Genomic DNA, 46,626 nt, shown 5'->3' with positions numbered 1-46,626 from the left:
GCAGATCCCCAGGCACTGCCCATCCCCTGTGGGAGCTGTCGAGCTTTAGCGAGGCTGCGAAGGCGGCGGCACTGTTGGCGGATATGCTGCCTCTCAACCATAGAATCTCCCACAGGGGGTTGGCAGTGGAGCAACTGTGCAGGCTGGCTTGCGAAGGCGGCAGCACATTCACTCCAAATCCCACTAATGTCGCTTGCCCCAGAACTCCCGCGCCAACTGCCGCAAGTCTTCCGCCAACGCCGCCACATCCCCGGAACTGCGCTGGCTGCGCTGCCCCGCGCAGACGGTGGCCTCCCCTGCATTGCGAATGCCGACAATATTGCGATTGATGTCTTCGCTCACCGAACTTTGCTCCTCCACCGCCGCCGCGATCTGCTGGCTCATGCCGGTGATCTGGCTCACGCGCTGGCTGATGCCATCCAACGCGGCCGCCGCCCGTTGTGCCTGCACGACGCTGGCGTCGACATGTTCGCTGCTCTGCGCCATGGCCTGCACCGCGTCCCGCGCGCCGCCTTGCAGGGTGCTGATCATGCGCTGGATTTCGTTGGTCGATTGCTGGGTGCGTTGCGCCAGACCGCGTACTTCATCGGCAACCACGGCAAAACCACGGCCCTGCTCGCCGGCCCGCGCCGCTTCGATGGCGGCATTCAGTGCCAGCAGGTTGGTTTGTTCGGCAATGGTGCGGATCACCTCCAGCACGCTGCTGATTTCACCGCTGTGACTTTCCAGTTGGTGGATCACCTCAGTGGCGCGGGTCAGTTCCTGGGACAGGCGCAACACCGCATCGCGGCTTTCATCCACCCGCAGATGGCCTTCACGGGTTTCGTTGCCGGCCTGGTCGGCCGCCTTGGACGCCACGACAGCATGGTTGGCCACCGCAGCCACACTGGCGGTCATCTGGTGGATCGCCGCCGCCACCTGATCGGTCTGGGTCTGCTGGCCTAGGCTGCTGGCATGACTGCTGTCCAACTGCTCGACCAACTGCGCGGCATGCCCAGACAAGCGCCACGATGCATCGCCGATGCGCCCGACCACTGCGCCCACCTGGGCTTCGAGCATGTGCAGGGCAAATTCGATCGTCCCGCACTCATCCGTGCGTCCGGTGTAGATCGCCTGGCTCAAGGGGTTGTCGGCGATTGCACGCGCGCGTTGATTCAACTGCGCCAGGGGCCGCAGGATCGCGTTGACCCCCGCCGCGCCCACAGCGCCACCGAGCACCAGCGCCAGCAGTTGCCAAACCAGCGCGTAGTCCGCCAGGCCCAGTCCCAACGCCCAGGTCAGGCCGCCGGTGCCGACCACCCACAACGATAACTTCAGGCCCATGCCGAACGTGGGCAGCAGCGGCCGCTTGCCCCCGCGCAATTGGGCGTAGGCACGCTCCGCTGCTGCGATGCGGCGCGCATCCGGCTTGGTGCGCACCGACTGATACTCCACCGTCACACCATCACGCGTGACCGGCGAGGCATAGGCGCTGACCCAATAGTGATCGCCGTTCTTGCAGCGGTTTTTCACCATGCCCATCCATGAGCGTCCCGCCTTCAAGGTTTGCCACATATGCGCAAACGCCGCGGCCGGCATGTCCGGGTGACGCAACAGATGGTGCGGTGCGCCGAGCAGCTCCTCGCGGCTGTAGCCACTGACGTCGATAAAGTCCTTGTTGGCGTAGGTAATCACACTGGTCAAGTCGGTGGTCGAGAGGATATTGGCGTCAGGGGCAAAGTCCACATTTCGACCGGTGACCGGCAGGTTGATCTTCATGGATAAGCGCGCTCGTAATGGTTGGAGAGTCGGCAGGGCCGTCGACTCTAAGCGCACCAAGGGGGCAAATACTGATCCAGCTCATGTTCCGCGCAATTAGTTTGCCATCACGGCATGCCGGGGGACGTCCAGGTGGTAGGGCTGGGTGATCCGCTGGTATTCGCCGTTGTGCATCAACTGCTCAAGGGCGCGGTTCAGCTCATTGCGCAGCGCCGTATCAGGCTTGCGCAGTGCAATCGCCACACCGTCACCCAATGATTGCGCCGAGATGGCAGGGCCAAGGAAGTCGAAATCCTGGCCGTCTGCCGTGTCGAGCAGCAGCTCGCGGATCTCTATGGGGCCTTGCAAGGTTGCATCTATATCGCCAGCCACCAGGCTGCGCACGAGTTCTTCATTGAGCCAGAAACTCTTGATGATGACGCCCGCCGGCGCCCATTTCGACAGGGCGAAGGCTTCGCGATTGCTCCTCAGCAAGAGCCCGACGCGCTTGCCTTTGAGCGAGCGCCGGCTCGGCAGCAAGCCCGAGGTTTTGCGCGCTACCAGGCGGGTAGTGAAGGGATAGAGGTCATCGGTGAAATTTACCCGCTTGCGCCGCTGAGCGGTCGGCGCCATGCCCATGATCGCGTCGAATTGCCGGGCTTCAAGGGCTGCGAAGCTCTCGACGAGGATCTGATCGACCCAGATGCAACGTGCGTTGAGCTGCTCACACAACGCATTGCCCAACTCGATGTTCAAACCCACCAGGCGGCCGTGCTGATCACGGCTTTGGAACGGCGGAAACTGCGCGGCGACGGCGAAGCGGATTTCGCGCCGTGGCAGGTCATCGGCTATTGCGATAGTGAAGCCCCCGGACAACATCAATAGGGCGAGGGAAACACGCAGGTGTGTCAGGGCCACAGGGGACGTCCTTTTCTAGAAAAACCAGCTTCATCCTCATCCAACCCCGTGAAGAGGCCGTGCAGGTGTCGCGAAAGCTTTCAAAAAAAGGACCTGTGCCTACAAGCAGAAATATCGACTGAGGCTGTAGGCATTTACCACTACAGCTTGTGACCCTCTACTCTCAACGTTTACCCATGGAACGACGGGTGCCCGGTGGCGCCATGCCAGGCGATTTGGTGTGACCGTTCTTGGCACCGTTTTTATACCAAGGTTGGGCGGCATTCTTCGCCCCGGCCAGCTCACCCGGTTTGAAGGGAAACTTGAACGCCGGGATCTCGGCTTTTTCAACGCCTTCGGCGTTGGCCGAATCGACGAGGTCGGCCGCTTCAACAGGGGATTGTGTCGGGGAATTCATGAAAGCTCCGGGGCATGCAGATAATGATGCGGGGCCGGCTTGCAGGCCACACTGGCGCGCAGTATACCTGCGGGCCCATGATCTTTTACCACTGTCGTACGAATGGTCAGCATGTAACTGACAGCGCCGTCAGAAAGCGGTCACCTTGCTGACCGGGTTCACAGGCTATAAATACCCATCCTTTTTCCACCTCTCGTCCCGGCACCTGACAGCATGCACATTCAACGCAAAACCGCCTTGATCGTTGGCGTCCTCGTGGTAGTGGCCATTGCGGCATGGGTCTTCACACGGCCAGCCAAGACCAAATTGGTGGCTTCGACCGCCGTGCCGGTACGCGTCATCCACGTGGTGGAACAGGACCTGCCGCGCTACGTCAGTGGCATCGGTTCGGTGCTGTCGTTGCACAGCGTGGTGATCCGCCCGCAAATCGACGGCATCCTCACCCGGCTGCTGGTCAAGGAAGGACAACTGGTCAAGGTCGGGGACCTGCTGGCGAGCCTCGACGACCGCTCGATCCGCGCCAGTCTCGACCAGGCCAGGGCTCAGCTGGGACAGAGCCAGGCGCAACTGCAAGTGGCCCTGGTCAACCTCAAGCGCTACAAGGAACTGAGCGTCGACGACGGCATCTCCCGGCAGACCTACGACCAGCAACAGGCGCTGGTCAACCAACTGAAAGCCACGGTGCAAGGCAACCAGGCGGCCATTGACGCGGCCCAGGTACAGCTTTCCTACACCCAGATTCGCTCGCCGGTCACAGGTCGCGTGGGGATACGCACGGTGGACGAAGGCAACTTCCTGCGCATGAGCGACACCCAAGGCTTGTTCTCGGTGACGCAGATCGACCCGATTGCCGTCGAGTTCTCCCTGCCGCAGCAAATGCTGCCGACCCTGCAGGGGCTGATTGCCGCCGACCACCCTGCCAAGGTCGACGCTTACCAGGGCGCCGATACCGAAGGCCGGGACAGTGACCTGCTGGGCCAGGGCCGCCTGAGCTTGATCGACAACCAGATCAACAGCACCACCGGCACCCTGCGCGCCAAGGCCGAGTTCGCCAACACCGCGCAGAAGCTGTGGCCCGGCCAGTTGGTGACGATCAAGATCCAGACTGCCCTCGACCGCAATGCCCTCGCCGTCCCCCCGACCGTGGTGCAGCGTGGCCTGGACTCGCATTTCGTGTACCGCATCAAAGGCGACAAGGTCGAGACCGTGCCGGTGCAGGTGGTGTATCAGGACAGCGAGCGCAATATCCTCAAGGGCATCCAGGCCGGCGACGTGTTGGTCAGCGATGGCCAATCGCGGCTCAAGGCCGGCGCCCAGGTCGAGATCCTCAAGGAGCCGCCCCAAGTGATCCAGACCGCTGACGCCCAGGTGCAGCCATGACGTCGCGGGGTTCGGTTTCGGCCTGGTGCATCGACCGCCCGGTCGCCACCCTGTTGCTGACCTTTGCCCTGGTGCTGCTTGGGCTGATTGCCTTCCCCAAATTGCCCATCGCCCCACTGCCGGAAGCGGAGTTTCCGACGATCCAGGTCAGCGCCCAATTACCCGGCGCGAGCCCTGACACCATGGCCTCGTCGGTCGCCACGCCGCTGGAGGTGCAATTCAGCGCCATCCCCGGCATGACCCAGATGACCTCCAGCAGCGCCTTGGGCTCAAGCCTGCTGACCCTGCAATTCACCCTCGACAAAAGCATCGACACTGCGGCGCAGGAAGTGCAGGCGGCGATCAACACCGCCGCCGGCAAACTGCCCAGCGATATGCCGAGCCTGCCGACCTGGCGCAAGGTCAACCCGGCGGACAGCCCGGTGCTGATCCTCAGTGTCAGTTCCCATGACATGCCCGGCACCGAACTGAGCGACTTGGTGGAGACCCTGCTTGCCCGGCAAATCAGCCAGATCGACGGTGTCGGCCAGATCAACATCACCGGCCAGCAACGCCCGGCGATCCGTGTGCAGGCCTCGCCCGACCGGCTCGCCGCCATCGGCCTGACCTTGGCCGACGTACGCCTGGCCATCCAGCAATCGAGCCTGAACCTGGCCAAGGGAGCGCTGTACGGCAAGCACAGCGTGTCAACCCTGGCGACCAACGACCAGTTGTTTCACCCGGATGAATACGGTGACCTGATCATTTCCTACAAGAACGGCGCCCCCGTGCAACTGCGCGATGTTGCCAAAGTGGTCAACGGTTCGGAAAACGCCTACGTCCAGGCCTGGGCAGGGGACACCCCCGGCGTCAACCTGGTGATCACCCGCCAACCCGGCGCCAACATTGTCGAGACCGTCGAGCGCATCCAGGCCGAACTGCCGCGCCTGGAAGCGATGCTGCCTGCCGCGGTGCAGGTCAGCGTGCTGATGGACCGCACCACCACCATCCGCGCTTCGTTGCATGAAGTGGAAATGACCCTGCTGATCGCCGTGTTGCTGGTAGTCGGGGTGATGGCGATTTTCCTGCGCCAGTGGTCGGCCACCCTGATTGTGTCGAGCGTGCTGGGCGTGTCGTTGATCGCCAGTTTTGCCCTGATGTACGTGATGGGTTTCAGCCTGAACAACCTGACCCTGGTGGCGATCGTGGTGGCCGTGGGGTTTGTGGTGGACGATGCGATCGTGGTGGTGGAGAACATCCATCGCCACCTCGAAACCGGGCTGGACAAACGCGAGGCGGCGATCAAGGGCGCCAGTGAAATCGGCTTTACCGTGGTGTCCATCAGTGTGTCGCTGGTGGCGGCCTTTATTCCGCTGCTGTTCATGGGCGGCGTGGTCGGCCGGCTGTTCAAGGAGTTTGCCTTGACTGCTACGTCCACCATCCTGATCTCCGTGGTGGTGTCGCTGACACTGGCCCCGACCCTCGCGGCCCTGTTCATGAAAGCGCCGAGCCACCGCGGCCATGACAACCCCGGCTTTGGCGAGCGGCTGCTGGCCGGATACGAAAAATACCTGCGTCGCGCCCTGGCCCATCAACGCACCATGGCCGGTATCTTCCTGCTGACCCTGGGCCTGGCCGTGGTCGGCTACGTATTTATCCCCAAGGGTTTCTTCCCGGTGCAGGACACCGGTTTCATCCTCGGCACAAGCGAGGCAGCGGCGGATGTGTCCTACCCGGACATGGTCGCCAAGCACAAGGCACTGGCCGAAATCATGCAGACCGACCCGGCCGTGCGCGCGTTTTCCCACTCTGTCGGCGTGACCGGCAGCAACCAGACCATCGCCAATGGACGCTTCTGGATTTCCCTGGTGGATCGCGGCGACCGCGACGTGTCCGCCAGCCAGTTTATCGACCGTATCCGGCCCAAGCTGGCCAAGGTGCCGGGGATCGTCCTGTACCTGCGCGCCGGGCAAGACATCAACCTCAGTTCCGGCCCCAGCCGCAGCCAGTATCAATACGTGCTCAAGAGCAACGACGGTGCGCTGCTGAACACCTGGACCCAGCGGCTCACCGAAAAACTGCGCGCGATCCCACAATTTCGCGACATCTCCAATGACCTGCAACTGGGCGGCAGCATCACCCACATCACCATCGATCGCCGCGCCGCCGCACGCTTCGGCCTCACGGCCACCGACGTCGACCAGGCGCTGTACGACGCGTTCGGCCAGCGCCAGGTCAATGAGTTCCAGACCGAAATCAACCAGTACCAAGTGGTGCTGGAACTCGACACCCAACAGCGCGGCAAGGCCGAAAGCCTGAATTACTTCTACCTGCGCTCGCCGCTGACCAATGAAATGGTGCCGCTGTCGGCGCTGGCCACGGTTGACGCGCCCACGGTCGGGCCGCTGTCCATCAGCCATGACGGCATGTTCCCGGCTGCCAACCTGTCGTTCAACCTGGCGCCCGGCGTGGCGCTGGGTGATGCGGTGATCCTGCTCGACCAGGCGAAAAACGAGATCGGCATGCCGGCCTCGATCATCGGCAACTTCCAGGGTGCGGCCCAGGCGTTCCAGAGTTCCCTGGCCAGCCAACCTTGGCTGATCCTCGCTGCACTGGTGGCGGTCTACATCATTCTCGGCGTGCTGTATGAGAGCTTTGTGCATCCGCTGACCATCATCTCGACCCTGCCCTCGGCGGGCCTCGGGGCACTGGTGATGCTGTGGCTGCTGGGGCAGGACTTTTCGATCATGGCGCTGATCGGCCTGGTGCTGTTGATCGGCATCGTCAAGAAGAATGGCATCCTGCTGATCGACTTCGCCCTGGAGGCGCAGCGCACACGCGGCTTGTCAGCCCATGATGCGATCTTCGAAGCCTGTATCGCCCGGTTCCGTCCGATCATCATGACCTCCCTGGCCGCCCTGCTCGGCGCCCTGCCGCTGATGCTCGGCTACGGCGCCGGTGCCGAACTGCGCCAGCCGCTGGGCATCTCGGTGGTCGGCGGCCTGCTGGTCAGCCAGGCGCTGACGCTGTTCACCACGCCGGTCATATACTTGTACCTCGAAAAGTTTTTCCACAGGCCCAAACCAGCGCTTGCGCCGGTGACCACACATTAAGGCCTAGGCCCCGTCCTGGAACGAAAGGCTCATGCGCGTCCTGATTATTGAAGATGAAGAAAAAACCGCGGACTACCTGCACCGCGGCCTGACGGAACAAGGCTACACCGTCGACGTGGCTCGCGAAGGCGTCGAGGGTTTGCACCTGGCGCTGGAGAACGACTACGCGATCATCGTGCTGGATGTGATGCTGCCAGGCCTGGACGGTTTCGGCGTGCTGCGGGCCTTGCGCGCGCGCAAACAGACGCCGGTGATCATGCTCACTGCCCGCGAGCGCGTGGAAGACCGCATTCGCGGCCTGCGTGAAGGCGCGGATGATTACCTGGGCAAGCCGTTTTCGTTCCTTGAACTGGTGGCGCGCCTGCAAGCCCTGACCCGCCGCAGCGGCGGGCATGAGCCGGTGCAGGTGACCGTCGCCGACCTGTGGATCGACCTGATCAGCCGCAAGGCCAGTCGCAACGGCCAGCGCCTGGACCTGACCGCCAAGGAGTTCTCGCTGCTCAGTGTGCTGGCGCGTCGCCAGGGCGAGATCCTGTCCAAGACCGCGATTGCAGAGATGGTCTGGGACATCAACTTCGACAGTGACGCCAACGTGGTGGAGGTCGCGATCAAACGCCTGCGCGCCAAGCTCGACGGACCGTTTGAAGAAAAACTGCTGCACACCATTCGTGGCATGGGTTATGTGCTGGAGAGCCGCAGTGTCGGCTAACTCCATCGCCCTGCGCCTGAGCGGCATGTTCACCCTGGTGGCGCTGCTGATCTTCGTGTTGATCGGCGGCGCGCTGTACCAGCAGGTGGACCGCAGCCTGGGCTTGTTGCCGGAAGCCGAGCTGGATGCGCGCTACAGCGTGCTTGAATCGTCGGTGGGTCGCTTTGGCACGCCCGACCATTGGGCAAAAATCACCGCCAAGCTCAAGCTGCTCAGTGAAGAGGACAAACGTATCCACTTCTGGGTAGTGAGCGGCGACCCATCCTACGAATACGGCAACCCCGACCCACAGATCCGTGCCTTTGCCAACGGGCACACCGGCAAGCGCGATTTGCATCTGCCGGGCCACCAGCATCCGTTCAAGGCCCTGGTGAGCCAGTTCCCGGCCAAGGATCAGCGCCCGCCGCTGCGCTTCATGATCGCCATCGACACCGAGAACTTTCACGCGACCCAGCACCATCTGCTGGTGGCGCTGATCAGCCTGGCGTTTGTCGGCGTAGTCCTCGCCGCGCTGCTGGGCTTCTGGGTCTCGCGCATCGGGCTCAAGCCGCTGGGCAAGCTGTCGGATGAGGCGCAGAAACTTGCGCCACCGAAATTGTCCGGGCGCTTGCGGTTGTCGCCGCTGCCGCCGGAGCTGAGCCAGTTCGTCAACTCGTTCAACTCCACCCTCGACCGCGTGGAACACGCCTACTCACGCCTGGAATCGTTCAACGCCGACGTCGCCCACGAGTTGCGCTCACCGCTGACCAACCTGATCGGCCAGACCCAGGTCGCCCTGACGCGCGGGCGTTCGGCGGAACACTACTTCGAAGTGCTGCAATCGAACCTCGAAGAATTGGAACGCCTGCGTTCGATCATCAACGACATGCTCTTCCTCGCCAGCGCCGACCAGGGCAGCAAGGCCACCAAGCTGATCGAAAGCGCCCTGGCCGATGAAGTGGCCACCACTCTCGACTATCTGGATTTCATCCTCGAAGACGCCCAGGTCAGCGTGCGGGTCAGCGGCGATGCCACGGTCCACATCGAAAAAGCCCACCTGCGCCGCGCACTGATCAACCTGCTGAGCAACGCAGTGCAACACACCGCGCCAGGGCAGGTCATCGATGTGAAGATCGAGGTCCAGGCGGATCAAGTGGCAATCGGCGTGACCAACCCCGGCGAGGTGATTGCCAGCGAGCACTTGCCGCGCTTGTTCGAGCGCTTCTACCGGGTGGACGCCTCGCGCAGCAACAGTGGCGCCAATCATGGCCTGGGGCTGGCCATCGTCAAGGCGATTGCGCTGATGCACGGCGGCGACGTCTTTGTACGAAGCGACGCCAACGGCAACACCTTCGGCATCACCCTGCCCTTGTAGTGAGCGGGCTTGTCCCGCGCCGGGGGACTAAGCCGCCCTCAATCCAAGCACCGCGGTCGCCCTGAAAAACCGAGGCGTACCATTTTGACCGACTGCGCCACCCGCGCTGAGGACGCAACCCCGCCCACCACACTGTTGCGATTTGGGCAACAGTCATTATCTTGTTACACTCTGTATCGTACCGCTCGCCTGCGTTAATTTGACGCATCGATGAGTGTGACGGCAAAAGCAGTTTGCGCTTACCCGAATTTCCCTCGACTTATTTCCAGGGCTCTACACTGGGAATCTGTTTAAAAGCCGCTGACTTCAGCGGCTTTTTTTTGCCGTAAAAAAGGCCAGGAACACCCCACGACATGGCCGTTCTCGATTGATCCAAAGGAGCTCCCCCGGTGAAGAACTCGCTGACGTTCACCCCGTTATTCCTCGCGATTACAGCAACGATCGCCCCGCTGACCCACGCGGCAGGCAGCCCCCCCGCCGACGGCTTCGTCGAAGGCTCCCACCTCACCGTCAACACCCGCAATTACTACATGAACCGCGACCGACGCGACATTCACAGCGATGACAGCAAGGAGTGGGGCCAGGGCTTTCTCGGCACTTTCGAATCCGGCTACACCCAGGGCACCGTTGGCTTCGGCCTGGACGCCCACGCCATGCTCGGCCTCAAACTCGATGGTGGTGGCGGCACAGACGGTTCCAGCATCCTTCCGTACGGCAGCGGCAACGGCAAGGCGCCGGGGTCCTTCTCCACGGCGGGCGGCACCTTGAAAATGCGCGCGCTGGACACTGAATTGAAGGCCGGCGACCTGTTCCTCAACAACCCGGTGATCGCCGGCGGCATGACGCGCATGCTGCCGCAGACCTTCCGTGGCGTGACCCTGGCCAACCACAGCCTCGACGGTTGGCTGTTCGAAGGTGGCCAGGCCAGTTTCACCAAGCTCTATAACCAGAGCGGCCACCAGCGCATCGGCACCAGCTACGGCGCCCTGCCGAGCCACACCGATGCACAGCACATGAACTGGGCCGGTGTGTCGTTCAGCGGCATGCCCGGGCTGACCAGCAACCTCTACGCCTCCGAACTGAAGGATGTGTGGAACCAGTACTACTACGACCTGGACTACACCTACGCGCTGAACGACCTGGTCAGCCTCAATCCCGGCCTGCACTACTACCACACCCAGGACACCGGGCAATCGCTGCTAGGCAACATCGACAACAACACCTACAGCCTGCATTTCAGCGTGGGCGTGGGCCATCACAGCGTCACCGCCGCGTACCAGCGGGTCAACGGCAACACGCCGTTCGACTACATCGCCCAGGGCGACAGCGTGTACCTGGACAACTCCCAGCAATATTCGGACTTCAATGGCCCGAACGAACGCTCGTGGAAACTCAAGTACGCCTACGACTTCAGCGGCCTCGGCATGCCTGGCCTGACGTCGGCAGTGTCCTACATCAGCGGCAAGACCGACCTGACCAGCGTCGACCCGCAAAGCCGTGGCTACAGCCGCTGGTACAGCGCCGAGGGCAAGGACGCCAAGCACTGGGAACGGGACATCGACCTGAAATACGTGGTGCAGGGCGGCAAGGCCAAAGACTTGGCCGTGCGCCTGCAATGGGCGACCAACCGCGGCAGCAACGGCTATTCGGCGGTGGACAATGACGTGGATGAATACCGCGTGATCGTCGACTATCCGATCAACGTGTTCTGATCCGGGGATCTTTCTTTTTTACCAGCCATTTAATTTTCGTCGCGTAGAACTAAACTGCCAGCATTCCAACCGCTGAAGTCTGCACGATGAGCCAAGACCGTGGCCGTACCCTGCCTGCACGCCCAGAGCTTTTTCTGATTCTGGGCAGTGGCCTGACTGTTGTCCTGATCATGGTGATTGTCGCGGCGCTGTTGATCCGTGAACACGCCAGCACCCTGCAGGCAGCCCAGCGCGCGACCACCAACATCACGCAACTGATCAATGCCGATGTACTGCGTAACGTCGAGCTATACGACCTGACACTGCAGGGACTGATTGCCGCCACCACGCGCACGGACCTGGCGAAAGTGCCCCCGGACGTCAGACATATGGTGCAGTTTGATCAATCCATCGCGGCCCCCTTCAAAGGCGAAGTGCTGTTGCTGGACACCAACGGTGATGTGACTGCCGACTCCTCGACACTGTGGCCGACGCCGCGCAATTTTGCTGACCGGGACTATTTCCAGGCGCATAAAGACAATGCGCAGGCCGGACTGTTTATCAGCCGCCCGTTCAAAATCCATTGCGCCTGTGATCAAGTATGGCGAATCGCATTCAGTCGCCGAGTCTCAGGCCCCAGCGGCGAGTTCGCCGGTGTCGCAGTGGCCACCATGCGCCTGGCGTATTTCGATCAGTTGTTCAATCGCCTGACCATCGGCAATGGCAGCACCGTCAACCTGCTGAACACCCAGGGCATCCTCCTGGCCCAGCAACCGTTGCTGGAACGCGACATGATCGACAAGGACCTGAGTGATCGCCCCAACTTCAAACGCATGCTGCGCGAAGGCGAAGGTAGCTTCCGGGCGATTTCCGCCATCAGCGGCACCGAACGTTTGTATACCTTCACCACCGTCGGTGAGTTGCCGCTGATCGTGGTAGTGGCGCTGTCCAGCGAGGATGTGTTCGCTCCCTGGGAACGCGCCGCGCTGCTGACTTCCGGTGCCACCGGCGTGCTCTGCATCGGCTTGCTGTGGCTGACCTGGATGCTGCGCCGGGAATTGCGCCGCCGCTATCGCACCGAGCGCGTGCTGTCAGAACTGGCAGCCACCGACGCCCTGACCGGCCTGGCCAATCGCCGCATCCTCGACGAACGTCTGCGCCTTGAATGGGACCGCGCACAGCGCTCCACCGAGCCGTTGACCTTGCTGATGATCGATGTCGACCACTTCAAGGCCTTCAACGATCGCCACGGCCACCACGGCGGCGATGAGGCGTTGCGTAACGTCGCCCAAGTGATCGGCACCAATATCCGCCGCCCTGCCGACCTGGCGGCACGCTATGGTGGCGAAGAGTTTGCAGTGGTATTGCCGCATACCGATGCCAACGGCGCCCAGGTCATCGCCGAGCATATCCGCAGCAGCGTCGAGAACTTGCCACGGGTGGCAGGGGACGAGCGGCCAATCACGGTGAGTATTGGCTTGAGCACGTGGGACAAGCACAGTCGGCTGTCGCTGGAGGCGCTGTTGTTGAGTGCGGATCAGGCGTTGTATGAGGCCAAGCACACTGGGCGCAACCGCACGGTGGTCGCCGCGACCCTCTGACATGTCAATGTGGGTTCTGGCTTGCCTGGCAAAGCGCAGTGCCAGGCGGCAGATGTGTAGCTGACATATCGCGTTCGCGGGCAAGCCCGCTCCCACATTCTTGATCTTCATAAGCGTGAACGGCAGGCATAAAAAAAAGGCCACCCGAAGGTAGCCTTTCAAAACTAAAGAAAGAGAGTTGTTACTTACACCGCCGCAACGGGACGCATGTAAGAGATCGGTGCGGTGCTGGCATCTTCGAAGGTCACGACTTCCCAAGCGTCTGTCTGCTCAATCAACTTGCGCAGCAGCTGGTTGTTAAGGGCGTGGCCCGACTTGAAGCCTTTGAACTCGCCTATCAGGCTATTGCCCAGCAGGTAGAGGTCACCGATTGCATCGAGGATCTTGTGCTTCACGAATTCGTCTTCGTAGCGAAGGCCGTCTTCGTTCAGTACACCATCCGCGTCGACCACGATGGCGTTTTCAACGCTGCCGCCGAGTGCGAGGTTGTGCTTGCGCAGGTACTCGATGTCACTCATGAAACCAAAGGTACGGGCGCGGCTGACTTCTTTTACGAACGAAGTGCTGGAAAAATCCACGCTTGCACTTTGGGTGCGGTCACGGAATACCGGGTGATCGAAATCGATCTCAAAGCTCACTTTAAAGCCTTCGAACGGGACGAAGGTGGCGCGCTTGTCGCCGTCTTCTACTGTCACTTCCCGCAGAATGCGAATGAACTTCTTCGCTGCGTCCTGTTCTTCCAGGCCGGCAGATTGGATCAGGAATACGAAAGGTCCAGCGCTGCCATCCATGATCGGGACTTCGGACGCGGAGAGCTCGACGTAGGCGTTATCGATGCCCAGGCCAGCCATGGCCGAGAGCAAGTGCTCCACCGTGTCCACTTTGACGTCACCGTTGACCAATGTGGTCGACATGGTGGTTTCGCCAACGTTTTCCGCGCGAGCAGGAATATGCACGACAGGGTCCAGGTCGGCACGCACAAACACGATGCCGGTGTCGACAGGTGCAGGCTTGAGGGTCAGGTATACCTTCTCCCCGGAGTGCAGACCTACACCTGTGGCACGAATAATATTCTTCAGGGTGCGTTGTTTAATCATGGCTTGGACCGCTTCAGCGCAAATTGCGAACTGGTATCAACAAAGGCTGGCGATAATAGCAGACCAGACCTTTGCTGAACACCAATCACCTTCATAGCCCTGATACATTCCATTAATCGGCCTGACGACGCAGGAATGCCGGGATGTCCAGGTAGTCCAGATCATCTTGCGGATTCGGGCTACGGGACGCCGCAGCACCGGCCTGAGCCTGGTTGCGCATCACGGTCGGACGGTCCAGGTCGCGGTAGTTCACCGACGGCAGTTCCTGGCGCGAAGGCGCTGGAGCGGCAGCCGCCTGGCTTACCTGGCTGGTGTGCAGGGTGTTGTCGATGACCTTTACAGGCTTCTCGATCTTGGCACCCAGGCCGGTAGCAACCACGGTCACGTGCAGTTCGTCGCGCATGTCCGGATCGATAACGGTACCGACCTTGACCATGGCGTGCTCGGAAGCGAAGGCTTCAATGATGCTACCCACGTCGGAGTACTCACCCAGGGACAGGTCAGGACCGGCAGTGATGTTCACCAGGATGCCGCGTGCGCCCTGCAGGTTCACGTCTTCCAGCAACGGGTTGCGGATGGCTGCTTCGGTGGCTTCACGTGCACGGTTCGGACCGCTGGCGCAGCCAGTGCCCATCATCGCCATGCCCATTTCGCTCATCACGGTGCGTACGTCGGCAAAGTCGACGTTGATCATGCCTGGGCGCTTGATGATGTCGGAGATACCGCGAACGGCACCGGCCAGTACATCGTCAGCCTTGGCGAAAGCGGACAGCAGGCTCGCGTCCTTGCCCAGGATGGTCAGCAGTTTCTCGTTGGGGATGGTGATCAACGAGTCAACGCTTTCAGACAGCAGACGGATGCCTTCGTCGGCGATCTGCATGCGCTTGCGACCTTCGAACGGGAACGGACGGGTCACGACTGCAACCGTCAGAATCCCCATTTCCTTGGCCACTTCGGCAATGATCGGTGCAGCACCGGTACCGGTACCGCCGCCCATGCCGGTGGTGATGAACACCATGTTGGTGCCTTGCAGCACTTCGGCAATACGCTCGCGGTCTTCCAGGGCGGCTTGACGGCCGACTTCCGGATTGGCGCCAGCGCCGAGGCCCTTGGTCACAGCCGTGCCCAATTGCAGGATGGTCCGCGCGCCGATGCTTTTCAGCGCCTGGGCATCAGTGTTGGCGCAGATGAATTCAACGCCTTCAATGTTGCTCTTGACCATGTGGTTGACAGCGTTGCCGCCGCCACCGCCGACACCGATCACTTTGATGACCGGGCTTGCGGGGATGTTGTCTACGAGTTCGAACATGTTCCCTCTCCTTTCAGTTCTCTAGTTTTTTCGCCTACTGCTTACTGCGGTGTTGCGGTAAATCTTTAAAAATTGCCTTTTACCCAAGCCTGCAAGCGCTCGAACAACGGCGCCTTGGCTTCATCGTCACTGCGATAGCTGTCACGGATGCTCGGGCCCGACAGGGAAATGCCGTCGGTCTGCTTTTGCAGGCCGTACAACAGCAAGCCCACGCCAGTGGAATAAATCGGGTTGCGCACCACGTCTCCCAGGCCCTTCACGCCATGGGGCACGCCCAGGCGCACCGGCATGTGGAAGATTTCCTCGGCCAGTTCGACCGCGCCTTCCATCTTCGAGGTACCGCCGGTCAGCACGATGCCGGCCGGGATCAGATCTTCGTAGCCGCTGCGGCGCAGTTCAGCCTGGATCAGGGTGAACAGCTCGTCGTAGCGTGGCTCGACCACTTCGGCCAGGGCCTGGCGCGACAGTTCGCGCGGTGGACGGTCGCCCACGCTTGGCACCTTGATGGTCTCGCCGGCACCAGCCAGTTTGGCCAGGGCGCAGGCGTAGCGGATCTTGATTTCTTCGGCGTACTGGGTCGGTGTACGCAGCGCCATGGCGATGTCGTTGGTCACCTGATCACCGGCAATCGGGATCACCGCGGTGTGACGGATCGCACCCTCGGTGAAGATCGCGATGTCGGTGGTGCCGCCGCCGATGTCCACCAGGCACACGCCCAGTTCTTTTTCGTCGTCGGTCAGCACGGAGTAGGCCGAAGCCAGTTGCTCCAGAATGATGTCGTCGATTTCCAGGCCACAACGGCGCACGCATTTTTCAATGTTCTGTGCGGCGTTGACGGCGCAGGTCACTACGTGGACCTTGGCTTCCAGGCGCACGCCCGACATGCCCAGGGGCTCACGCACGCCTTCCTGGTTGTCGATCACGTAGTCCTGCGGCAGCGTGTGCAGCACGCGCTGGTCAGCCGGGATCGCAACGGCCTGGGCAGCGTCGAGCACGCGTTCAAGGTCGGCAGAGCTGACTTCACGGTCGCGGATCGCCACGATGCCGTGGGAGTTCAGGCTGCGGATGTGATTTCCAGCCACGCCGACAAACGCCGAGTGGATCCGGCAACCGGCCATCAGCTGCGCTTCTTCGATGGCGCGCTGGATCGATTGCACGGTGGACTCGATGTTCACCACCACGCCCTTCTTCAGGCCCCGGGACGGATGCGTGCCAATACCGACGATCTCGATCACGCCGTCTTCCCCGACCTCGCCCACCAGCGCCACCACCTTGGAGGTGCCGATATCGAGACCGACGATCATTTTGCCGCTTTGCACGTTTGCCATGGGTCCTGCCTCTTCTTAATTCTTCGCGACAGCGGGTTGCGCTGCCGTGGGCGCAGCCGGTTCACGCCAGCCGACGGCAAGGCCGTTGGCGTAACGCAGGTCGACGCTCGCAATGTTCGTAATCTGTTCTTTCAAGGTCTTGTCATAGATGGCAATAAAGCGGCGCATCTTTTCCACCAAGCGGTCGCGTCCCAGCAACAACTGGATGCCCGGGCCGGAACTGCCGGCGCCGGTCGTCAAAAACCAGCTGCCCCGTTCACGCAGTTCCAGGCGTGCAATGGAGAAGCCCAGTGGCCGCAGCATCTGGCTCAAGGCCTGGTACTGCTGCATCACTTGTTGTTGCGCCCGCTGCGGCCCGAACAGCTGCGGCAGGTGCTCATAGTTCGCCAGCTCACGCGGGGTGAACGCCTGGCCCTGGTTGTTCAACAGCGCTTCGTCACCCCAACGGGCCACGGGCAGTTGTTCTTCCAGGCGGATCGTTACCTGGTCCGGCCACACGCGGCGGACTTCGGCGTGGGCGATCCACGGCATCTGCTCCAGCTCCCCACGCATCCCCGCCAGGTCGATGGTGAAGAAGCTCGCCGCCAGGTACGGGCCGATGCGCTGCTGCACCGCTTGCTGGCTGATGTAGCTCAAGTCGCCCTGCACGCTGATCTTGGTGATCGGGCGGTCGGCATACGGCAACAGACGCTGCGCGCCTTCGTAGGTTCCGAAGCCCAGCACCACCAGCAACACCGGCCAGTACAGCGCCTTGAGGAAACCAAAATTGGCTTTCGGCAGGCGCGCCGACATCGGCTCTTTGGCCACCATCCGGCTGGCACCCCGTGGCACCGGCTTGCGGCTCGGTGCTTGTGGGGGCTGATGACGAAGCGATGCGCCTTTCATGTCTTAGCCTCGGGGCTCAACGCTGGCGGCCAGGATCGCCAGCACCAACTGCTGGAAATCCAGGCCCGCTGCGCGAGCGGCCATTGGCACCAGGCTGTGGTCGGTCATGCCGGGTGCGGTGTTGACTTCAAGGAACCAGAAATTCCCTTGGTCATCCTGCATCACGTCTGCCCGCGCCCAACCGGCGATACCCAACGCCTCACAGGCTTTCGCCGTGAGGTCCATCAATTCCTGTTCCTTGGCTGCGTCGAGGCCACACGGGATCCGGTACTGGGTATCGGAGGCCACATACTTGGCGTCGTAGTCGTAAAAAGTGTGGGGCGTGCCCAATGCGATAGGCGGCAATACCTGACCACGCAGGGTGGCGATGGTGTACTCGGGACCCTGGATCCACTGTTCCACCAACACTTGCGAATCGTAGGTACTTGCCGCTTTCCATGCGTCGATCAATTCGGCGGCCGAGTTCACTTTGGCCATGCCGATACTGGAGCCTTCATGGGCAGGTTTGACGATCAAAGGCAGGCCCAGTTCCTTGGCTGCAGAAATACAATCGTCTTCGCTGCACAGAACGCTGTGACGCGGGGTGGGAATCCCCAGGCTGTGCCACACCTGCTTGGTGCGCAACTTGTCCATGGCCAGCGCGGACGCAAGGATGCCACTGCCGGTGTAAGGGATGCCGGCACACTCCAGCAGGCCCTGCATGCTGCCGTCTTCACCGCCACGTCCGTGGAGGATGATAAAGGCGCGGTCGATCTTCTCGGCCTGCAAGCGGGCGAAGAAGTCGTCGCCCACGTCGATGCCGAACGCGTTCACGCCAGCGCTTTGCAGGGCTTCGAGCACGGCGTTGCCGGACTTGAGCGACACTTCGCGCTCAGCGCTTTTGCCGCCGAACAATACCGCGACGCGACCGAAGTCGGCCGGGGCGATTGTGGAAAACAGGGCGTCGTAATTCGTGGTCATTTCGACTTCCCCTGTGCAACGGCAAACAGCGGGCTCGCCAGCAGTTTCGGGGCAAGGCCACCAATGTCACCGGCGCCTTGGCAGAGCAAAATGTCGCCAGCACGCAGCAACGGCTTGACGATTGGCGCCAGGTCCACACCACGCTCGATGTAGATCGGGTCCAACTGGCCACGCTGGCGGATGCTGTTGCACAGCTTGCGGCTGTCCGCGCCCGGGATCGGTTCTTCACCGGCCGGGTACACCTCCATCAGCAACAGTACGTTGGCATCGGCCAATACATTGACGAAATCGTCGTAGAGGTCGCGGGTACGGCTGTAACGGTGCGGCTGGTACACCATCACCAGGCGGCGCTCGGGCCAGCCACCGCGTACGGCCTTGATCACGGCTGCGACTTCGGTCGGGTGGTGGCCGTAGTCGTCCACCAGCATTACGTCGCCACCCTCTACCGGCAGTTGGCCGTAGACCTGGAAGCGACGGCCCACACCGGCAAAACCCGACAGGCCGGCGACGATGGCGTCATCGCTGACGCCCTCGTCACTGGCGATGCAGATGGTCGCCAAGGAGTTCAATACATTGTGGTTGCCGGGCATGTTCACCGACACGTCCAACGGCTCGCGATCCGGACGCAACACGGTGAAGAAGGTTTGCATGCCTTCCTGGCGCACATTGATCGCACGCACGTCGGCGTCTTCGCTGAAGCCGTAGGTCACGGTCGGACGCTTGACCTGCGGCAGGATCTCACGCACCACCGGATCATCCAGGCACACCACCGCCAAACCGTAGAACGGCAGGTTGTGCAGGAACTCGACGAAGGTTTTCTTCAACTTGTTGAAGTCACCGTCGTAGGTCGCCATGTGGTCGGCGTCGATGTTGGTGACCACGGCCACCAGCGGTTGCAGGTGCAAGAAGCTTGCATCGCTTTCATCAGCTTCGGCGATCAGGTAACGGCTGGTGCCCAGTTGTGCATTGGTACCGGCTGCATTCAGGCGGCCACCGATCACGAAGGTCGGGTCCAGGCCACCGGCGGCGAACACCGAGGCGATCAGGCTGGTGGTGGTGGTTTTGCCATGGGTACCGGCGACGGCAATGCCGTGGCGGTAGCGCATCAGCTCGGCCAGCATCTCGGCACGTGGCACCACCGGAATACGGCGCTCAAGGGCAGTGGCCACTTCCGGGTTGGAGGTGTTCACGGCGCTGGATACCACCAGCACATCGGCGTCGGCGGCGTTCTCGGCACGGTGGCCGATAAAGATCTGCGCGCCGAAGCTTTTCAGGCGCTCGGTGACCGGCGACTCTTTCAAGTCCGAGCCGGACACCTGGTAGCCCAGGTTCAGCAACACTTCGGCAATGCCGCACATGCCCACGCCGCCGATACCGACGAAGTGGATGCGACGGATGCGGCGCATCTCGGGTTGTGGCATGGCTTTCTGATGCTCAACCATGGGCCACCTCCAGGCAGATATCGACCACGGTGCGGGTTGCGTCAGGTTTGGCCAGGCGGCTTGCGGTGCTGGCCATGCTGTTGAGTCGTTCCGGTTGCATCAAAACCTCGGTCAGGCGTGCGGCCAAATCGGCGGCGCCAGTCGTTCTTTGCGGCAGCAGGAAGGCAGCGCCCTCCCCGGCCAAATATTCGGCGTTGCGGGTCTGGTGATCGTCGATCGCATGGGGCAAAGGCACCAGCAAGGACGGCAGACCGGCGGCGGCCAGTTCACTGACGGTCAGCGCACCGGAGCGGCAGACCACCAGGTCGGCCCAGCCATAGGCTTGGGCCATGTCTTTGATGAAAGGCTGTACGTTCGCCTCTACACCGGCTTCGCGATAACGCGCAGCAGTGACTTCACCATGGTTCTTGCCAGCCTGATGAAAGACCTCTGGACGCAATTCCACAGGGAGTTGCGCCAGTGCTTCCGGCAGCAGTTTGTTCAAAGGCTCGGAGCCCAGGCTTCCGCCCATGATCAGCAGGCGCGCCTTGCGCCCCACCAACGCGTCACGGGCGATGTCCATAAACAGCTCGGTGCGTACCGGGTTACCGGTAGTGCGCAGCTTGTCCGATGCACCGAAGGTTTTCGGGAAGGCCTCGCACACCCGCGCAGCCAACGGCACCAACAGGCGGTTGGCCGTACCGGCGACGGCGTTCTGCTCGTGCACGATCACCGGCACACCGGCGAGTTTGGCGGCAACGCCTCCTGGGCCGGTCACGTAACCACCGAAGCCGAGTACACACACCGGCTGCACTTCGCGGATCACCTTGCGCGCCTGCCACACCGCCTTGAGCAACACGAACGGCGCCTTGAGCAGGGACAACTTGCTCTTGCCGCGCAGGCCGGTGACGTTAATCAGGTGCAGCGGCAAGCCGGCATTCGGCACCAATTCGTTTTCGATACCGCGCGGCGTACCCAGCCAGTGCACGGTGTAGCCACGGTTCTGGAATTCCCGCGCACAGGCCAGGGCCGGGAACACATGGCCCCCGGTGCCGCCCGCCATGATCAGCACGTTAGCGCCCATGGGTCGGCTCCTCGGCAAAGTCGCTTTCGCTGAATTCCATCTCTTCGCTGCCCAGGTGGGTTCGACTCTCCCACTCGATGCGCAGCAACAGGCCCAGGCAAGCGCAGCAAATCACCAACGAACTGCCGCCGTAGCTGAGGAACGGCAAGGTCAGGCCCTTGGTCGGCAGCAGGCCGACGTTCACGCCAATGTTGATCAGGAACTGGCCGATCCACAGGAACGACAAGCCGTACGCCACATACGCGGCGAAATACTGTTTGGCCTTCTCGGCCCACAAACCGATGTACATGCCGCGCACACACACGAACACGAACAGTGCGACGGTGCACAGCGAGCCCACTACGCCGAGTTCTTCGGCGAGTACCGAGAACACGAAGTCGGTGTGGGCTTCCGGCAGGTAGAATTGCTTCTGCACGCTGTTGCCCAGGCCCACGCCCAGCCACTCGCCGCGACCAAAGGCGATCAGCGCCTGGGTCAACTGGTAGCCGGAACCGAACTGGTCGGACCACGGGTCGGTAAAGGTAATCAGACGGGCCATCCGGTAGGGTTGCGCCTGCACCAGGACGGTCACGGCCGCGACGGCCAGTACCACCATCAAGGTGAAGCGGAACAGGCCAACACCGCCAAGGAACAGCATTGCCGCCGCTGCCCCCATCATCACGACGGTGGCACCGAAGTCGGGCTCCATCAGCAACAGGCCGGCCATGGGCAGCAGCACGATGAACGGCTTGAAGAAGCCCATCCAGCTTTCGCGCACTTCTTTCTGGCGACGCACCAGGTAGCCGGCCAGGTAGATCACCACGAACACCTTGGCGATTTCCGAAGGCTGCACGTTGAACGCGCCGAAACCGATCCAGCGCATCGAACCATTCACCTCGCGGCCGATGCCGGGCAGGATCACCATGACCAGCAAGCCAAACGCGCCGATCAGCATCAGCCAACCCAGGCGCTGCCAGGTGGCGATGGGAATCATCATGGTGACGATGCAGGCGCCGAGGCCGAGCAGCAGGTACACCAGGTGACGGATCATCATGTAAAGGGTGTTACCCGACTGCACGGCGGCCACTTCGGACGATGCCGAGGTAATCATCACCAGGCCCAGGCCCAGCAGTGCGAGGCAACCGGCGAGCATCGGGAAATCAAGGTCGATACCGCGCCCGGTGATGATCGGCGACGGGTACGGCTTGATGATGTTTCTCAGACCGAGGCTCATACCAAAGCCTCCACGGCGCGGGCGAACAGCTGGCCGCGCTCTTCATAGTTCTTGAACATGTCGAAGCTGGCACACGCCGGCGACAGCAGCACCGCATCGCCCGGTTGGGCCAGGGCCTTGCACTGGGCAATGGCGTCATCCAGGGACGTGGCGCGCACTTGCGGCACCGCGTCGCCGAGGGCGGCAGCGATCAGGTCGGAATCGCGGCCCATCAGCACTACGGCGCGGCAATGTGCAGCGGCCGGGCCCTTGAGGTCCTTGAAGTCGGCGCCCTTGCCGTCGCCACCGGCAATCAGCACCAGCTTGCCGTCGATATCGGCACCCAGGCCTTCGATGGCAGCCAGGGCCGCACCGACATTGGTGGCTTTGGAGTCGTTGTAATAGTTGACGCCATTGAGCTCGCGTACCCATTGGCAGCGATGCTCAAGGCCGCCGAAGCTGCGCAGGGCCGACAACATGGCGTCGAACGGAAGGCCCACCGCATGCCCCAGCGCCAACGCCGCAAGGGCATTGGATTGGTTATGGGCGCCACGGATTTTCAGCTCGCGCACCGGCATCAGATTCTGGAATTCGAAGGCCAGGTATTTCTCGCCGTTCTCTTCACGGATGCCGAAGGCTTTGAAATCGGGTTTGCCCAGGCCGAATGTCCAGCAAGGCATGCCCTCGCCCATCAGCGGACGGCTCAGGGCGTCCTGGCGATTGACCACAAATTGCTTGGCGCCACGGAAGATCCGGTGCTTGGCCAGGTGATACGCCGGCAGGCCGCTGTAGCGGTCCATATGGTCTTCACTCACGTTCAACACGGTCGCCACTTCGGCGCCGAGGTCGTGGGTGGTTTCCAGCTGGAAGCTCGACAGCTCCATCACGTACAGCTCGACGTCGTCGCTGAGCAGGTCCAGCGCCGGCACACCGAGGTTGCCGCCCACCGCCACGCGCTTGCCGGCCGCAGCCGCCATCTCGCCGACCAGGGTGGTCACGGTGCTTTTCGCATTGGAACCGCTGATGGCCACTATCGGTGCCTTCGCGTTACGCGCGAACAGGTCGATGTCACCGGACAGCTTCACGCCGCGGGCCGCAGCGGCTTGCAGGGCGGGTGTCGCCAGGGCCAGGCCGGGGCTCACGTAGAGCTCGTCGGCACGGCACAGAAACTCGACATCCAGCTCGCCACAACGCACTTCCACGTGCGGGTAGTCACGGCGCAGCGTGACCAGCTCCGGTGGATTTTCCCGCGTATCGGCCACGGCAAACGACGTGCCCCGGTTCGCCAGGAAGCGAACCAGGGACATGCCGCTCTTGCCGAGGCCGACAACGATGCGGAAGTGGTCTGAAGCGATCAGGGACACTCGTTTCTACCTCAGTTTCAGGGTGGCAAGGCCGACCAACACGAGAATCACGGTGATGATCCAGAAACGGACGATCACGCGCGGCTCGGGCCAGCCCTTGAGTTCAAAGTGGTGGTGGATCGGCGCCATGCGGAACACGCGACGCCCGGTCAATTTGAAGGACGCCACCTGGATGACCACCGACAGGGTTTCCATCACGAACACACCGCCCATGATGAACAGGACGATTTCCTGGCGCACGATCACCGCGATGGTGCCCAGGGCCGCGCCCAACGCCAGTGCGCCGACGTCGCCCATGAAGACCTGTGCGGGGTAGGTGTTGAACCACAGGAAGCCCAGGCCGGCACCGATCAGCGCGCCGCAGAACACGATCAGCTCGCCCGCGCCCGGTACATACGGGATCAACAGGTATTCAGCGAATTTCACGTTACCCGACAGGTAGCAGAAGATGCCAAGCGCGCCGCCCACCATCACCGTCGGCATGATCGCCAGGCCGTCGAGGCCATCGGTGAGGTTCACCGCGTTGCTGGAGCCGACGATCACGAAATAGGTCAGCACCACGAAGCCAACGCCCAGTGGAATGCTGGCGTCCTTGAGCATCGGGATGATCAGGGTGGTTTCCACCGCACTTGGCGCGGTCATGAACAGGAAGATCGCTGCGCCCAGGCCGAACACCGACTGCCAGAAATACTTCCAGCGGCTTGGCAGCCCCTTGGAGTTTTTCTCGATCACTTTGCGGTAGTCATCGACCCAGCCAATGGCGCCGAACAACAGGGTCACCAGCAACACCGTCCACACGTAGCGGTTGTGCAGGTCAGCCCAGAGCAAGGTGCTGATGCCGATGGACGACAGGATCAGCGCACCGCCCATGGTCGGGGTGCCGGACTTGGACAGGTGCGACTGCGGGCCGTCATTACGAACCGATTGACCAATTTGCAGGTTCTGCAGGGTGCGGATCATCCACGGTCCCAGGAACAGCGACAGAGACAGCGCAGTCAGCACACCTAGAATCCCGCGCAGGGTCAGGTACTGGAAGACCGCGAAGCCTTTGTGGAACTGTTGCAGATACTCAGCCAGCAGCAGCAGCATTAATGTTTCTCCGTACTTGAGCCACACAAGGCCGCGACGACGTTTTCCATCACCGCGCTGCGCGATCCCTTGATCAAAATAGTGGTTTGTTTGTCTTGTTCAGCCGTAGCCAGCGCCTGGATCAGCTCGGCCTGGGTCGCGAAGTGCCGCGCACCGGGGCCAAAGGCGGCCACGGCGTGGGCCATGTTCGTCCCCACGGCGTACAGCGCATCGACTTTGCCAGCGGCATAGGCACCGACTTCGCGGTGGCCTTGTTCAGCCCAATCGCCCAGCTCGCCAATGTCGCCGAGCACCAGGACCTTGCGCCCGGCAAAGCCCTTCAGCAGGTCGACAGCGGCGTTGATGGAGGACGGGTTGGCGTTGTAGGTGTCATCGATCACGCGCATGCCGTTGGTGGCCAACTGCGCCACGGTGCGGCCCTTGACCGGCTGCACCGCGCCCAGGCCGGTGACGATCCCGAACAGCGACACACCCAGGGCGTGGGCGGCAGCAGCGGCGGCCAAGGCGTTGGCGACGTTGTGGTTGCCCAGCAGATTCAACTGCACCTGCTCGCTGCCTTGTGGCGTGTGCAAGGTGAAGGACGGGCAGCCACGGGCGTCGACGCTGATGTTGGAAGCATGGAAGTCAGCCGCTGCGTTGAGCACGGCAAACGTCAGGACCTTGCGACCGGCGGCGCGTACACGCCAGGTCTCGAAGGCCTTGTCGTCCAGATTCAATACCGCAGTGCCCGCGGCATCGAGGCCTTCAAGGATTTCGCCCTTGGCTTCGACGATTTTTTCCGGGCCGCCGAACTCACCGACGTGAGCGGTGCCGGCGTTGTTGATGATCGCCACGTGGGGCTTGGTCAGCGCCACGGTGTAGGCGATTTCACCGATGCGCGACGCGCCCAGCTCAATCACCGCCGCCGTGTGTTCCGGGGCCAGTTCGAGCAGGGTCAGCGGAGCGCCGAAATCATTGTTCAGGTTGCCACGGGTGGCGAGCACCGGCCCGCGTGTGCGCAGGACGCCGGCGAGCAGTTCCTTGACCGTGGTCTTGCCGCTGGAGCCGGTGATGGCCGCAACGGGTTTGTTGAAGGCGGCACGGTTCAGCGCGCCCAACTGGCCGAGGGCCAGACGGGTATCGGCGACCAGCAATTGCGGCAAGGTGGAATCCGCCACTTCGCGCTGCACCAAGGCCCCCACCGCGCCTTTGGCGGCGACGTCATTCAGGTAGTCGTGACCATCGAAACGCGGGCCGGCCAAGGCGACAAACAGCTGTCCCGGCTTGATGTTACGACTGTCGATGCTGACACCGTTGAAGCTGCAATCGCCCGACAGCATACGGGCCGACAGGGCCTGGGTCAGTTCGCTGAATTTCATCGCTTCAAGCATGGGCAACCTCCCAGGCGGTCAAGGCGTGATCGGCCTCGACCAGATCGGAGAAGGCATGGCGTTCGCCGTTGATTTCCTGGTAGTCCTCGTGACCTTTACCGGCCAGCACCACCACGTCGTCAGCGCTGGCGCCGGCGATCAATTGGGCGATGGCGGCGCCGCGGCCGGCAACGAAGGTGACCTTGGACGCGTCTTTGAAACCGACGCGGATGTCATCGAAAATCTGGCTCGGATCTTCGCTGCGTGGGTTGTCGTCAGTGACAAGCACGCCATCGGCCAGACGTTCGACGATCTCGGCCATCAATGGACGTTTGCCGCGATCACGATCGCCACCGCAGCCGAACAGGCACAGCAACTTGCCCTTGGCGTGAGGACGCAGGGCTACCAGGACTTTTTCCAGGGCATCCGGAGTGTGGGCGTAATCAACCACCACCAGCGGCTGCGAACCGCCACCCAAACGCTGCATGCGACCGGCCGGGCCTTCCAGCTTGGGCAGCACCCGTAGGATTTCATCCAGGGCGTAGTCCAGGCCGAGCAAAGCACCGACGGCGGCGAGGACGTTGCTCAGGTTGAAACGACCGAGCAAGGTGCTGCGCAAATGATGCTCGCCCTGGGGCGTGACCAAAGTGGCGCGCACGCCTTCGTCATTGAATTGGGCTTCACGGCAATACAGGTACGCGCTGGAATCTTCCAGGCTGTAGCTGATCAGCCGAGACTCGCGGTCCTCTGCTGCCAGTTGGCGACCGAACGCGTCGTCCAGGTTCACCACCCGGCACTTCAATTCATTCCAGGCAAACAGCTTGGCCTTGGCGGCGGCGTATGCCTCCATGGTGCCGTGGTAATCGAGGTGATCACGGGACAGGTTGGTCATCACCGCCACGTCAAATGCCAGCGCGGTCACGCGGCCCTGGTCCAGGCCGTGGGACGAGACCTCCATGGCAACGGCCTTGGCGCCGGCCTTTTTCAAGTCGGCCAGGGTCGCTTGTACGGCAATCGGGTTCGGCGTGGTATGCAGGCCGCTTTGCAGCGCACCATAAAAACCGGTGCCGAGGGTGCCGACGATGCCACAGTGCTGGCCGAGCAGGTCAAGCGCCTGGGCCACAAGCTGGGTCACGCTGGTCTTGCCGTTGGTGCCGGTGACGCCCACCAGGTTGAGGTGACGGCTCGGCTCGCCATAGAAGCGCCCGGCGATGTCCGACAGCTGCTTGGCCAGGCCCTTGACCGGAATCAACGGCACGTCGGTGATCGGCAGCACAGTGGCGCCTTCCACTTCATACGCCACGGCCGCCGCACCGCGCTGCAAGGCATCGGCGATGTGCTCGCGACCATCGAACTTGCCGCCCGGCACCGCCAGGAACAGGTCCCCGGCGCGCACATTGCGGCTGTCCAGGCTCAACTCGCGGATCAGCAGATCACGACCGGCGTGGGCAAAAATCTTGTTCAGGCTAAGAGACATCAGCCGCGCCCTCCATTGGCTTTTACAGCAGCGGCCGGTGGTCCGGCGTTCGCTTGTTGGGTCGGCGGCAGGTTGTCCGGGGTGATGTTCATCAGGCGCAGGGTGCCGGACATCACTTTGCTGAACACCGGCGCCGATACCAGGCCACCGAAGTAGCCGGCTTTACTCGGTTCGTCGATCACTACGACGATGGCGTAGCGTGGATCGCTCATCGGGCCGAAGCCGGCGAACAGCGAACGGTAGGAGTTCTCGGCGTAGCCCTTGGTGCCCACCGAGGTTTTACGCGCAGTACCGGACTTGCCGCCCACGTGGTACGCCGGCACCTGGGCACGGAATACGCCGCGCGGTGCTTCGATCACTTGTTGCAGCATGCCCTGCATGGTCTTGGCGACGTTTTCCGGGATAACCTGGGTGGCTTTCGGCGCTTCGTCGACGTGGATCAGGCTCAGTGGAACCATGCGACCATTGTTGGCCAATACCGAGAAGGCGTGGGCCAGCTGGATCGCGGTCACCGACAGGCCGTAGCCGTAGGAGAGCGTTGCTGTCTCGGCTTTCTTCCAGTCGCGATAGTTCGGCAGGTTGCCTACGCGCTCGCCCGGGAAGTCGAGGCCGGTGGGTTGACCCAGGCCGATCTTCTGCGCCAGGTGGTAGATGGTTTCGCCGCCAATATCGAAGGCGACCTTACTCATGCCCACGTTACTGGAGTTGATCAGGATACCTGTCAGATCCAGCACCGGGCCTTCGGTACGGGACACGTCACGGATAGTGTATTTGCCCAACTGCAAGGTGCCCGGATAGACCTCGACCTTGTCGCTGGGCTTCCAGCGTCCGGTTTCGAGGGCGGCACTCATGGAGATGGCTTTCATGGTCGAACCCGGCTCGAACACGTCGATCATGGCGCGGTTGCGCATCATCGCCGGTTGCAGGTTGCGACGGTTGTTCGGGTTGTAGGTCGGCTGGTTGACCATGGCGAGGATCTCGCCGGTCTTCACGTCCATGATCACCAGGCTGCCGGCCTTGGCGCCGTTCTCGATGATCGCGTTACGCAGCTCGCGGTTGGCCAGATACTGCAGACGCAGGTCAATCGACAACGCCAAGGGCTTACCGGCCTTGGCGTTTTTGGTGACCTGGACATCCTTGATCAGTCTGCCGCGCCGATCCTTGATGACTTGTCGTTTGCCGGGAACCCCGGCCAGCCATTCATCGTAGGCCAACTCCACGCCTTCGCGGCCGTGGTCATCGATGTCGGTAAAGCCAACCATGTGGGCGGTGGTTTCACCGGCCGGGTAAAAACGCCGGAACTCCTCGATGCCGTAGACACCGGGAACCTTGAGGTCGAGCACTTGCTGGCCTTGCTCGGGGGTCAGGCCGCGAACAAGGTAGATGAACTCTTTGTTGGCCTGGGCTTCGAGGCGCTCGGAGAGGGCCTTCGGGTCCTGGCCCAAGGCGGCGGCAAGCTGCGGCCACTTTTCCTTGGCGGTTTGCAGTTCCTTGGCGTTGGCCCACAGGGTGGTCACCGGCGTACTGACGGCCAGGGGCTCGCCATTACGGTCAGTGATCAGGCCGCGGTGCGCAGGGATCGGGATATGCCGCAGGCTGCGGGCATCGCCCTGGCCGATCAGGAAGTCACGATCGATCACTTGCAGGTCGATGATCCGCCAGGCGATCGCGCCCACCATCAATGCCAGCAAGCCGAGCATCAGGCGGAAGCGCCAGGGGTAGAGTGCGCCTTCGAGCTTCATCATGGCGCCACCATGCGGACTTCGGCCGCGCCGGGGATGTGCATTTTCAGCTGTTCAGTGGCCAGCACTTCGATACGGCTGTGGGCCGTCCAGGTGCTTTGCTCCAGGATCAGTCGCCCCCACTCGGCCTGCGCCTTGTCACGCACACTCAACTCCCCGTACAGGGTGTTGAGCAATTGACGGTTGAAGTGGGCACTGTAGGACACCGCAATCGCGGACACCAGCACGCCGACGTACAACAGCATCATGAAGAAGCTGCCGCCCGGGAGGGGCTTGGCGAAAAGCTTGCTCAACGCAGCTTCTCCGCGACACGCATGACGGCGCTGCGCGAACGTGGGTTGGCCTTCAGTTCGGCTTCGGAAGCGAATTGCGCTTTGCCATGGATCTTGATTTTCGGCACGAAGGCTTCGAAACGTACCGGCAGGTTGCGCGGCAGGTTGTCGGACTCACCCTTGACCAGACGGCGCATGAACAATTTGACGATGCGGTCTTCCAGGGAGTGGAAGCTGATCACCACCAGGCGACCGCCCACTTCCAAGGCATCCAGCGCGGCTTCGAGGCCCGCTTCCAGATCGCCCAATTCGTTGTTGACGTGAATGCGCAGGCCCTGGAACGCACGGGTGGCCGGGTTCTTGCCCTTCTCCCACGCCGGGTTGGCGACTTTCAGCACTTCAGCCAGGTCGGCGGTGCGCTCGAACGGCTGGATTTCGCGGCGCTCGACCACGGCACGGGCCATGCGGCCGGCGAAGCGCTCTTCGCCGTATTCCTTGAATACACGGGTGATTTCTTCGTGGGAAGCGGTGGCGATGAACTCGGCCGCACTGATGCCCCGGGTAGGGTCCATGCGCATGTCGAGCGGGCCGTCGTTCATGAAGCTGAAGCCACGCTCGGGATCATCGAGCTGTGGCGAGGACACGCCCAGGTCGAGCAAAACCCCGGCCACTTTGCCCGCCATGCCGCGCTCGGCGACTTCGGCACCCAGCTCGGCAAAGCTGCGCTGCACAACGACAAAGCGGCCGTCTTCGGCCGCTAGCGCTTGCCCGGTGGCAATCGCTTGGGGGTCCTTGTCGAATCCGAGGAGCTTTCCGTCGGACCCAAGCTGGCTGAGTATCAAGCGGCTATGCCCGCCCCTGCCGAACGTGCCATCCAGATAGCAACCATCCGCGCGCACAGCGAGAGCCTCAACGGCTTCGTCAAGCAATACGGTGATGTGGTTAAAGCCGCTATCAATAGTCACAAGATCAAATCACGCAGTTCATCAGGCATCGCGCCCGGTTGTTGAATAGCAGCCAGGTCAGCTGCAGAAACAGCATCCCAGGCATCTTCGTCCCACAATTGGAACTTGTTCAGTTGGCCGACCAGCATTGCGCGCTTATCCAGCTTGGCGTACTCGCGCAAACGCGGCGGTACCAGGAAGCGACCACTGCCGTCGAGCTCGAGGTCGACGGCATTACCAATCAGCAAACGCTGCAGGCGACGGTTTTCTTCACGCAATGAAGGAAGGGCGCGCAATTTGGTTTCAATCAACTCCCACTCATCGAGGGGGTAAACACATAAACAAGGGTCAACGGCATCGATCGTGATGATCAACTGTCCAGAACTTCGCGAAATGAGCTCGTCACGATACCGGCTCGGCATGGCGAGACGGCCTTTTGCATCGAGACTGATAGCGTTAGCTCCGCGAAACACAGATGCGTTTCTCCAAATTTTAGCGTTTTACGTTCAAAAAACCCACTTTGTGCCACTTTCCGCCACTTGCGCACACTATAGGAATGCGCCCACCACACCGTCAAGGCGCGGATTCAAGGAAAAGCCTTACAGAACGGAGATTTAGGAGCGTAAAAGGAAGAGAAACGAGAGTTTGGCGAAGTTTTTGACCCAGCAAGCACAAACAGCTCAAAGAGCTATCGCTCAAAGTTAAAGTGATTTATTAAGAGTAAGATTTTTTTGGTATTACGAAGATGCATCTGCCAATGATTCGGCAGGGAGGGATTCTTGCGTTACTACCGGTTTTCTGCACGAGATTCGGACAGAAGGAAAAAGGTGGAGAGTCGATCTGTAAGCCGGGTTCTGTCTTGAACAGTCATTCGTCTACGATGGCCATCACTGGACATCTTTAGCAACCTACCCGGTCCCAGCGCGGGCCACGCCTTGGGACCCTATTTGGTCTTGCTCCAAGTGGGGTTTACCTAGCCACGAACTGTTGCCAGTCGTGCGGTGCGCTCTTACCGCACCTTTTCACCCTTACCGGCACCGAAGCGCTTAGGCGGTTATTTTCTGTGGCACTTTCCGTAGGCTCACGCCTCCCAGGCATTACCTGGCACTTCGCCCTATGGAGCCCGGACTTTCCTCCCCCCCCTAATTTTCATAGAGGGCAGCGACTGTCCAATCGACTCTCCGCCGCGCAGGTTAACGGCACGGCGGACTTAGGACAAGTAATAAAAGTTCAGAATTGCCATCACGTTCAGACGGAATACAGCTTTGGCCCCGGAACTATTCGGCTTTCTGTTTATCCAGCGCAACTTGATACAACACATTCTTGCGCACGCCGGTAATTTCCGCCGCCAACGCTGCCGCACGCTTGAGGGGCATTTCCTTGAGCAGCAGGTCGAGAATGCGCATGGCCTCGCTGTTTACCGCATCTTCACTCTCCGGCGCCGTCCAGCCCGCCACGAGCACCACACACTCGCCGCGCTGCTGGTTGCTGTCGCCTTCGACAAATGCGCGCAGCTCTTCCAGCGGCAGTCCCTTGAGGGTTTCGAAGGTCTTGGTCAGCTCGCGGGCCAGCAGTGCCAGGCGCTCGCCGCCGAACACCAATTCCATATCCTGCAAACATTCAAGAATGCGGTGAGGGGCCTCATAGAAGATCAGCGTACGCGGCTCTTCCTTCAACGCTTGCAGGCGCGCACGCCGCCCCACGGCCTTGGCCGGCAGGAAACCTTCAAAAATAAAGCGGTCCGACGGCAGGCCTGCAGCCGACAATGCTGCAATCAGTGCGCAAGCCCCCGGAACAGGCACTACATTGATACCAGCGGCCCTTGCCTGACGCACCAGATGGTAGCCAGGGTCGGAAATCAGCGGCGTGCCCGCGTCGGAGATCAGCGCCACGTCATCACCGGCCAGCAAGCGCACGATAAAGCGGCTGCCTTCTTCCCGCTCGTTGTGTTCGTGACAGGCCGCTAATGGCGTGCTGATACCAAAATGCTGCATCAAGCGCTGGGAGTGCCGCGTATCTTCCGCCGCGATCAATTTAACCTCGCGCAACACTTTCAGCGCCCGAGCGCTGATGTCGTCCAGGTTGCCAATGGGCGTCGCCACCACAAAAAGCGAGCCAGCAGTGGAATTCAAAGGACCTGGAGCAGTCAAAACGCACACCTCGATGGTTGGCAAAAGCCGCATTGTAACGCGTAGACGCCTTGAAAATATGCCATCACGGCCGATGCCTTTTCAGCCAATGATGGCCACCAGCAACATTTGCACGACCTAATTCGACGGTTTCACGCCAGTAACATCGCGCCTGGGCCAGTGCTTGGGTACAATTCCACGCTAATTTGATCGGTATCAGGAACACTTACATGATCGCTTGCCTGCGGCTGCTCTCCGCCCTCTGCCTCGCTGCCCTGTTGGCCGCTTGCGCCAGCTCGCCCTCGTCCAGCCTTGGCGACCTCCCACGGACCCCGGACGCCAGTATCGAGCAACTGCTCGAACAGGCCACCTCCGCCAAGACGCCAGAAAAGGCCGCTTTGCTGCGCCTGAGTGCGGCAGACATGGCTTACCACCAAAACAATCCAGGCCGCTCGTCGCAGATTCTTGCGCAGGTGCCCCTGGACGTCCTGAAACCAGCCGCGCAAGTATTTGCCAGCACCCTGGCTGCCGAACTGGCCATGGCGCGCAACCAGCCCAAGGCGGCGTTGACCGCCCTGAGCCACCCAAGCCTGCAAAACCTGAAGGACCTGCCGCCCGAACAACAGCTGCGCACCGGCAGCGTGCACGCCCGCGCCTATGAAGCCGATGGCCAGACGCTGGCCGCCGCCCGCGAACGCGTGGCCATGGCCCCACTGCTCAGCGGTGATGCAGCCAAAAACAACCACGAAGCCATCTGGACCTTGATTGCTGCAGTGCCTGCCGACCAACTGCAAGCCAGCGGCAACCCAACGCTCGACGGCTGGATCACCCTGGCCCAAGCGGTCAAAGGTGCCGGCACCCTGGAGCAACAACAAGCCGCCATCGACACCTGGCGCGCGCAGAACCCAAGCCACCCGGCAGCCGTACAACTGCCGTTGCCACTGACCAAGCTCAAGGAACTGGCCAGCCAGCCCCTGAACAAGATCGCCCTGTTGCTGCCGCAGGAAGGCCCGCTGGCCTCCGTCGGCAAAGCGCTGCGTGAAGGTTTCATGGCGGCGCACTACCAGGCTCAGCAGGCCGGGCAGAAGCCGCCGGTCATCGAGTTCTTTGACAGCTCGCGCCTGACCTCCATCGACGACTTCTACGCCAAGGCCCAGGCTGCCGGCGTGCAACTGGTGGTCGGCCCGCTGGAAAAACCGCTGGTCAAACAGCTGAGCGCACGCCCGCAACTGCCGATCACCACCCTGGCACTGAACTACAGCGAGGCCGACCAGAACCCGGCGCAACTGTTCCAGTTCGGCCTGGCCGCTGAAGATGAAGCCCGTGAAGTCTCGCGTCGTGCCCGCGCCGACGGTTTGCATCGTGCAGCCGCCATGGTGCCGCGTGGTGAATGGGGTGAACGTGTCTACAAGGCCTTCCGCCAGGATTGGGAAGCCAACGGCGGTACCGTTGTCGGCGTGGAATACGTCGACCAGCCGGTCGCCCTGGCCCAGCAAATCGCCGACCTGTTCCAACTGCGCAAAAGCGAAGGCCGCGCCAAGAGCCTGCAAAACACGGTCGGCACTGACGTAGCAGCGCAACCTTCGCGCCGTCAGGACATCGAGTTCATCTTCCTGGCCGTGACCCCGCAGTTGGCCCAGCAGATCAAGCCGACCCTGAACTTCCAGTACGCCGGTGATGTACCGGTGTATGCGACCTCCCACGTATTCAGTGCCAGCGGTGACAAGAACCAATACCTGGACATGACCAACGTGATGTTCTGCGAAACCCCTTGGTTGCTCAACAGCACCGACCCGCTGCGCAATCAGGTGGCTGCGCAGTGGCCGCAAGCCAATGGTAGCCTTGGCCGCCTGTACGCGATGGGCGTTGACGCCTACCGCCTGGCGCCACGCCTGGGCCAACTCAAGGCACTGCCGGACACTCGTATTGATGGTCTCTCTGGCAACCTGGGCATCAGTGCCAGCCAGCGTGTTGATCGCCAGATGCCATGGGCCAAGTTTGTTGGCGGCGACATCCAGCGCCTGCCCGACACCCCGCGCTGATGCCCGAGCGGTCCAGCGCACAAAGCGGCAAGGACGCCGAACTGCAAGCTCTGAAACACTTGCAACAGCAGGGTCTGCGCCTTCTGGCGCAGAACTGGTTGTGTAAACGCGGTGAGCTTGATCTGGTCATGCTTGACGGCGATACAGTAGTATTCGTCGAAGTCCGCTACAGAAAACACGCACAATGGGGTGGCGCGCTCGCCAGTATCGACGGGCGCAAGCGTCAGAAGCTGATACTCGCCGCGCAGTTTTTCCTGCAGAAAGAGCATCGCTGGGCCGACGCCCCCTGCCGTTTCGATGTGGTTGCCATTGAACGCACACCGTCTGGTCAGGCTGATCTGAACTGGCTCAAAGATGCCTTCGACAGCTGATTCGCCGGACATCTTCACCACACACTTTTGCTCTTTGCTTTGCGGGCTGCACATTCCTGTGCCAAACAGCCGCGCTACTTAAGGTCACACAGATGGACATGCAATCCCGAATTCGCCAGCTTTTCCAGGCCAGCATCGACACCAAGCAACAGGCGATGGACGTACTTGCACCGCACATCGAGCAAGCCAGTCAGGTCATGGTCAACGCGCTGCTCAACGAGGGCAAAATGCTTTCGTGCGGCAACGGCGGTTCGGCCGGCGATGCCCAGCATTTCTCGTCCGAACTGCTCAACCGCTTCGAACGCGAGCGTCCGAGCTTGCCGGCCATCGCCCTGACCACCGATTCGTCGACAATCACCTCGATTGCCAACGACTACAGCTACAACGAAATCTTCTCCAAGCAGATCCGCGCCCTGGGCCAACCTGGCGATGTGCTGCTGGCGATTTCCACCAGCGGCAACTCGGCAAACATTATTCAAGCGATCCAGGCCGCACATGATCGCGAAATGATTGTCGTAGCATTGACCGGGCGCGATGGCGGCGGCATGGCTTCGCTATTGTTGCCGGAGGACGTGGAGATCCGCGTTCCAGCCAATGTCACCGCACGTATCCAGGAAGTCCATCTGCTGGCGATCCACTGCCTATGCGATCTGATCGACAGCCAATTGTTTGGGAGTGAAGAATGACCGTTAACCGCCTCAGCCTATTGGCCATCACGCTGTGCATCGCTATCAGCGGCTGCAGCACGGCAATCACTGCAACACGTGACACCCCGATCCAGGATGACAAGGGCACCCGCACCTTCGGTAGCAAGATCGACGACTCGCTGATCGAAACCAAGGTTGAGGTCAACATCGCCAAGGCCGCTACCGACTTGGGCAACGGTGCGTCGCGCATCGTCGTCACCAGCTTCAACGGTGTGGTCCTGCTGGCCGGCCAGACTCCGCGTGCCGACCTCAAGGCCCAGGCTGAACAGGCCGCCTCAGCGGTGCAGCGTGTGAAGAAGGTGCACAACGAACTGCAGGTCATGGACCCGATCACCCTGCTGGCCATCAGCAATGACGCGCTGCTGACCACCAAGATCAAGGCACAGATGCTGACCGATAACGCGATTCCTGGCTCGCGTATCAAAGTCGTCACCGACAACGGCATCGTCTACCTGATGGGCCTGCTGACCCAGGCCGAAGCCACCCGTGCAGCCAACCTGGTGCAGGGTGTGTCCGGTGTGCAGAAGATCGTGAAAGTGTTCGAATACATCGACTGATCCAACCGTCAGCCACAAAAAAGGGCGCCGTGCATTGACTGCACGGCGCCCTTTTTTATGGTCCTGTGTGTTACTGGTACTGCGAGTACGGGTTGCCCTGGAACTGATTGTTCTGTTGTGGCGCTTGTTGCTGGGCGCCCGGCTGGCCATATTGCTGACCTGGGATCGGGCCAAGGTTGACCTCTACTCGACGGTTCTGGGCACGGCCGTTGACGTCGGCGTTGCTGGCAATCGGGTTATCCGGACCGGCGCCACGTACACTCAGGTTGGCCGAACTCACACCCTGGGAAGTCAGGTAGTTGGCCACGCTCTGTGCACGACGCTGGGACAGGTCCATATTCAACTGGCGGCTGCCGGTGCTGTCGGTGTAGCCGACGATCTGGATGGTGTTCTGATTGAACTGCTTGAGGGAGTTGGCCAGGTTGTTCAGCGGCTGGTAGAAGCTGCTGGAGATCGCGTCCGAGTTGGTGGCGAACGTAATGTTGCCCGGCATGATCAGCTTGATCTGGTCACCCTGGCGCTGCACTTCGACCCCGGTATTGGCCATGCTTGCACGCAGCTTCTTCTCTTGCTGGTCGGCGTAGTAGCCATAGCCCGCAGCACCGGCACCGGCAACCACCGCACCGATCAGCGCACCCTTGCCGCGGTTGTTGTGGTCGATGGCCGCACCGGCCAATGCACCGGCCAGGGCACCCAGGCCACCGTACTTGGCGGTCTTGCTCATACCGCCGGAATCATTGCTGGCCTGTCCTTGGCTGCTGCCGTCGTAAGGGTTAGGCGTAGCGCAGCCCGACAACAGGGCTACGACGGTGGCGACAACAAGCAGACGACGCGAAGTGAACATGAAGGAGGCTCCTACTTTTGCATTCTATGGTGCAAAGGACATTGGCAATGGACCTGTGCCGAGTTTGGAACGCGACAAACAGCAAAAATTCCGTGGCCGCGCGCCGACCAGTAACAAAAGATTCGGAACCAAGACTGCTATAGAAACCGTAGCAGACCTACGCTGAACGCGACCTGAGTTTTTGCTACAACGGTTATCGGTTTAGAACAGCCCCACTCCTCCTAAGCCCGTACAAACGGGTTCTCCCGCATCTCATCCCCCAGCCGGGTATCCGGCCCGTGCCCTGCCACCACCGTTGCGCCCTCATCCAGGGTATACAGGCGCTGCTTGATCGAGCGCACGATGGTCGCCTGGTCCCCGCCCCACAAGTCCGTACGTCCCACGCCACGCCGAAACAGCGTATCGCCGGCAATCAGCAACTTGGCATCGGCAAACCAAAAGCTCATCGAACCCGGCGTGTGCCCTGGCGTATGCAACGCCACACCGCAACCGCAGGCCAACTCTTCGTCATGTTCCAGCCAGCGATCCGGAGCCGGCACTGGAGTGTAGGGCACGCGAAACATCTGACACTGCATCTCAAGGTTGTCCCACAGGAACTGGTCTTCCTTGTGCAGGTGCAAGGTGGCACCGGTCTTCTCCTTCAATTGGCCGGACGCCAGGAAGTGATCAAGGTGAGCATGGGTGTGGATGATGCTCACCACCTTGAGACCCAGCGCATCCAGGCGCGCGAGGATCAACTCATGGTTGCCGCCCGGATCGACCACAATGGCTTTTTTGCTGATGGGATCGCCGATGATGGTGCAGTTGCATTGCAGGGGGCCGACGGGAAAGGTTTCGCGGATGAGTGTCGGCTTGACGGTGTCCATGGGCGGTCCTCTAGTGCAAACGAAATGTCGCTTTCGGGCGAATATCGCCAGAACAATTGCACTATTAAAACAGACTGGCGGTCACTCGCTAACCAATCAATCGCAACTCCTGCGCCCGCGCCACCGCCTGCGTGCGGCGCTCCACCCCCAGCTTGCTGTTGATATGACTCGCGTGGGTCTTGACCGTGTGCAACGAGATAAACAGCCGATTGCTGATCTCCTGGTTCGAGCAGCCTTCGGCGATCAGTTGCAGCACCGCCAGCTCCCGTGCACTGAGGGTTTCCTGCAGGGGTGCAGCCTCCACCACCACAATCGCCGGCAACAGCGCCAGCAGGCTCTGGTTCAGCAAGCCATGGGCGTCCTGGCCCAACTGTTCGCGCATCCAATCGGGGTGGTTTTCCAGTAAGCGCTGGAACGGCTGCAGCGCGCCACCTGCGCCCGCCTCCAGGGCCTGGGCCACAACCGCACGGGCCTTGGCTTCGTGACCACCGTCCAGCAGCAATTGCGCCAACTGGGTCAGGGCCATCAGCGCAATCATCTGGCGTCCGCTGTTCCGGGCTTGCTGCGCCAGTTCTTCGAGACGTTGCAGGGCGGCAGCGGGTTGATGACGCGTGGCCTCCAGCGCGGCCTGCTGCAGGCCGATATGTTGCGGCAGGTGTGGATGAAATTCCGGTGCGGCCGCGGCGTGCTCACCATTGTAGGTTTGCCCCAAGCGGTTCAACCACGCATCCGCCAGGTCGGTGCGGCCTTGGGCCAGCCAGAGTTCGCACTTGATCAGGGTGATCATCGCCAAGTAGTAAATCGGCGGCACGTCCCAGATATGCATCAAGCGCTCGGCCTCGGCCAGTTCGGCAAACGCCTTGGAGAAATCATTGCGCCTCCCCTCAAAGCTGGCGATCACGCAGTGCCCGATCAACACGCTTATATCGCGGCAGGCGCGAGCCTCCACCAGCCCTGCGCGCAAACGGGCAATCCCCGCATCGGGCTGGTAGCGCACCAACAACAGGTAGCCTTCATAGAGCGACAGCCGCGCACGCACTGCGTACAACCGCTCGGGCGCCAAGCCATGCAAGCGTTGCAGGCCCTGACGCACTTCATCCAACGAACGCAGAATCTCGCCCCGGGCCTGTAGGACGCGTGCGCGGTCATAGTGGGCCAAGGCTTCAAATAGCGGGTTGCCGACACGTTGCGCCAACTCCAGGGATTCACGGTTCAAGCCACGGGCACGCCACAAATCGGCGTCGACGATGGCCAGGTTGGAGAGTGTCGACAGGCACATCAAGCGCTGGCCGTAGCGTCGCTGCGGCAGACTTTCCAACGCTTCACTGCAATAGCGCTGGGTCAATTCACGATTGCCCCGCCCGCGCGCGATAACGCCACTGAGCGCCAACCACTGGGCCAGCATCGACTTTTGCGCGGTGGCGGAAGGCGCCGGCAGAAAGCGGCTGAGGTAGCCGGATAATTCCTCCGCGGCATCCAATTGGCAGGCCAGGCCCAGGGCCCAGCTATACAGCACGATCAGGCGTGGCGTGCTGATCAACAGGCTATCCGGCAAGTCCATCTTCCAGCGCAGCAACATGCCGACATTTTGCTCGGCCAGCAGTTGCTCCTCCGAAAGGTTCTGCACCAGATTGGCGGCCACATCCAGATGGCCGGCGCGCAACGCCTGCTCCACCGCTTCATCGATCAAACCCTGGGCATTGAACCAGCGGCACGCGCGCAGGTGCAGGCTGGCCGTCGGCAAGACGTTGCTGCTTTCGCGCCGGGACCGCAACAAATCGGAGAACAAATGGTGGTAGCGATACCAGTGGCCCTGATCATCCAGCGGCACCAGGAACACTTGATGGGCTTGCAGGTAACGCAGGTTCTCCGCGCTGTCGTGGGCTTCGCGTACGGCGTCGCACAGCTCGCTGCAAAAACGTTCCATGGGGGCGGTGTCAAACAAGAAGGCCTGCACATCGGCCGGTAGGCAGTCGATCACCTCCTCCAGCAAATAATCGCGGATCAGCCCTTCGCCGCCATGCAGGTTTTGCGGCAACGCGCCTTCATTGCCCGCTTCGGAAGCGGCCAGCAACCAGAAGCGCAGGCCGGCGACCCAACCCTCACTGCGGCGGATCAGGTTGTCGAGAGCTTCACCGCGCAATGAGCTGCTATGACGATCCAGTACGGCAAGGGACTCGGCATGGGTCAGGCGCAGGTCTTGCTCATGCAGTTCCAGCAGGTGCCGGGACAGGCGCAGACGTGCCAGATGCCAGTCCGGGCGCTGGCGACTGGTGACCAATACCACCAGGCAATCAGGCAAATGGTTGAGGAAAAACTGCAGACAACGGTCGAGCACCGGCCCCTGGGCCAAATGGTAGTCATCCAGTACCAGCAATAGCGGTGCGCGGGTGGATAGATGCACCGTCAGTTCGTCGAGCAAGCCGTCGAGCCATTCTTCAAACGCAAAGGGTTGGTGACGCTGGCGCATTTTCAGCAGCCCCAGGGATTGGGCGCCGAGTTGCGGGAAGTACTGCTGCAAACCGTCGAGCAGGCGCTCGAGGAAACGTCCGGGGTCGCTGTCCCGTGGGCTCAAGCCCAGCCACAGGCTTTGCCAGTGGGCCGGCAGGCTCTGGCAGAACTCCACCGCCAACGAACTCTTGCCAAACCCGGCGGGTGCGCTGACCAGCAACAGTCGCCCGTCCAGCCCGGCAGTCAGCCGTTCGCACAGCCGCGGTCGCAGCACGTAGCCGTCAGGCAGGGGTGGCCTGTAGAAGCGACCTTCCAGGGTCGGGATTACCGCACTGGCAGGCCCTTGGATTCGGGACAGATCAGTCATCGCCGGGCTCTTGTAGAAGGCTGTTGTCGGCATTGCAGATGTCCGCAGACTAGCGGTAAAAGCGGCGGGATTGTAGATCTTTGCAACATTTGCCTGAAAAAGAACTGAGACAAAAAATGTGAGAGGGGGCTTGCTCCCGATAGAGGCGGGTCAGTCAACCGATGAATTGACTGGCCTGCCGCCATCGGGGGCAAGCCCCCTCCCACATGGGCAATCGCTAGGGCTTAGCGAACACCGTCCTGACGCAACGCCGCCGGGGTGAAGTCGCTGGTAGTAGCGGTGAAGCCGAAGTTATACGCCTGCTTCTCTTCGTTCTTCATACCCAGCGCCAGGTAGCGACCCGACTGCAGGTCGTAGAGGGTTTCCACGGCATACCACGGCACTTGCTTGTCGTAGTAGTTCTCGGCGTGGGCCTCGGCGACGCGCCACAGTTGGCCGCGACCGTCGTAGTGGTCAATCACCGCCGCTTGCCAGGTATCTTCGTCAATGAAGAAGTCACGCTTGGCGTAGATGTGGCGCTGGCCTTCCTTCAAGGTCGCGACCACGTGCCAGACGCGGCGCAGCTCATAGCGGGCCAAGTCCTGGTTGATGTGGCCAGCCTTGATGATGTCGGCGTACTTGAGCTTCGGATCGTCGAGCTTGTAGCTGTTGGAGGCGATGTAGATTTCCTTCTTGCCCTCCAGCTTCCAGTCGTAGCGGTCCGGTGCACCGTTGTACATGTCGAGGTTGTCTGAGGTACGCAGGCCATCGGCAGCAGTACCCGGGCCGTCATAGGACACCTGCGGCGCCCGGCGCACACGGCGCTGGCCGGCGTTGTAGACCCACGCCGAACGCGGTTCCTTCACCTGGTCCAGGGTTTCATGCACCAGCAGCACACCACCGGCCAGACGTGCCGGGGCAGTCACTTCCTGCTTGAAGTAGAACAGCACGTTGCCCGGGTTTTTCGGGTCGAAGTCCTTCATCTTGTCGCGGAAAACGAACTGGTCCTTGAAGTACACCAGGCTGAACGAACCGTTGGTTTGCGGTGTGGCCTGGGTGACCAGACGCGTCACACTGCCGCCACGATAGCGGGTGATGTGGTTCCAGATCACTTCCACGCCGCTTTTCGGGATCGGGAACGGCACGGCGGTTTCGAAGTTCTCCAGGCCGTTGCCGCCAGACACCAGGTTGGTGGTGGTGGCGTTCTTCTTGATGGAGGCGAACACCTCAGCCGGCACCGTGGCACCGCGGTGGGTCGGGTAGACCGGCATCTTGAAGCTGTCCGGGTAACGCTTGAACATTGCGTATTGGCCCGGTGCCAGCTTGTCTTTGTACTGTTCGACGTTCTGCGCGGTGATGGTGAATTGCGGTTGCTCACTGGCGTAAGGGTTGGCCAGGAAACCACGGGCATCTACAGCGCCGGCGTTGGTCGGCAATGGCGACCACTTGGGAATGGTGCCCGCCGCGTTACCGGCCATTTCGGCGCCCATCGGGGTCAGGCTCGTGCCCAGCTTGGCGGCTTCATCCGCCGAGACTGCCGCCATGACGTTGCTCGCCAGGATCGACAGCCCAAGCACACCCACGTGCAACAGACTTTTAGTTATTTTCATGTTCTGGTTCTTCCTGAAATACGGTCGCTTAGAAGTTCATGCCGAAGCTGAGCGCAACAAAATCCCGGTCGTCCACCGTGGTGTACTTGCCATCAAAGAAGTTGGTGTACGACAGGCCTGCGGTGTAGGTGTTCTGGTATTCCGCGTCCAGGCCAAGGCTGACGGCCTTGCGGCCTTCTTCGAAGTTGCCACCTGGACCAGGGGAATAGCCGCTCACATCATGGGACCATGCGACGCTAGGCTTGAGGTTGATCCCTGCAAAGACGCTGTTGTAATCCCAGATGGCGCGGGCGCGATAACCCCAGGAGTTGGCGGTGGTGAAGCCGTCGTTTTCGCAGTAGCGCGACAGGTTGTTCTGCGCAGCGCCAGTCAGGGTGCCAGCGTTCAAGGTCTGGCACGTACCATTTGGCAGTGGGCCAGGGCCGTAGCTAGGATCGCGGCCGTAACGGGCCTTGGAGGTTTTTTCCAGGCCACCGACGTGAGTGAAGCCAACTTCACCGACAACCGTCAGTCGCTCAGCCCCCATCACCTGATCGAAAAAGTGAGTGAACGTGGTTTGCAGCTGGGTGATCTCCTTACGGCGATAGCCAGGTTGGTCCTGGTCCGCCTTGCCTTGCAGCACCGAGTAGTTGGCCGCTGCCGGGTTGACCGCGGCCAAAGGCGTCAGCCCGGAATACAGAATGTCCGTAGTGTTCAACTGCACCGGTGCATTCGGACGGTAGCTGATTTCACCACTCCACGCGGTGCCGGTAGGCAACGTCGTAGAGAAGCTGAGGCCGTACAGGCGGATGTCCTCAGGGTATTCAACGTAGTAACTCGAGTTGCCGGCAACCACGAACGGCAACAGCGATGGCGCGATCGCGCTGGCTTGTCCCAAGGTCAACCCTTGGCCCATCAATGACCCAACCAGGTTCGCAGGGCTGTACTTGCTCGCCGCCGCCCCTCGTCCGCTGAAGATCGGTGCGCGGCTGTGGTAGTTCATGAAGTAAGCGCCGAACTCGGTATCCAGCGGCTCGAACATGTAGTGGGCGGCGAAACCAAACTGGCCGCTGTCGCGCGCATCACGGTCAGGACCACGGCGAACAATGGCGCCCTCATCCGGCGAGCCGAAGTTCACACCCTGGGCCGCCAGCGCACCGAACGCCGCATTCCGGAGCGGCGCCGGCAAGGCGTTGGACAAGCCTTGACGGGTTCGCAGTACCGCAAGGTTATTGTCGCAACCGTCGGCGATCACATCAGGCTGCGAGAAGAATGTCCCACAGTTGTCGACAACGGTCTGGTCCCACTCCAACTGGTAGAAACCGTCTACCGACAGGTTGTCCGTTACGCTTTGCGACAGATAAAACATGTTGACCGGAATCAGGCCTTCCTTGATCTCGGCGCCCGGACGACGGAACGCAGACACGTCGATCGGGTTGATGGAGTTGATGCCACCCCCAATGAAGGTACTTTCACCCCAGCTGACCACCTGCTTGCCGAAACGCACCGAGCCCGGCAAATCGGCAATGTTGTAGTTGTGGTAGATGAAGGCGTCGAGGATCTGCGCGCCGGAGGATTTGGCGCCCTCTTTGCGATTGCTGTCGCTGATGTCCTTGAACGGACGACTTTCATCCTTGAGTTCAAAGTCGTACCAGTACTTGCCACGCACGAACACACCGGTATCGCCGTACTTCAGTTCCAGGTCATGGATGCCCTTGAAGATCTTCGAGAACGTCTCACCACGCTTGAAGTTCAGGTGCCCATCGTCAGAGGTCTGCGAGAGACCGTGCCCACCGTTGTTGGAACCGATCAAGTTCTTGTTGGCCTTTTCCGTCGACCAACTGGCCCCCACGGAAAGAGACGAGTCAAAACTCCCTTCGACTTCACCGATATTGAAACTGACGCCGAATGCGGGCCCGGCGAGCGTAGAGGCGAGACTGACGGCCAGGGGCAGTCTTGCCCGGCGCCAGAACTGGTTTACTGAGGTCATCGACGCTACTCCATGTGCATTATTGTTATGGCAGAGAGTTCATTCTGTGATGCGTGTAACGGCCGGAATACAACGATTCCAATGCCGCTCGGCAACTGAGCCCCCATGGCCCAAAGCGGAACATCCTTGAAAAACTCTGGAAGGGACTATAGCCAGCGGGGGGTAGTGCTTGATCCCTCTAAAGTGTGATTTGCATCACCGACCCGTCTGCCACGACCCTTTCGCCATGTCGGCGAAGGCCGACGCGGCAAGGATGGCTGAAAATCGGCAAATCACAAGTAGAGGCGCAAGATAGAGCATTGCCGTGCCCGGGCGGGCACGGCGAGGGGCGTCAGAGGGTGGACAGGAACGTGCTGTTGTTGGCCTGCCATTCAATGATGTCGATGCGGATACGTTTCTTGTCGAGTTTGCCGACGCTGGTCTTGGGAATTTCCGTAACAACGGCGATCTGACTCGGAATCGCCCACTTGCTCAGGTGGCCCAACTCCACGAACGGCTTGAGGTGCTCCTTGAGCTCACGGGCCCCTATCACATGGCCATCACGCACCACCAGCAAGGCAAACGGACGCTCACCCCACTGCGGATCGGCGATGCCCACCACCGCTACTTCGCGTACCGCCGGGTGACGGCTGACCAGATCTTCGAGGGCCAGGGAGGAGACCCATTCGCCGCCGGTCTTGATCACGTCCTTGATGCGATCACGAATATCGATCACCCCAAACGCATCCAGCGTGGCCACGTCACCGGTGTGCATCCAGCCGCCTTCCCACAGCTCGGCGCCCTTCTGCGGCTCGTTGTAATAGCCTTCGGTCAGCCATGGCGCACGCAGCACCAGCTCGCCTTGGGACTCGCCATCGGCAGGCAGGAAGTTGCCTTCGCTGTCGATGATCGCCGCGTCTACTAACGGCCCGGGCACGCCGGCCTTGATGCGGTAGGTGGTGCGTTCGTCCTCGCTGCCGGCCATCAGTTCTTCGTTGAGGTGGGCACACGATACCAACGGCCCGGTCTCGGACATGCCGTACGCAGCCGTCAGTTGAATCCCACGAGCCTTGGCAGCTTCGTACAGCGTACGGTTGAGCGCGCTACCACCGATGACGATTTTCCAGCCGCCAAAATCCACGCCCTGTGCAGCCTTGGCGTTGAGCAGCATTTGCAGGATGGTTGGCACGCAATGGGAAAAAGTGACTTTCTCCTTGCGCCACAACTCCACCAGAAACTCCGGATCGTAGCGGCCGGGATAGACCTGCTTGAGGCCCAGCATGGTCGCCACATACGGCAGGCCCCACGCATGAACGTGGAACATCGGCGTGATCGGCATGTACACATCGTTGGTGCCCAACAGGCGCACGCTGTCGACGCTGCCCATGATGGTCGCCACACCGATGGTGTGCAGCACCAGTTGGCGATGGGTGAAGTACACGCCCTTGGGGTTGCCGGTGGTGCCGGTGGTGTAGAAGGTGGTCGCGACGGAATTTTCGTCGAAATCCTGGAAGTCGTATTTCGGGCTGGCGGCGGCCAACAGGGTTTCGTACTCGCCCACGAGGTCTGGCAGCTCGGCGGTTTTCGATTCACCGTCGGTGAGCAGCAAGGTCTTGTCGACCGTCGTCAATTGCCCGGCGATGGCTTGGTAAAGCCCCACGAACTCACTGTTGACCAGCACAAAGCGGTCCTCGGCGTGATTCATGGTGTAGAGAATCTGTTCCGGCGACAGACGCACGTTGATGGTGTGGATCACCGCGCCAATCATCGGGATGGCAAACATGCACTCCAGGTAGCGATGGCTGTCCCAGTCCATCACCGCCACGGTGTCACCGGCCTTTACCCCGGCTTCGGTCAACACATTGGCCAGGCGCGCGACGCGCTCGATCAAGGTCGGATAGGTGTAGCGCAACTTGTCACGGTAGACGATTTCCCGGGTTTTCTCGTAACGGGTCCCGGACATCAACAGGCGCTTGATCAACAGCGGATATTGGTAGGCGCCTTCGGCGGGGGGGATAACACGGGTCTGCAACATAGGAATCCCTTTTATGACTGCACGGTCTTGGCTGGAAGTTCTGCACTGTAGAGCGCTTATGTTTCAGCCAAATCAGCCAAAGGAATGATTTGCAGGAGGGGATAGACGCTGGCTTTTAGCCACTGCTCTGCCATTTTCTGTTACTTCTCTTTGAATCAAAGGATCAGGAAGCCCCCCTCACCAGAAAGCGAACTTTCCGACACCCCTTACCGATAACAACTCTTTACGCTCCGGACTCTCAACGCACTCAGGAGTAAAGGGATGACTTCCAGCGTACTACCGAGCCCATTTTTCGATCACAGCCGGCACGTGCTGTGGGTTCGCAATT

36 protein-coding genes, 1 other RNA gene and 1 pseudogene are annotated in these 46,626 nt (G+C 61.3%); 10 read left to right on the top strand and 28 right to left on the bottom strand.

Going from position 1 to position 46,626, the window contains the following annotated elements; translation table 11 throughout:
* Positions 1-183: 183 nt before the first annotated feature.
* From LIY36_RS26505 to LIY36_RS26495, 4 genes and pseudogenes are all read right to left on the bottom strand, one after another.
* Positions 184-1,257: a methyl-accepting chemotaxis protein gene (locus tag LIY36_RS26505; RefSeq protein ID WP_442962231.1), complete on the bottom strand. Its 1,074-nt coding sequence runs from the start codon at positions 1,255-1,257 to the stop codon at positions 184-186.
* 219 nt (positions 1,258-1,476) lie between these two features.
* Positions 1,477-1,758, bottom strand: a pseudogene (locus LIY36_RS27970) (PAS domain-containing protein); the annotation flags it as partial.
* Positions 1,759-1,854: 96 nt separating this feature from the next.
* Entirely contained in the window at positions 1,855-2,655 is an 801-nt protein-coding gene (locus LIY36_RS26500) for a transporter substrate-binding domain-containing protein (RefSeq protein WP_226457727.1), read from the bottom strand.
* A 163-nt stretch (positions 2,656-2,818) separates the two neighbouring features.
* A complete protein-coding gene (locus LIY36_RS26495; RefSeq protein ID WP_192297600.1) occupies positions 2,819-3,052 on the bottom strand; it encodes a hypothetical protein in 234 nt (77 codons plus the stop codon).
* A gap of 213 nt (positions 3,053-3,265) precedes the next feature.
* Between LIY36_RS26495 and LIY36_RS26490 the strand changes: the two genes are divergently transcribed.
* The 6 genes from LIY36_RS26490 (at position 3,266) to LIY36_RS26465 (ending at position 12,879) form a co-directional block, all read left to right on the top strand.
* Positions 3,266-4,432 carry an efflux RND transporter periplasmic adaptor subunit gene (locus LIY36_RS26490; RefSeq protein WP_226457726.1) on the top strand — a complete coding sequence of 389 codons (1,167 nt, stop codon included), beginning with the start codon at positions 3,266-3,268 and terminating at the stop codon, positions 4,430-4,432.
* Positions 4,429-7,524 carry a multidrug efflux RND transporter permease subunit gene (locus tag LIY36_RS26485; protein WP_226457725.1) on the top strand — a complete coding sequence of 1,032 codons (3,096 nt, stop codon included), beginning with the start codon at positions 4,429-4,431 and terminating at the stop codon, positions 7,522-7,524. The genes LIY36_RS26490 and LIY36_RS26485 overlap by 4 nt, the downstream gene beginning before the upstream one ends.
* A 31-nt stretch (positions 7,525-7,555) precedes the next feature.
* A complete protein-coding gene (locus LIY36_RS26480) occupies positions 7,556-8,233 on the top strand; it encodes a heavy metal response regulator transcription factor (RefSeq protein WP_192297604.1) in 678 nt (225 codons plus the stop codon).
* Positions 8,223-9,587, top strand: a complete 1,365-nt coding sequence (locus LIY36_RS26475) for a heavy metal sensor histidine kinase (protein ID WP_226457724.1) — start codon at positions 8,223-8,225, stop codon at positions 9,585-9,587. Before LIY36_RS26480 ends, LIY36_RS26475 begins: the two co-directional genes overlap by 11 nt.
* A 389-nt stretch (positions 9,588-9,976) precedes the next feature.
* A complete protein-coding gene (locus tag LIY36_RS26470) occupies positions 9,977-11,299 on the top strand; it encodes an OprD family porin (protein WP_226457723.1) in 1,323 nt (440 codons plus the stop codon).
* An 86-nt stretch (positions 11,300-11,385) separates the two neighbouring features.
* Positions 11,386-12,879, top strand: coding sequence for a sensor domain-containing diguanylate cyclase (locus LIY36_RS26465; RefSeq protein WP_226457722.1), 1,494 nt, complete (start codon positions 11,386-11,388; stop codon positions 12,877-12,879).
* A gap of 185 nt (positions 12,880-13,064) precedes the next feature.
* Here the strand turns inward: LIY36_RS26465 and lpxC are convergent, their stop codons facing one another.
* The 18 genes from lpxC to rsmI form a co-directional block, all read right to left on the bottom strand.
* Positions 13,065-13,976 carry a UDP-3-O-acyl-N-acetylglucosamine deacetylase gene (gene lpxC, locus LIY36_RS26460; protein WP_016974965.1) on the bottom strand — a complete coding sequence of 304 codons (912 nt, stop codon included), beginning with the start codon at positions 13,974-13,976 and terminating at the stop codon, positions 13,065-13,067.
* A 112-nt stretch (positions 13,977-14,088) separates the two neighbouring features.
* Entirely contained in the window at positions 14,089-15,285 is a 1,197-nt protein-coding gene (gene ftsZ / locus LIY36_RS26455; RefSeq protein WP_017738690.1) for a cell division protein FtsZ, read from the bottom strand.
* A gap of 65 nt (positions 15,286-15,350) precedes the next feature.
* Positions 15,351-16,613, bottom strand: coding sequence for a cell division protein FtsA (ftsA, locus tag LIY36_RS26450; RefSeq protein WP_110623104.1), 1,263 nt, complete (start codon positions 16,611-16,613; stop codon positions 15,351-15,353).
* Between the two features lie 15 nt (positions 16,614-16,628).
* Entirely contained in the window at positions 16,629-17,498 is an 870-nt protein-coding gene (locus LIY36_RS26445) for a cell division protein FtsQ/DivIB (protein ID WP_192297612.1), read from the bottom strand.
* Positions 17,499-17,501: 3 nt separating this feature from the next.
* Positions 17,502-18,458, bottom strand: a complete 957-nt coding sequence (locus LIY36_RS26440) for a D-alanine--D-alanine ligase (protein ID WP_192297614.1) — start codon at positions 18,456-18,458, stop codon at positions 17,502-17,504.
* Positions 18,455-19,900 carry a UDP-N-acetylmuramate--L-alanine ligase gene (gene murC / locus LIY36_RS26435; protein ID WP_226457721.1) on the bottom strand — a complete coding sequence of 482 codons (1,446 nt, stop codon included), beginning with the start codon at positions 19,898-19,900 and terminating at the stop codon, positions 18,455-18,457. The genes LIY36_RS26440 and murC overlap by 4 nt, the downstream gene beginning before the upstream one ends.
* Positions 19,893-20,963: an undecaprenyldiphospho-muramoylpentapeptide beta-N-acetylglucosaminyltransferase gene (gene murG, locus LIY36_RS26430; RefSeq protein WP_226457720.1), complete on the bottom strand. Its 1,071-nt coding sequence runs from the start codon at positions 20,961-20,963 to the stop codon at positions 19,893-19,895. Before murG ends, murC begins: the two co-directional genes overlap by 8 nt.
* Positions 20,953-22,176: a putative lipid II flippase FtsW gene (gene ftsW / locus LIY36_RS26425; protein WP_442962230.1), complete on the bottom strand. Its 1,224-nt coding sequence runs from the start codon at positions 22,174-22,176 to the stop codon at positions 20,953-20,955. The genes murG and ftsW overlap by 11 nt, the downstream gene beginning before the upstream one ends.
* The gene (murD, locus tag LIY36_RS26420) at positions 22,173-23,519 is read right to left on the bottom strand and encodes a UDP-N-acetylmuramoyl-L-alanine--D-glutamate ligase (RefSeq protein ID WP_226457719.1); all 1,347 of its coding nucleotides are present in this window, start codon (positions 23,517-23,519) and stop codon (positions 22,173-22,175) included. Before murD ends, ftsW begins: the two co-directional genes overlap by 4 nt.
* A 6-nt stretch (positions 23,520-23,525) precedes the next feature.
* On the bottom strand, positions 23,526-24,608 hold the full coding sequence (gene mraY, locus LIY36_RS26415; protein ID WP_017738698.1) for a phospho-N-acetylmuramoyl-pentapeptide-transferase: 1,083 nt from the start codon (positions 24,606-24,608) through the stop codon (positions 23,526-23,528).
* The gene (locus LIY36_RS26410; RefSeq protein WP_226457718.1) at positions 24,608-25,978 is read right to left on the bottom strand and encodes a UDP-N-acetylmuramoyl-tripeptide--D-alanyl-D-alanine ligase; all 1,371 of its coding nucleotides are present in this window, start codon (positions 25,976-25,978) and stop codon (positions 24,608-24,610) included. Before LIY36_RS26410 ends, mraY begins: the two co-directional genes overlap by 1 nt.
* Entirely contained in the window at positions 25,971-27,434 is a 1,464-nt protein-coding gene (locus tag LIY36_RS26405; protein WP_192297624.1) for a UDP-N-acetylmuramoyl-L-alanyl-D-glutamate--2,6-diaminopimelate ligase, read from the bottom strand. The genes LIY36_RS26410 and LIY36_RS26405 overlap by 8 nt, the downstream gene beginning before the upstream one ends.
* Entirely contained in the window at positions 27,434-29,176 is a 1,743-nt protein-coding gene (locus LIY36_RS26400; RefSeq protein WP_192297833.1) for a peptidoglycan D,D-transpeptidase FtsI family protein, read from the bottom strand. The genes LIY36_RS26405 and LIY36_RS26400 overlap by 1 nt, the downstream gene beginning before the upstream one ends.
* On the bottom strand, positions 29,176-29,469 hold the full coding sequence (ftsL, locus tag LIY36_RS26395; RefSeq protein ID WP_105520838.1) for a cell division protein FtsL: 294 nt from the start codon (positions 29,467-29,469) through the stop codon (positions 29,176-29,178). Before ftsL ends, LIY36_RS26400 begins: the two co-directional genes overlap by 1 nt.
* Complete coding sequence (gene rsmH, locus LIY36_RS26390; protein ID WP_370694884.1) at positions 29,466-30,413, bottom strand: 16S rRNA (cytosine(1402)-N(4))-methyltransferase RsmH; 948 nt, start codon at positions 30,411-30,413, stop codon at positions 29,466-29,468. Before rsmH ends, ftsL begins: the two co-directional genes overlap by 4 nt.
* The gene (gene mraZ / locus LIY36_RS26385) at positions 30,410-30,865 is read right to left on the bottom strand and encodes a division/cell wall cluster transcriptional repressor MraZ (RefSeq protein WP_003171868.1); all 456 of its coding nucleotides are present in this window, start codon (positions 30,863-30,865) and stop codon (positions 30,410-30,412) included. Before mraZ ends, rsmH begins: the two co-directional genes overlap by 4 nt.
* Positions 30,866-31,219: 354 nt before the next feature.
* Positions 31,220-31,573, bottom strand: an RNA gene (rnpB, locus tag LIY36_RS26380) — RNase P RNA component class A.
* A 96-nt stretch (positions 31,574-31,669) separates the two neighbouring features.
* Positions 31,670-32,575 (bottom strand): 16S rRNA (cytidine(1402)-2'-O)-methyltransferase, encoded by a 906-nt coding sequence (gene rsmI, locus LIY36_RS26375; RefSeq protein WP_192297626.1) that lies wholly within the window; start codon positions 32,573-32,575, stop codon positions 31,670-31,672.
* Positions 32,576-32,751: 176 nt separating this feature from the next.
* Here rsmI and LIY36_RS26370 point away from each other — a divergent pair, with 176 nt between their 5' ends.
* From LIY36_RS26370 to LIY36_RS26355, 4 genes are all read left to right on the top strand, one after another.
* Positions 32,752-34,563, top strand: a complete 1,812-nt coding sequence (locus LIY36_RS26370) for a penicillin-binding protein activator (RefSeq protein ID WP_226457717.1) — start codon at positions 32,752-32,754, stop codon at positions 34,561-34,563.
* Positions 34,563-34,934 carry a YraN family protein gene (locus LIY36_RS26365; protein WP_226457716.1) on the top strand — a complete coding sequence of 124 codons (372 nt, stop codon included), beginning with the start codon at positions 34,563-34,565 and terminating at the stop codon, positions 34,932-34,934. Before LIY36_RS26370 ends, LIY36_RS26365 begins: the two co-directional genes overlap by 1 nt.
* A gap of 92 nt (positions 34,935-35,026) precedes the next feature.
* Positions 35,027-35,620 (top strand): phosphoheptose isomerase, encoded by a 594-nt coding sequence (locus LIY36_RS26360; RefSeq protein WP_007904374.1) that lies wholly within the window; start codon positions 35,027-35,029, stop codon positions 35,618-35,620.
* Positions 35,617-36,198, top strand: coding sequence for a BON domain-containing protein (locus LIY36_RS26355; protein ID WP_226457715.1), 582 nt, complete (start codon positions 35,617-35,619; stop codon positions 36,196-36,198). The genes LIY36_RS26360 and LIY36_RS26355 overlap by 4 nt, the downstream gene beginning before the upstream one ends.
* Before the next feature lie 70 nt (positions 36,199-36,268).
* Here the strand turns inward: LIY36_RS26355 and LIY36_RS26350 are convergent, their stop codons facing one another.
* From LIY36_RS26350 to LIY36_RS26325, 6 genes are all read right to left on the bottom strand, one after another.
* Entirely contained in the window at positions 36,269-37,042 is a 774-nt protein-coding gene (locus LIY36_RS26350; protein WP_226457714.1) for an OmpA family protein, read from the bottom strand.
* 221 nt (positions 37,043-37,263) lie between these two features.
* Positions 37,264-37,908 (bottom strand): MBL fold metallo-hydrolase, encoded by a 645-nt coding sequence (locus LIY36_RS26345; protein ID WP_226457713.1) that lies wholly within the window; start codon positions 37,906-37,908, stop codon positions 37,264-37,266.
* A gap of 88 nt (positions 37,909-37,996) precedes the next feature.
* Positions 37,997-40,726 carry a LuxR C-terminal-related transcriptional regulator gene (locus LIY36_RS26340; RefSeq protein ID WP_226457712.1) on the bottom strand — a complete coding sequence of 910 codons (2,730 nt, stop codon included), beginning with the start codon at positions 40,724-40,726 and terminating at the stop codon, positions 37,997-37,999.
* 224 nt (positions 40,727-40,950) lie between these two features.
* Entirely contained in the window at positions 40,951-42,315 is a 1,365-nt protein-coding gene (locus tag LIY36_RS26335) for a DUF1329 domain-containing protein (protein WP_226457711.1), read from the bottom strand.
* Positions 42,316-42,343: 28 nt separating this feature from the next.
* Positions 42,344-44,284, bottom strand: a complete 1,941-nt coding sequence (locus LIY36_RS26330; protein ID WP_226457710.1) for a DUF1302 domain-containing protein — start codon at positions 44,282-44,284, stop codon at positions 42,344-42,346.
* A gap of 331 nt (positions 44,285-44,615) precedes the next feature.
* Positions 44,616-46,298: a fatty acid--CoA ligase gene (locus LIY36_RS26325; RefSeq protein ID WP_192297642.1), complete on the bottom strand. Its 1,683-nt coding sequence runs from the start codon at positions 46,296-46,298 to the stop codon at positions 44,616-44,618.
* Between the last annotated feature and the right edge of the window lie 328 nt (positions 46,299-46,626).

Origin of the sequence: Pseudomonas sp. AF03-9 (genome assembly GCF_020515815.1) — a bacterium.
GTDB lineage: Bacteria > Pseudomonadota > Gammaproteobacteria > Pseudomonadales > Pseudomonadaceae > Aquipseudomonas.
The sequence above is the reverse complement of the archived record's forward strand: the minus strand, read 5'-3'. Positions and strand labels throughout refer to the sequence as shown.

Excerpts from the sequence above, each read along its gene's own strand:
- LIY36_RS26495 (WP_192297600.1), bottom strand. The coding sequence starts at position 3,052 with ATGAATTCCCCGACACAATCCCCTGTTGAAGCGGCCGACCTCGTCGAT.
- LIY36_RS26490 (WP_226457726.1), top strand. The coding sequence starts at position 3,266 with ATGCACATTCAACGCAAAACCGCCTTGATCGTTGGCGTCCTCGTGGTA.
- LIY36_RS26485 (WP_226457725.1), top strand. The coding sequence starts at position 4,429 with ATGACGTCGCGGGGTTCGGTTTCGGCCTGGTGCATCGACCGCCCGGTC.
- LIY36_RS26480 (WP_192297604.1), top strand. The coding sequence starts at position 7,556 with ATGCGCGTCCTGATTATTGAAGATGAAGAAAAAACCGCGGACTACCTG.
- LIY36_RS26465 (WP_226457722.1), top strand. The coding sequence starts at position 11,386 with ATGAGCCAAGACCGTGGCCGTACCCTGCCTGCACGCCCAGAGCTTTTT.
- lpxC (WP_016974965.1), bottom strand. The coding sequence starts at position 13,976 with ATGATTAAACAACGCACCCTGAAGAATATTATTCGTGCCACAGGTGTA.
- ftsZ (WP_017738690.1), bottom strand. The coding sequence starts at position 15,285 with ATGTTCGAACTCGTAGACAACATCCCCGCAAGCCCGGTCATCAAAGTG.
- ftsA (WP_110623104.1), bottom strand. The coding sequence starts at position 16,613 with ATGGCAAACGTGCAAAGCGGCAAAATGATCGTCGGTCTCGATATCGGC.
- LIY36_RS26445 (WP_192297612.1), bottom strand. The coding sequence starts at position 17,498 with ATGAAAGGCGCATCGCTTCGTCATCAGCCCCCACAAGCACCGAGCCGC.
- LIY36_RS26440 (WP_192297614.1), bottom strand. The coding sequence starts at position 18,458 with ATGACCACGAATTACGACGCCCTGTTTTCCACAATCGCCCCGGCCGAC.
- murC (WP_226457721.1), bottom strand. The coding sequence starts at position 19,900 with ATGGTTGAGCATCAGAAAGCCATGCCACAACCCGAGATGCGCCGCATC.
- murG (WP_226457720.1), bottom strand. The coding sequence starts at position 20,963 with ATGGGCGCTAACGTGCTGATCATGGCGGGCGGCACCGGGGGCCATGTG.
- ftsW (WP_442962230.1), bottom strand. The coding sequence starts at position 22,176 with ATGAGCCTCGGTCTGAGAAACATCATCAAGCCGTACCCGTCGCCGATC.
- mraY (WP_017738698.1), bottom strand. The coding sequence starts at position 24,608 with ATGCTGCTGCTGCTGGCTGAGTATCTGCAACAGTTCCACAAAGGCTTC.
- LIY36_RS26410 (WP_226457718.1), bottom strand. The coding sequence starts at position 25,978 with ATGCTTGAAGCGATGAAATTCAGCGAACTGACCCAGGCCCTGTCGGCC.
- LIY36_RS26405 (WP_192297624.1), bottom strand. The coding sequence starts at position 27,434 with ATGTCTCTTAGCCTGAACAAGATTTTTGCCCACGCCGGTCGTGATCTG.
- LIY36_RS26400 (WP_192297833.1), bottom strand. The coding sequence starts at position 29,176 with ATGAAGCTCGAAGGCGCACTCTACCCCTGGCGCTTCCGCCTGATGCTC.
- rsmI (WP_192297626.1), bottom strand. The coding sequence starts at position 32,575 with ATGCGGCTTTTGCCAACCATCGAGGTGTGCGTTTTGACTGCTCCAGGT.
- LIY36_RS26370 (WP_226457717.1), top strand. The coding sequence starts at position 32,752 with ATGATCGCTTGCCTGCGGCTGCTCTCCGCCCTCTGCCTCGCTGCCCTG.
- LIY36_RS26365 (WP_226457716.1), top strand. The coding sequence starts at position 34,563 with ATGCCCGAGCGGTCCAGCGCACAAAGCGGCAAGGACGCCGAACTGCAA.
- LIY36_RS26360 (WP_007904374.1), top strand. The coding sequence starts at position 35,027 with ATGGACATGCAATCCCGAATTCGCCAGCTTTTCCAGGCCAGCATCGAC.
- LIY36_RS26355 (WP_226457715.1), top strand. The coding sequence starts at position 35,617 with ATGACCGTTAACCGCCTCAGCCTATTGGCCATCACGCTGTGCATCGCT.
- LIY36_RS26350 (WP_226457714.1), bottom strand. The coding sequence starts at position 37,042 with ATGTTCACTTCGCGTCGTCTGCTTGTTGTCGCCACCGTCGTAGCCCTG.
- LIY36_RS26345 (WP_226457713.1), bottom strand. The coding sequence starts at position 37,908 with ATGGACACCGTCAAGCCGACACTCATCCGCGAAACCTTTCCCGTCGGC.
- LIY36_RS26340 (WP_226457712.1), bottom strand. The coding sequence starts at position 40,726 with ATGACTGATCTGTCCCGAATCCAAGGGCCTGCCAGTGCGGTAATCCCG.
- LIY36_RS26335 (WP_226457711.1), bottom strand. The coding sequence starts at position 42,315 with ATGAAAATAACTAAAAGTCTGTTGCACGTGGGTGTGCTTGGGCTGTCG.
- LIY36_RS26330 (WP_226457710.1), bottom strand. The coding sequence starts at position 44,284 with ATGACCTCAGTAAACCAGTTCTGGCGCCGGGCAAGACTGCCCCTGGCC.
- LIY36_RS26325 (WP_192297642.1), bottom strand. The coding sequence starts at position 46,298 with ATGTTGCAGACCCGTGTTATCCCCCCCGCCGAAGGCGCCTACCAATAT.